The organism is Chryseobacterium sp., from assembly GCF_041914225.1.
In the GTDB taxonomy this organism is placed as follows: Bacteria; Bacteroidota; Bacteroidia; order Flavobacteriales; family Weeksellaceae; genus Chryseobacterium.
The window spans coordinates 1-53,025 of record NZ_JAYSDT010000029.1 but is presented as its reverse complement, the minus strand read 5'-3'; the positions used below and the strand labels follow the sequence as shown (position 1 = coordinate 53,025).

Here is a 53,025-nt window from a genome sequence, read left to right as displayed (position 1 = left end):
AGGTCTATAAATCGGAAGCTTTCCCCCTGAGAATCTGTTTTGGTGAAAATTTTTGATGGGGTCATATCCAACAGGTCACTCACACGCTGTCCTGTATAGCAGCCAATCAAAAGCCAGTCACGGGCATGAAGCAGGTCTTCCCCTATTATATTTGCGTTTTTGATTTTTGAAAGTTCCTCAAAGTTTAAAAACACTTTTATAGAGGTCACACTCTCAATGGTAAACTTATCAACCTGAGGGTGAAGCAGCTTCCCATTTGCTCTGGCATCAAGCAATACTGTTTTTAGGTTTTTTAAGGTTCTGTTAGCCGTTGATTCCATTAGCTTGTCTTTTACCATAAGCCAGTTCTTAAATTCAAGTATTACCCGTTTGTCAACCTCAGCAAATACATAGTTCTTTTTCTGGACATCCTGAAATCGTGAAAATTTATCCTCAAGCATAAGGTACTGATGATCGGTCGTCTTTTTTGTTTTCGCTAATGCCCGAAGCTCGTTAAAGCTTTTCATGTAGTTGACCACAATATCGTCACTGGTCTTTACATCTATTCTATCAAAAAAAAGACTGATCTTATTTTTAAGCCAATGAGAATCAAATAAAACACCTCCGGTTAGATCATCATTATACGATTTTAATATAAACTTTTCTAAATCGTTTAAATCAGAAGTCAGATTTTTATTATGAGGGTTGTTTTGCTTGGGAAGAGAAGTCTTATCACTCCAGTCAGAATAATCAATCTGCAAGCCTGTAGAGTTTCGCATTTTAAGATCTTTCGATATTGATAGCTGAATTTGGATTGTACTGCCTTTTGTTTTGCTACGCAGATAGTATTTTACTGTTGCCATATTGAATATTTAAAAACAAAGATATTCAAACTAAATAGTGTGTCAAAATTTGTGTCAATATTTTCGACTATTTATGAAATGATATAAAATCTATTGCAATAAAGATTATTTACAAAAGTGCCATGAATAGATTGTATACAAATATTTTATTGCATTTTTAGAGAGAATAAAGAAAATAGTACATTGCATACTTGTAGTACCTACGGAATGACAATGGCTCTGTATAAATTGTACTGCTATGTTTAATAAAAAAAGCTGTTTCATTTCTGAAACAGCTTTTGTATGTTATAAAATCAATAATTAGAATTTAATTACAGATTTCATTTTTTCGTTTTCTTCCATTACCAACTCGTCATCAACAAGGATTTTCCCGGAGTGCTCATCAATGATGATTTTCTTTCTCTGAGCAATTTCCATCTGCTTTTGAGGAGGAATCGTGAAGAAAGATCCTTTTGGAGCTCCTCTTTCCAATCCTACTACAGCAAGACCGTTGATAGAGTTTGTTCTGATTCTGTTGTAAGAAGCCAGTAATCTCTCATCGATTTTAGCTGCGAATTCTTTAGACTGCTCTAAAAGATATTCTTCTTCTTTCTGTGTTTCAGAGATCAGACCATCCAATTCTTCTTTCTTGAATTTCAAGTGGCTTTTCAAATCGTCGATCTTAGCATTCAGTTCGCTTAAAGTTTCGTTTTTGTGAGCAATTTTAGCTCCGAATTCTTTAATTCTTTTTTCAGCAAGCTGAATTTCCAGATCCTGGAATTCTATTTCCTTCCCTAATGCTTCAAACTCTTTATTGTTTCTTACATTATCCTGCTGAGATTTGTATTTCTCAATTAAAGTTTTAGCATGGTTTATCACTTCATGCTTTGTTTTGATCTGATCTTCCTGATCTTTGATATCTGCATGAAATTTTTCAGCTCTTTTTTCAAGACCTTCAATCTCGATTTCAAGATCTTCAACTTCAATTGGCAATTCTCCTCTAGTATTTCGGATTTCATCCAATCTTGAATCAATGATCTGTAAATCGTATAAAGCTCTTAATTTTTCTTCAACTGAAATATCGTTGGTTTTTGCCATATTTAAATGAAATAATTTACTGGGTTTGTTTTTTCAATAGATTTTGAAATTGCAAATGTACTAAATTTTTGTGATAAAATTTCAAATAATTGTTGAGTAACAAATTGTTCAGATTCATAATGTCCTATATCACAGATCAGCATTTTAGACTCTGCCAGAAAATAGTCATGGTATTTAAGATCTCCGGTAAGGTAAGCATCACATTTTTTAGCGGCTGCAGATCGTATTCCACTGGCCCCTGAGCCCCCCAGAACCCCTACTCTTTTGATTTTTTTATTATTGAAAGCAGAATGTTTTATGACTTCAAGGCCAAACTTTTCTTTCACAAACCCAAGGAAATCTTTTTCATCCATTTCTTCTTCCAGGTCTCCGTACATTCCCAGCCCGGCATGATGATTTTTATTGTCCAGGCTGTATATCTGGTGGGCCACTTCCTCGTAAGGGTGTGCCGCTTTCATCGCTCCTACAATCTGGCCTTGTTTAAAGCTTTCAAAAATTACGGAGATCATGTCTTCATCCGCATTTTCACGAACTCCCTGCTGTCCGGAAAACGGATTGGATCCTTCCACCGGTCTGAATGTCCCGTTTCCGTTCACAGTAAAACTGCATTCGTCATAAAACCCGATATTGCCTGCACCAGCCGAAAACATAGCTTCTTTTACTTTCCCTGAATATTCTTTGGGTACAAAGACCGTTAATTGTTTTAGATTATTTTCTTTTGGCTGAAGGATTTTCATATTCTTCAGTCCCAGCTGACTGCAAATTCCATGATTTACTCCGAAGAAATCATTATCAAATGCAGTATGAACGGCATAGATTGCCACTTTATTTTCAATAGCCTTTAAAACAGCTCTTTCCACATAGTTTTTTCCTGTTAAGGATTTTAATCCGGAAAATATAATAGGATGAAAACATACAATCAGATTACAGTTTCTTGCAACAGCCTCCTCTACCACATTCTCCAGCGCATCATGGCATACCAGAATTCCGGATACATCGCGGTCATAAACACCACACAGCAATCCTACATTATCAAAATCTTCTGCCTGTCTGATACTTATTTCCTCTTCTATCTTTGCAATTACAGTTTTTAGTTTCATTAATCTATATTTTACGGTTAAGCGAAGATATTAATTTTAAGCTTGTTTAAACTTTTATATTCACTATTTTAACCACAAAAGGCACAAAAGTTTTAAACACTTAAGTTTTTTCAGGGCCAAAACTTATGCGTAGTAAGCTCACCTAAGTTTTGTGAAAATCTTTGATTTTCATTTTACTGTCAACTTTTCTACGGTGTCATTTTAAACTTACTTAAGTGAACTCAAGCGTTTTAAAATGAAACCTTTTGTGGCTTTTGTGGTTGGGTAAAGTTTAAACAACTTTTTTACTAAAAATCCGGAAAAATTTCTACAGCAATAAAAAACCGGCTTTCATCGGCCGGTTTCATTTTGATATTAAAAGAATAAAAAAGGCTGTTAATCTTTGAAAAGCGATACTCTGATAAAGGATTCTATTACTACACCGCAGTTTATATCAGACTCCATAAAAAGCTGATAGCCTCTGCCCGGATCAAGACTCGCAGGGTCTGCAATGGTATAGAAATAAAAGGTAAGAATGTTACCTGTTCCACTTGAACCGCTTGGAACCAGCTGGATAGAGTTAATTTCAAAACCGGAATCAGGATTTTTAAAAGTAGCTTTTATTGATCCTGATGAATTGGACCCAGGAGTAATTGTAGCAATGGCTCTCCAGATATGTACTTGCCCGTAAATTTCATTTTCCCTCCATTTACCGGTAGCCGAGACATAAATATTACTTGTAACTCCCGGAAACGGAACCGTTGTTTCCGGCCAGCTTGTAGTAGGGCTTGGCGCGAAGACCAGTGGTGTGGCATAAAGTACCTGTTGTCTCGGGCCATAGCCGCTTCCTGCTGCACTTAAACTGAATGAAGGTTTTACATTTGCGTTTCCAGAATTTATTTTAACGACACCGTCGTTACCAGCCTGAGAAGATGTGGGAACAAAAAGCTGTCTCCAGAGGGTACCATCCCAATACTGGAAGTTATTCGTTGTCGTATTAAAAATAAGGGTTCCTGCAGTAAGGTTAGCATTTACAACACCTGCAGGAGGCACTGTGGAAGCATTATTATCAGCCAGGTAAGTATCCCGGTCGGTATCGGTAAGACGAGGAATAAGAATTCCTTTCTGGTTGGAAACTATATCCAGTACTGAAGCACCATTTGGAGCTGTAGTATTAATCCCAACCTGATCATACATAAAACTGCTTATCAAAAACAGCATAAACAAGGTTAAAATTTTTCTCATGATATAAAGCTTTTGTAGAATAAAATTACAAACTTGGCCTATAAAAATGTTAAAAAAAACATTTTTATATGTCATATTTTATTCGTATTTTACTAAATATAACACATTGAAAAACATGCAATTAACTACAAATAATTCACCTTTTAATGATAGAAAATTCATTAACATTTGCAGGATTCTTTTAACAATCATATATTTACCCTATACTTTGCAGAAATTATTAACTTCGCTGTGAAATAACCCTATAGAAATGGAAAGAGAACATAATCTTGTTCCTGAGGACAAACTTTGGAAAAGATACCTTTACAGGATAATTTATCGCTCCGATACAAAGCTTGGAAAACTCTTCGACATCATATTATTATCTTTAATTCTTGTAAGCACTGCCATTATTATGATGGAAAGCGTGCCTAAGCTTGATAAAAGATTCCATTATACCTTCCTGATCCTTGAATGGGTAATCTCGATTTTTTTCACTGTGGAATATTCTATGCGGATTGCTGTAGTAAAAAATAAGCGTAATTATATATTCAGTTTTTTCGGAATCATAGACTTCCTTGCTCTTGTACCTTTTTACCTCAGCTTTTTCTTCCCCGTCACCAAATATTTCCTGATCTTCAGAATGCTGAGAATGCTGAGGATATTCAGAATTTTCAATTTGCTGGATTTTATGAATGACGGTTACTTAATTGTAAGGGCTTTAAAGAACAGTTCAAGAAAAATTTACATATTCCTTCTGTTTCTGATCATTTTCTCTGTTATTGTAGGCTCGCTTATGTTTATGGTGGAAGGCGGAAGAGAAGGCTTTGAAACGATACCGCAATCCATCTACTGGGCAGTGGTTACTGTAACCACCGTAGGATATGGTGATGTGTCTCCTATTACGCCTTTAGGAAAGTTTTTTGCAGTTGTTCTGATGCTTGCCGGTTATTCCATTATCGCAGTTCCTACCGGTATTGTAACAGCGGAAATGAGAAACAAAAGACAGAACCTGGAAATGGTATGTGAACGGTGTGGCAATGATGACATTGATGATGACGCAAGGTACTGCAAGAAATGTGGCAAGAAATTAGCTTAATATTTGATATAAGTAAAATTTATTCACCAAATACCACAAAATCATGGAACCGAAAAAGAAAAACAGACCGAATAGCCTAGTGATTATTCTTTTTGCACTGGTAGTGCTGATGATCATCATTTACTTTATCTTAGTAATGTTCTTCCCTACTGTTTTTGATCTTATGAATAAGGGAGATATACAGCCGGTACCCAACAAATGATAAGTAATGGGTAATAATTCATAAATAAATGATCATCATGATAAAATAAAAAAGATGAGTGAAATATTTCGCTCATTTTTTTGATCAATGAATCTCTAAATAAATCATTCCCTAATAAAAAATGACGGATCACATGACCCGTCATTCTCTTTTTATTTAAATGATTAATTACTTTTTAATCGCTTTAATGGTCTGCTTAGTCCCGTCCTTCATTTCAAGAGTTACCAAATAGACACCTTGCATTAAATCCCTCAAATGGATCGCAGATTCAGGGTTCGTAATGGTTTTTACCAGTCTTCCTGTAGCATCTGTTACCGATATATTTTTTACATTCTTACTGTCAGAGATATTCAAAACATCTGTAAACGGATTAGGATAAACCTGGATCGTATTTTTTGCCACTGCAACTTCAGATGTTGCAAGGTTGGCATTGTTAATACTAATATCATCAATATACAGATAATACTGGTTAGAATCTGAATATGCATTAAATCCAAAGAAATACACGCCTGTTGCAGGAACTGTAAATGTCACAGACTCCGTATGGGCAACTCCATCATTGATTGAAGGATAATCTGCTACAGAACCTGTCATCGCTGCTGCATCCGGTGAAGTTCCGTAGGCTACTTTCAATTTTTCAACATAGGTTGATGAGTTATTACCATATTTATAGCTGATCGTGTACTGTACTCCTGCCGTTAAATTCAGTCCTTGTGTAAAGAACCAGGTATTTGCAGCGTTGGAAGAATTATAATGGTACTTTAATACATTAGTTGTGAATCCCTGGCTGTCAGAAGGCGGATCTGACGTTTCCCAATTATTTCCTGCTCCCGCATTAACACTCATTGTACAGCCTGGAAGAGCAGGAACAGTCACATTTTCAAAATCTACAGTATAAGGAATGCCGGTACTTGAACATAATGTTGTAAATGAAGCAGACTCACTCCATACACTTTTACTTGTAGCACTGCATGCGGATCTTACCCATACATAGTAGGCAGTGGAAGCAGCTAAACCTGGAATATTATAAGTGGTCGCAGTAATTCCTGTGAAATTAGGTGTACTTGTTGATGTAGGTGCTGTATTGGTTGTACTGTAATAAATATCATATCCGTTTGCAGGTACGGGAGTTGCCGCTGTCCAGGAAACCGTAGCTCCTGCCGCGGTAAGATTAGAAATAACCAATGCACTAGGCTCACTGCAGGCCGGTGCTACATCTATATTGATATCATCCACGTATAATTTATTCATATCAGCATCAGAATAGGCCTGGAATCCAAAATAATAAACCCCTGTAGAAGCTGGTGTGAAGTTTACAAAAGCACTTGTTGCCGCACTGGTGACAATATTAGGATAATCTGCCAATGTATTGGTCATTCCTGCACCTGTAGCGGAAGTTCCGTAAGCTACTTTTAACTTTTCAGCATACACAACTCCTTCTGCATTTGCATATTTGTATTTGATTCTGTAGGTAACTCCTGCGGTAAGGTTAATTCCATTCGTGAAGAACCAGGTATCAGCGCTATTGGCATAGTCATAAGAATATTTAAGTACATTTCCTGTAAATCCTTGTGCATCCAGGTCATCTGTTTCCCACATGTTTCCGGAGCCGTCATTAACCACTGAGGTACAGTTCGGCAGATCAGGAGGAGTAATACTTTCGAAATTCAAGGTATATGGTACTCCTACAGCAACGCAGGATGTCATAAATGTAGCCACCTGAGACCACGCACTTCTATCTGTAGTAGTACATACGGAACGTACCCATACATAATAAGTAGTTGCCGGTGCAAGTGAAGGCAGATTGGCAGTAAGTCCGGTGCTTGTTCCGGAAGGTACGGTAGTAGCAGGAGGATAAGTACTGGAAGTTGAATAGTAATATTCATAACCAATGCCTGGAGCAGAAGACGGAGCTGTCCATCCAATCTGGGCTGAATTTGCCGTTACGGCAGAAACAGTTACAGCAGACGGAGCAAAACAGGTTGGAACGGCACCAATTACAACTGTATAGTCATGGGCTTCTCCATATCCATCCATATTACAAGGAATAGGATCACTCGAATAACGGTCTCCTACCCTCATTCTGTAAGTACCGGGAGTAACGGTAGAAGGAATTGCTATAAGTCCCGAAGTAATATTGTTTCCTCCTACAAAAGTACTGCTTGCAGAAGCTACAAGCTCCGGAGCTACATCGTCAAAAGTTCCGTCATTATTAAAATCTATCCAGATGCGTACATTCTGGTCACTGTAATTATGTTTAACGCTAAAATCATAACTCAAACCTGCATTCAGGTTGATTGTCATAGAAGTGTAATCTCCGTATGCATTCGTAGAGCATCCTGTATTCGAATGATCAAATCCGGCACCCGGAATTTTAAAAGAATCTATCATGTCCCCTCCATTACAACCACTGGCAAACTGAGGCGTACAGTAATTCTGTGCGGAGGATAAAAAGCCGGTTATTAAGAAACCAACAAGTAAAAAATTTCTCATATAAAAACAGTATTAGTTAATCAAATCTAGTGAAAATCAGTAATAAAAAAAATAATTTCTTCGTAATATGACAACAAATACAATTTTTCTTTCAATAAAAAACAATCTTCTCCATAAAAAAAGACGGCTCAGATTGAGCAGTCCTTTTTTCATATCATTTAAAAGTCACTTATCTTTTAATTGCTTTAATGGTTTGCTTAGACCCGTCTTTCATATTTAAAACAACCAGATATAATCCTTCTTTCAGATCTCTCAGCTGAAGTTCAGAAGATGGTTTTTCAATTGTCTTAATCAATCTTCCGGAAGAATCTAGAATGGAAACTGATTTTACGTTATGTGGTTTTGCAATATTCAGTACGCTTGTAAATGGATTTGGGTATACTTCTATAGTTTCTTTTTTATCAGAAACTTCAAGAGTACCAAGGCTGGTTACCTTTTCTATAGCAATGGTAAAAACCCCTTCCACTGTATCAGTATAGTAATCCCGATCTCCGATATTTATATAATATTCGTTTCCTGCAATAGTTGGCAAATCCATTATAACCGGACTTGAACCAGTAAAATCTACTCTTTTTACACACGTTAAGTTTCCACAATTTCCTTTATAGGCACCAATACCAAAATTAAATGTGCTATTTAAAGGTCTTGAAACTGTAATCTTATGCAGAAAACCATCACCAACGAAGGTAAACCATGTCCCGTCATTCATTGCAGAATTACAAGAATTTATAAATCCGTTATTATTGGTAGTATGCTCAGCATCAACTTGTGTATAAGTATATGGAAAATTTGAAACCGTCAAAGCACCAGTACAGTCATCATTAACAGGAGGCAGCAATGTTCCTACACATATATTGAATTTAACGGCAATACCAACACCTGTACTGTATGCCCTTATATAATAGGTTTCACCCGCAACCAACCCTGAAACATTATTAATATAACTAGAACGATTAACACTTCCGCCACATTTTACACTTGTTAAAGCACCACAGCTACCTTTGAAAACCTCAAATCGTATATCCTGCTGTGTACCACTTACTCCAACATCTATAATATTTTTAAAACTAATTCTGTGGTTGGCTCCTGTTGCTACAAATTTAAACCACACATCATTCTGAACCCCGATTCCACCACACGAAGCTGCAGGTAACATCGTTGAAACTGTTGCTCCCAAAGTACTTCCTTCAAGCCCCCCAACACAGGTCAAATCCGGATTAATAGTCAAAGAAACAGCATTTGTACATTCATCATTTACAGGAATCGGTGTCAAATCTTTTGTAATACATAAATCAAAATTGAAACCCGATTGGGGTGTTCCTTGTACATCAAATACTCTGAGATAATAAGTTTCTCCCACCGTAAAACCAGTAACAAGTCCAACAGCCCCTCCTATTCCTACACATATAGGATTAGCACAACTGCCACCAAACACATTAAAATTTAATCCTCCCAAAGAGTTTGGTTCTCCCACAGCAACTTTATTAATCAATTTAATGATATGCTTGGTATCGGTTGCTATAAATTTATACCACACATCATATCTGGAGAAATTGTCACAAGATACAGCAGACTTCGTTGATGATAAAGTTGTTCCGGAAGTAACGTTGATACAATCCATCCCAGAATTCACAGGAACACTTATAGCATTGGTACAATTATCATTGGCTGGCGGTGGTGGCATTGTCCCTACACATATTTCAAATTTATGAGATGAATAACCTGAGCCACTGAAGACTTTAATATAATAAGTCTCTCCTACAGTAAGGTTGTTAACTATAGAAAGAGGACATGATGCGCTTGTCATATAACCACAATCAGATCCGGAGCATAATATACTTGTCAAATTACCACAATCACCTTTTAAAACCTGAAAATAAACATTACCACCTCCTAATGGCACGGAGGTTACGTTCTTTAAATTAACTGTATGAGTAACGGAAGTAGCTGTAAACTTATACCATACGTCACCAGTACTGGTACCACATGATAATGCAGGAGATGATACAGTTGACATCACAGTAGTTCCAGAAGTAAAATCAACACAATTCAGATCTGGATTTACAGGCAGAGTTATAGCATTCATACACTCATCATTGGAGGGTATACCTGGCACTGTTGTAAATTTCTGATTAACACAACCGGAAGACTCTCCTGCCGACCCCACTGCTGTTACTTTAAGATAATAAACTGTACTTGCCAAAAGTGGAGATAACGGAGTAAAGTTTGTTGTCGTTACCGATTGCTGATTAACGACATCTGTTCCTCCCGCAGTAGTTCCGACAGAAACTTTATAACTTGTAGCACCCTGTACAGCAGCCCATGTAAAATTAGGCAGAACCGGTACATTCGAAGCATTGTTTGCTGGATAACTGATTATTGGACAATCCGGTAACAGATTGGGCACTAACCCCATAAGGCTGACCACTGGTTTATAAGGTAGAAAATGGCCAACTGGAGGATTTGCAGGGTCCGGATTAACAGTATTACTTTCAGTATAAAGAGCCTGCTCCATAGTATTATATACAAAAAACGGATTATTTGAATTAGAATTAAATCCATTTTCATCTACTGCAACAACTAAGTTTCTTACATTATCATATGGAAAAGGAGTAGCAAATGTCATCTCTGCAACGCCGTTTACATTAGTAACCGTACCTGAATAAACCTGAGTCATTTCCCCAACAGGAATCCACCCAATTTGATAATCTAAAGAGTTTTTTGTAGTGTGCCCTAAATAAACCACCAATTTGATAAATAAGAGGGATTTGCAGAAGGTGTTAAGTAAAATTTAAGCCCTGTAATATTACCTGCTGCATCAGCATTGATTTCTTGTTTTGTATAAATCTGCTGGGAATAAGAGAAGGCAAAACCACTGTTGACCGGAGCATTACCCGTGTCTGTACTTCCTGCTCCTAATTTGATTTGAGCACTTAGTACAATACTTAACATCAGTAAGCATAAAAATAAGGTTTTCTTCATGTATAAGTTTTTGGTTATTAATACATCTACGAATTTACAATAAATTTAAAAACACCTTTTAAAAAATTTAAAAATAAAAAAACGACAGCTGTTTAGCTGTCGTTTCATGTTATATAATTAATACATTTTATCTTTTAATTGCTTTAATGGTTTGCTTAGACCCGTCTTTCATATTCAGTACCACTAAGTACATTCCCTGTTTCAGATCAGCTAAATGAAGTTCAGAAGAAGGATTGTCAATAGTTTTCACTACCCTTCCAGCTGCATCAACCACAGAAGCAGATTTTACCTTAGAAGCATCTGAAATATTCAGAACATCTACAAATGGATTAGGGTAAGCTTTGATTTCATTATTTTTCTTTTCAACCTCAGCTGTTGCCAACCCTGAGCATCCTTGTGTAACAGAAATACTGTAGTTACCGATTCTGGATGCTGCATATCCTGTAAGTAATACATAATAAGTAGTACCTGCAACTCCGGTAAATGTTAATGTAGGAGCATTATAAAGAGTTACTGTACAGCCAGTATCAGCATATCCTACCCCTGAGCTGTTACTGAAACATGTAAGTGATCCGCAGGTACCGGTATACACCCTCAGATAAGCATCATATTGTGTACCGCAAGCATCAACAGTAATAGGACCGTTTTCAGTAGCTGTAACTGTATACCAAACACCTTTATAAGAAGCAGTACTTCCACACGTTGAAGCAGGAAGCGTTTCATCGCCAGCCAAAGCATTAACTCCCTGAACAGTTCCGTTACAAGCTATTGCAACAGCTGTATCACAAGTATCATTTACCACAGCTGAAGGAGTAGTTACAGCAATCTGAAAATTAGATGTTGTAGTAGCTGTACTTGAAGTTGAGAATACTCTTACATAGTAAGTCTGTCCTACAGTAAGATTTTGTAGCAGCACATTGGAATTTCCATAGTCACCGGCAAAACAAGTAATAGCGGTTAAAGAACCACAAGTTCCGGAATAAACCTGTGTAGTTGTTGCATTATCAGAATACAGCACATGTACTAGATGCGTTGCTGCAGTTGCTGTAAAAGAATACCAAACATCATCATTAATACCTGATGTGCTGCATGTAGGAGCAGTTACACCAGAACTTGAAGTAGCACTTACAGTAGAACCGTTCAATGCGTTTACAAAAGCATTTGTACTGCTCACTGTAAGAGATGTTGCATTGGCACAATCATCATTTACAGGTGGAGGTGGAGGCGTTCCGATACAGATATTAAAACTATTGGCATACAAAGTAGAACCATTCGTATTGGAATTGTATATTCTTACATAATAAGTCTGTCCTGGAGTAAGACCGGAAAGCGGTGTATTTACTGCTGTTCCGCATTTAATGCTTGTCAGCGCACCACAAGCCCCACTGAACACCTGAGTATACACACTGGTAGATGTAGATGTTCCAACAGCGGTAACATTTGAAAGCATTACCATATGGTCAGTACCTGTAGCTGTAAATGAGTACCACACATCATCATCCGCTGTTCCTGTACATGGGCTTACCGCCAATCCTGAATTAGTTGCACTCAGAGTTGTTCCGGATACCGGTGAAGCGCACGTTAGTGTTGGGCTAACGGATAGTGCAACAGCACCTGAACATTCATCATTAGCAGGAGCTGCAGGAAGTGTTCCCATACATATATTAAAGGAGCTTGCATAGAAACTTGCGCCTGAATTAGCATCATAAGTATATACTCTCACATAATAAGTCTGACCTGGAGTAAGGCCAGTTAAGTTTGTAAAGTTTGTATTTGAACTGATACATGCAGTACTTACCAGAGCTCCGCAGACACCACTAAATACCTGAGCATACAATGATGTTGTAGAAACATTCCCTACAGAAACTATATTTTTCAGCTGGAAAGTATGACCTGTTGACATTGCAGTAAATTTATACCAAACATCATCGTCAGCTGTTCCCGAACAAGTACCCAGAGAAACTCCTGAACTTGTTCCTCCCAATGTAGTCCCCGCTGTTACACTACCACAACCCATATCAGGATTAATTGTGATCGCAACTGCATTGGCACAATCATCATTAGCCGGCGGTGGCGGTGGTGTACTTACACAGATATTGAAACTTGCGTTAGCTGTTACTGTAGATGAGTAAGTATATACTCTGATATAGTAAGTCTGACCTGGAGTAAGGCCGGTAACAATATTTGTATCAGGATCCGAACACAGTATACTTGTCAGAGTACCGCAGCTTCCTGACAATACCTGGAAATACATATCTGAAACACCTGTTGTACCTCCGGTAGAAGCTACATTAGACAATGCTATCACATGGCTTGTCGCAGTTGCTGTGAATTTAAACCAAACATCATCATTTGGTGAACCGGAACAGGTACCAGCAGCCATAGATTCTGTGGCCCCCAAAGTATTACCTGGAGTTGTTATTGAACAAGTCAAAGAAGGATTCACTGTTAAATTTACAGCTCCGGAACAGTCATCATTTGCAGGAGCTGAAACAGTAGTAGTAAACGTTCTTTCAGTACAACCTGCGGACGCAACGCCACCATTATAAGCTGTAACAGTATAATAATATTGGGTTGTCGGGCTCAGCTGCTGTGCAGCAGTAAGCGTATATGCAGTCACATTTCCTACATCAAAATTATTTAAAATATTGGATGATCCCGCAGAAGTTCCGATACTTAGCTTATATCCTAAAGCACCGCTCACAGCAGACCATGAAAACGGAGTTCGTAAAGGCAGACCGGTTTGAGCCGTAGTGGGTGCATTTACAGAAGGACATTCTAATGTTGACGTTGTAGTAAAAGACCTCTCAGTACATGCAGCAGAAATTCCTGTAGAATTAGAAGCATATACTGTATAATAGTATTGAGTGTTAAAACTCAAAGAATTCGTTAAAGTATATGAGGTAACATTTCCTACATCCTGCATGTTCATCACATTGGTTGCTCCAGGTGTTGTTCCGATACTGATCTTATAAGATGAAGCAGAACTTGCAGAAGCCCACGTGATGGTTGGCAATACAGAAACATTTGTTGCCGCAGCTGCAGGAGCAGAAACAACCGGACAAGCAGGAGCACCGGGAGAAAGCCCCAGCAGATTTGTCACAGATTTTGTTGTTGTTCTTGTTCCGCTAGGAGGTGAAGAAGGATCCGGGTTTGTTGAATCACTTCTGTAATACAGAGTAGAATTGGAAGCCCCTGAGAAAGTATAGAATCTATTGGCAGATGCAGTATAGTCCGGTGTATTCTCATCAACAGCAATCAATAAATTATCTGTATTATTATAAGCAAAAGGAGTTGTAAAATTTACCGTCACCTCACCTGCGGAAGCACTTACTGTTCCGGAAAAAACCTGAGTCAAACCAGAAACAGGAACCCAGTCTGTAGTTCCTGAAAAAGAGGTTTTAGTAGTATGACCAATATATACAACCCAATCTACAGATTTGGAAATATCCGCATTATTGGGAAGATAAAATTTCAACCCGGTAATATTACCGGCTGCATTGGCATTGATTTCACTTTTAGTAAAAATCTGCTGTGTATAGCTGTAACCGTAGTTGACATCAATTGGCGCAACTCCGCTCTGACTGGTTCCACTACCCAGCATTATCTGGGCATTTGTAATGGAAGCTATTAAAAATAAACTTAATAGTAGTAATTTCTTCATAAATATAGTAATAATAAAAGTTAGGGCGGTAAATGTATAAATATTAATTTAAATTTTAAAAGAAATAATAAAAAATATCATAAAATTTTAAATAAAAACAAATAAAAAGAACATAAAAATACAATAAAATCAAACGTTTATTTAATTTTAATATTTATTTCGCAATATGTTGAAAAATATCAAATATTTGATAATCAATATTTTAATTACCATACAATCAAAATAGACTTCAGAAAATTTTTCTAACTATCATAAAAACACATTAAAAATTTTTCATAAATACTCTCAATATGCAAACAAAAAAAGAATGACCTAAGCCACTCTTTATATTCATATTTTATTATATTCTAATTCAAATAAAACTCATATTTATTCAATAACTGAATTTCTTTGATCAGGTCTCCGTTCAGATCAACGGAATGCTTCATAGACTGCACTTCGATATGGGAATCATCTTCAAGGTTTTTAATAAAGAACTTCAGCTTTTGATTTCCTTTATTCCGATCCAGGACTGTTCTGAAAAAGTCAAGGTCTTCAGGTCTTACATCCATTACATCCATCACAAGCGATATACTTTTTGCAAATCTTTCGAATGCTTCCTGAAGTTCTATAACATCTACTACATTAACAAAGACTCTTCCGTCTTTCACCTGGGCAAATTTTATTTTAAAAATAACAAATCTCTGAACTTCCAGCTTTTCCTTCAGTTTCATATAATCCCTGTCTCCCAATCTGAATGAATATGACCCGGAATAGTCTTCCAGCGTCACAAAAGCAACCTTCTCACCACTTCTGAAACCATCCTGAACCCTGTATTCCGTAATAAGACCGGCTACAGTATACTCTTTTCCTCCACCGCCGTTTTCCCTTTCTTTCTGAAGGGTTTTCCAGTCTTTCTCTTTCTCTTCAAACAATTCCTCCTGCTTGTTGGCAAAAGCCTGCTCTTTGTAAGCATCCACCTCATCGAGATTCAGGAACAGGAAATTTCCTTTGGGTTCTGCTTTTTTGGTCACTTCTTCTATAACTTCTTCTTCTCCCACTGACAAATCATCAGAAACAATCTCGCTTAAATCAACAGCATCATCCTGGGAATCCGGCTCAAGAACAGGAGCTTCATCGGTAACGATCTTCTCCTCCACACCTTTTTCCAGAACAGCTTTCTTGGAAAGCTGCCCCTGCATAAACTGAAACTGATATTTAAATTCATCCAGCGGATGCGCAGAAAGGTAGAAACCAATAATCTCTTTTTCTTTATTGAGCTTATGCATATTTGGCCATTCGGGACATGGTGCAAGTTTAGGCTGTTCAATCTGAACTTCTTCCGCAAAATCTGCAAATAACGAGTGTTCCATCTCATTTTTACTTTCCTGGAAGATTTGTCCGTACCTGATCAGTCTTTCCAGATTTGTTTTTCCAGCCATATCAATATCAAAATACTGACCTCTGTGGAATGAATCCAGCTCGTCAAATGCACCGGCAAGCACCAAACTTTCCGCTACCCTTTTGTTCATCTGGGAAGGTAAAATTCTTTCAAAGAAATCGTAAATATTTTTGAATCTTCCGTTTTCCCTTTCTCTGGTGATCGCCTCACTCGGTCCTTCACCAATCCCCTTAATCGCTCCCAACCCAAAACGGATCTGCCCTTTTTCGTTTACTGAGAATTTATATTGAGATTCATTAACATCGGGACCTAATACATCTACTCCCATACTTTTACAATCTTCCATGAACATGGTAATTGAATCCGTATTGTTAATGTTATTACTCATCACACTCGCCATATATTCTGCCGGGTAATTGGCTTTTAAATAAGCGGTCTGATAAGCAATAAATGCATAACATGTTGAGTGAGACTTATTGAAGGCATATTCTGCAAAGGCTTTCCAGTCATTCCAGATTTTCTCCAGCCTCTCTTCATTCAGGTTGTTTTTACGGCCACCTTCAATGAATTTCGGATACATCTTATTCAGAACGTCAATCTGCTTTTTACCCATTGCTTTTCTTAGCGTATCGGCCTCACCTTTGGTAAAATTGGCCAGTTTCTGGGATAAAAGCATTACCTGCTCCTGATAAACGGTAATCCCGTATGTTTCTTTTAAATATTCTTCCGTTTCAGGTAAATCATAGACAATTTCTTCAATTCCATGCTTTCTGTTGATAAAGTTTGGAATATATTTAATCGGACCTGGACGATACAAAGCGTTCATGGCAATAAGGTCAGCAAAAACCGTTGGTTTAAGCTCCCTCATGTATTTTTGCATCCCGGGACTTTCATACTGGAAAATCCCCACTGTTCTTCCTTCTTTAAATAACTGATAGGTTTTAGCATCATCAAGCGGAATAAGATCCGGATCAATATCTACTCCATGTCTTGCCTTCACCAGTTTTAAAGCATCTTTAATGATCGTCAGTGTTCTGAGTCCCAAAAAGTCCATTTTCAGAAGACCTGCACTTTCCGCCACCGAGTTGTCAAACTGAGAAACCAAAATATCAGCATCTTTTGCAGCAATCGTCACAGGAACCAGATTACTCACATCTTCCGGTGTGATAATAACCCCACAGGCGTGGATTCCGGTATTTCTGATACAGCCTTCCATCTTTTTAGCACTGGCTAAAACTCCGTGCCGCGAATCATCCGGACTCTCCAGAACATATCTCATTTCATCAACGAGCATCTGCTCTTCCGGCTTTAATTTATCATATTTCGCCAAAGCTTTGGCAATGTTCATTCCGGGTGTGGAAGGAATCAGCTTGGCAATATTATTCGTATCAGGAATCGGAACATCCAATACTCTTCCTGCATCTTTAATCGCAGACTTCCCTCCAAGTACAGAATAAGTGATAATCTGCGCTACCTGGCTCTGTCCGTATTTTTCAATTACCCATTTGATAACCCTGTCTCTTCCTTCGTCATCAAAGTCAATATCAATATCGGGCATGGATACCCTTTCCGGGTTCAGGAATCTCTCAAAAAGGAGGTCGTATTTAATAGGGTCTACATTGGTAATTCCGATACAGTAAGCTACTGCAGATCCTGCAGCGGAACCCCTTCCCGGGCCAACCCAAACTCCCATTTTACGGGCTTCATTACAGAAATCCTGTACAATAAGGAAGTATCCCGGATAACCGGTATTGGCAATTACTTCAAGCTCAAAGTCAAGACGCTCTTTAATTTCATCGGTAATTCCTGTATCTTTATATCTAACCTTTGCTCCTTCATAAGTAAGATAGGTAAGATAAGCCATCTCCCCTCTTTTTCCTCCGTCTACCTCATCTTCTGCATGGATAAATTCCTCTGGAATATCAAACTTAGGAAGCAGTACGTCTCTTTTTAAAGTATAGGGTTTAAATTTCGCCGTAAATTCTTCATAAGCATCAAACGCATCCGGATAAGCTAAAAAGGCCTCTTTTATCTCATCTGCACTCTTGATGTAATATTCACCTGTCGCCAGTCCCCTTCTTTTACCAAACCCTTTTCCTATAGGTGTTGTAAGTTTTTCACCATCTTTGATACAGCTTACAATATCCTGGATGTTGGCATCATCTTTATTGGTGTAAAAAGTCTCGTTCTGAGCTAAGATTTTGACATTATATTTATCAGCCAGATATAACAGCACTTCATTCAAATGCTCTTCTTCAGGTAGTTTATGATTCTGAATCTGTACATAGAAATCATCTTCAAAAGTATCTTTCCACCATTTGAAAAGCTCTTCCCCTTTCTGTTCACCGGTATTCAAGATTGCATCAGGAATATCCCCCATAATCCCGGAAGTTAAAGCTATAACTCCCTCTTTATATTGGGCAATCAGTTCACGGCTTACCCTTGGAACTCCAAAATAGAATCCTTTAAGGAAACCGATACTGGAAAGCTTTGCCAGATTTTTATAACCGTTAAAATCTTTTGCCAGAAGCACCACCTGCGTTCTCCTGTCAGGATCATCCTTGGTAAACTGCTTTTGCTCGTAACGGTCTGAAATATAAAATTCACACCCCACAACAGGAATAAGCGGTTCTGAAACAGGTTCTTCTTCATTAAATTCTGTTCCGTTTTCTTCTGCTTCCTGTTTTTTGGCAAGATATTCTTTATGTTTTTTCGCTCTGTCTGCATTAGCCCCTTCCACCGCTGAAACGAACTTAAAGGCTCCCATCATATTTCCGAGATCCACCATTCCGACAGCCGGAAAATTTTCATCAGAAGCTTTTTTAATCAGATCATTGATACTTGAAGTAGCTGTAAGGGTAGAGAAAACACTATGGTTATCAAAATTGAAATATTTACCTAAATCAATTTCATCAATGCTTCCAAAATCCTGCTGCTTTTTCTTATTATGAAAATCAGCAACCTGTCTTCTGATAACAATATTGAAAGGCTTAATCGGATCCGGGTAAAGACTCTTGAAATAAGCCAGCTGGTCTTCCGAAATCTTTAATGTTTCTGCAGGAACTACTCCAATTCTTACCATTTCGAAGAAAGCTCTGGCCGTTGCATTAACATCGGCTGCGGCATTATGGGCTTCATCAAACTTACTTCCGTAAAGCTTTTCGTAAAGCTCTTCAAGTTTCGGAGGTTTAAATCTTCCTCCACGGCCTCCACCAAGCTGACAGAAGTCGGTACCCAAAATCATGGTATCCGCTTTGGGCTTTTCCTGGAGATTGTCTTTAAGATTCTTCCTGTAAAATTCTGCTCCTACAATATTATAGTCGAACTCTACATTATGCCCGGAAACCACTCTTACCTTTTCCAAAACTTTGGAAAATTCTTCCAAAATCTCCTGAAGATCTCGTCCTTCCTCATTGGCAATTTTCGTGGTAATCCCGTGAATTCTAGCTGCGTTGAAGGAAATATCATACCCTTCAGGTTTTATTATATAATCCTGGTTTTCAATCAAGTTCCCGTCATCATCGTGCAGCTGCCAGGCAATCTGTACCATTCTCGGCCAGTTATCCGAATCTGAAAGCGGAGCGTTGAAATTTTTTGGTAAACCGGTTGTTTCTGTGTCAAAAATTAAATACATATAATGCTCTAACTTTTTTATAAAAGAGAATGTAAAGTTACTTCATTTTTTCGAATTACCTTCTGTAATATTACAAGATAAACAATCAACATTTTTGAAACTCAATATCGAAATTATCAATAAAATACCTTAATTGGGCATAGAATATCAATAGCTTCTTAAAAAACTTTACTTATTATAATTGTTCAAAAATTTCATTTTCATTTTACATTTAAACTAACAAAACAGAAGTCTAAAAAAGACTATTTCAAAAAAATAATTATAGAATATTCAGTAAATCAATGAATTTGTTACAAAATACTAACAGTTGTTAGTATTTTGTTTTTTTATGTATATTTGCTTCCTATGGAAAATGCACTTCACGAAAAAGTTTCTCAGGATATATTACTCAAAGCGTATAATCATATGATGCTCTCCAAGGCAATGGCTGATATTTACGAAGAAAACAGAAACGTATGCAAATACGTTCACAGTACTTCCAGAGGTCACGAAGCCATCCAGCTTGCAACAGCTTATCAGTTAAAAAAAGAAGACTGGGTTTCTCCTTATTACAGAGATGAAAGTATTCTTTTAGGCATTGGTTTTGAGCCTTACCAATTAATGCTCCAATTACTGGCTAAAGCTGACGACCCTTTTTCGGGAGGAAGATCTTACTATTCGCATCCTTCCAGCAGAGATGAGAATAAGCCAAAGATCATTCACCAGAGTTCTGCAACCGGAATGCAGACTATACCTACGACAGGAGTAGCACAGGGAATCAAATATATTCAGGACTTTAACCTTCAGAATTTTGAAAACAACCCGGTTGTTGTCTGCAGTCTTGGAGACAATTCAGTTACAGAAGGTGAAGTAAGTGAGGCATTACAGTTTGCTGCCTTGCACCAGCTTCCTATCATCTTTCTTGTTCAGGATAATGAATGGGGAATTTCTGTAACAAAAGAAGAAGCAAGAACTTGTGATGCCTACGATTTTGTAGCAGGATTCACAGGATTAAGCAGAATGAGAGTAGACGGAACTGATTTTGTGGAAAGTTTCGAAGCCATGAAAAAAGCTGTAGACTTCGTAAGAACAGAAAGAAAACCTTTGGTTGTTTGTGCAAAAACAGTACTGATCGGGCATCACACTTCCGGAGTAAGAAGAGAATTCTATAGAGATGAAGAAGATTTAACTAAACATAGAGCCAAAGATCCGGGAGAAATCCTTAGAAAATATTTACTGGAAGCAGGTGTTGATGAAGATCTTCTAAAGCAAATCACTAAAAAGGCACGTCTTGAGGCAGAAGAAGCTTTCGAAAAAGCTAAAAATGCAGAAGATCCGAAGCCCGAAACCGTAATGCAGCATGTCTTTGCTCCTACTCCTATCACAGAAGAAACAGGGACACGTGAACCTGCTAACGGTGAAAAAATTGTAATGGTAGACGCCGCAATCCACGCCATTCAGGAATTAATGTGGAAACATCCTGAAGCTCTTCTTTACGGACAGGATGTAGGAGAAAGGATAGGTGGGGTTTTCCGGGAAACGGTTACGCTAGGAAAAAAATTCGGAAGCAAAAGAGTGTTTAACACAGCCATTCAGGAAGCTTATATTATCGGGTCTACAGCTGGTATGAGTGCTGTTGGATTAAAACCAATCGTTGAAGTTCAGTTTGCAGACTATATCTACCCGGGTATTAACCAGTTAATTACAGAAATTTCAAAATCAAGTTATTTAAGCGGCGGGAAATTTCCGGTAAGCAATATTATCCGTGTTCCTATCGGAGCATATGGCGGTGGCGGACCTTACCACAGTGGAAGTGTTGAAAGTATTCTTGCCAATATCAAAGGAATCAAAATAGCATACCCAAGTAATGCTGCAGACTTTAAAGGATTATTAAAAGCAGCCTATTACGACCCGAATCCTGTAGTGATGCTTGAGCACAAAGGACTATACTGGAGTAAAGTTCCGGGAACTGAAGATGCAAAAACTATAGAACCGGCCGAAGACTATGTACTTCCGTTTGGGAAAGGTAAAGTAATCATCGAGGCTGATAAAACTGAAACTGAAAAAGGCAGAACTTTATTGGTCGTTACTTATGGTATGGGTGTTTACTGGGCTAAAGAAGCCGCTAAGAATTTCAACGGAAGAGTTGAAGTGATTGATTTAAGAACTTTAATTCCTCTTGATGAAGAACTTGTTTTCGAAAGAGTGAAAGCACATGGAAAATGTATTGTTCTCACTGAAGAGCAACTTAACAACTCATTTGCAGAAGCATTTGCTCACCGTATTTCTAAAAACTGCTTCAGGTATCTTGATGCTCCTGTAGAAACAATGGGATCGCTGGATGTACCTGCTGTACCTATCAATCTTGTACTGGAAAAAGAAATGCTTCCGAATGCAGAGAAGCTTTCTAATAAGATCGAAGAAATGCTGAAATATTAAATATATGAAACCTCTGATTTTTCAGAGGTTTTTTTATTAATTTTAATAAATAGAACGGATACCTCATTTTGGTATCTATTTTGTTTATATGCACACCTAATTTCATACGTTTTTATGATCACAACCAAATACGTCAATTATAAGCAGGTTCTCAATTTATCAGGTTTTCATCTCATCCTGATTTCAATCTGGTGTACCCTGATCGCTGTGCTGTTCTATTTCTTTAACTGGCAATGGATGACAATTCCATGGGTTCCTGTTGCGCTGATTGGTACTGCAGAAGCATTCCTTGTAGGTTTCAAAAACAACCAGGCTTACGACAGACTTTGGGAAGCCAGAAAAATCTGGGGCGGAATTGTGAATTCAAGCCGCTCATTTGCTTCTATGGTATACGCTTTTGATACTAAAAATGAAGAAATCGGCGTATTTGATCTTGAAGACCGTAAAAGAAAAATTGTTTACCGTCATATTGCATGGCTGTATACTTTCCGTGAGCAGCTTCTGGTTCCAACAGAATGGGAGCATATCAGCACAGAAAATAAATTCGGGAATATCAACCTGAGAAGAAACAGACTGATCAAAGCAGGATTTCCTGATTACGGAAGAGCTCCTATTTTCTTACATAAATACCTTTCAGAAGAGGAATATGATCTTAAAAATGATTATAAAAACTTCGCTACTTACCTGATTGCCCAGCAGGCAAAAGACATCAATGAACTGAAAAACATGAATGCTATCACAGATTTCAATCAGACCCAGCTGCAGAACAGTCTGAATGAATTCTATAATTTCCAGGGGCAGGCAGAAAGAATCAAGAAGTTTCCTTCACCAAGACAATTTGCCAGTACAGCCTTTGTTTTTAATATCCTGTTTATCATGCTTCTTCCGCTGGGATTGGTAAACGAGTTCGCAAAACTTGGCGACTGGGGAATCTGGACCTCAATTCCTTTCTGTATCATCATAGGATGGATCTACATCATTATGGAACTGGTGGGAGATTATTCCGAGAACCCTTTTGCGGGGCTGATGTTTGACGTTCCTATGCTTTCTATATGCAGAACCATTGAAATTGATCTTCTTCAGCTAGGCGGAGAAACGGAACTTCCTGATCCTATCTCTTCCAAAAACGGAGTTCTGGTATAATTTCTTTTTCCCAAAATCATTGTAAAAAACTTCAAAATATATTTCAAATTTCATTGTTATTTCATAACTTAGAGAGTTGAAAACATCAGCTGAAATCTGTCCAAAATTGAGCTACTGTTCTATTTCGGACAGATTTTAACTTATAATTTTCTCCACGAATAATTTATCCTTCTTTTTTAACAATGAGATCCAAGCAAGTACTGCAGGTTATGACAATGCTGTGTCTTTTCCTATCTTGTCCTGAAGTAAAATCACAGACTGCTTTCAACAAAGAATTACCCAAAGAATTCACAGGCAGATTCACCAAAGAAATCAACGACAGTATTCCTTCTCTGGGATCTTTCATTGTTTCTCAGAATTACAGGATAATTTATGAGCAATATTCTCACGGAGCCAGCAAAGAGACTGTTTTCAGTATAAAATCTGTCACCAAAAGTATTGTTTCTGTTCTTGCAGGAATTGCTAAGGATAAAAACTTACTTCCTAATCTCAACACTCCGGTTTTAAAAATCCTTCCGGAATACAATGTTTCAAGGAGCAGCTTCAAAAATATTTCCAATATCGAAGGGAAAGTGCTTCACGATTCAATAAGAAATACATTAACGTTAAAAAATCTGCTGACCATGCAGGGAGGTTTTGACTGGGTTGAAAATTCAAAAATCTCAACAGCAATGTCATTTTCCGGTGATCCTGTAAAGTTTGTACTGGATCTTCCTTTTGAGGAATATCCGGGAACTGTATTCAATTACAACAGCGGCGAATCTCACCTTTTTGGCGCTGCACTGGCAAAAATTGTAAAAAACAACCTCAAGCAGTTCGCAACAGAAAATCTTTTGAGGCCATTAAAAATGAATACTCCCCGATGGGATACAGATTCCATGAACAGAAATCTTGCAGGCTCTGAACTTTTTATGAAGTCTGAAGATATGTTGAAATTTGGTTTAATGGTCCTGAATAACGGAAAATTAGGAGGCAGACAGATTGTATCCCAGAAGTGGATCCAGGAATCTACAGCTGAACAGGTAAAACTGGATTTCTGGGACGTAATGCCGGATGCCAACGGATATGGCTATTACTGGTGGCGCAGAAAAACCAACGGACACCAGGCTTTTGTAGCAACCGGCTATGGAGGACAGCTCATCTGTGTCATCCCGGATTTAAAAACGGTTGTCGTGACGACCTGTTTTTTGAATGATAAAAACAGAGGCAGAACCGAGATTAAAAGACTTCATTATTTTATTGATAAAGTCACCAAGGAGATTGATAAGGATTAATCTCCCGTTCAATCTAAGCCAAAAGTTTCGGCTATCTATAATACGATTGCTGTTGTATTTTTTACTTCGGAAATCATAAATGAACTGTGTGTGCTTGCAATGTGCTGAAGCGTTGTAAGTTTCGTCAGCATAAAGCTGCGGTAGTCTTCAATATCCTTCACTCCTATTTTAAGGATATAATCATAATCTCCGCTTACATGAAAACATTCTGTAACTTCCTCCAGATCCATCACTTCCTTTTCAAACTGAAGTACAAATTCTTTTTTGTGCTGGCTTAATTTTACATGGCAAAGCACAATAAAATTTTTCTTAACTTTACTTTTGTCCAGCAAGGCTACATATTTTGAAATAACGCCCGCATTTTCAAGCTTTTTGACACGCTCATAAATTGCTGTAACAGACAAACCAAGCTTACCGGACAATTCTTTGGTGGTTTGTTTGCAGTCTTCCTGTAAAAAATACAGGAGTTTCCTGTCAGTTTCGTCAAGTTCCATAGATATTTTTTTGGTGAAAATTTAACAATCCCGAAGATACTAAATAATTTTTCTAAATAAACGATATTTTACAGTTTTATTTTCTATAAATTCAAATTTATGTTGTAATAATTAACAAATTAATGCAAATTGAGACCATAAAATAAAAACGATATTTATGGAAAACTTTAACGCAGCCAATGAGATCCAGGATCTTCAGTATTTTGGTGAATTCGGAGGAGTGAATCCTTCTATCTCTGACAGCTCTACTTATACATTCCTTTCTGCAAAGACGATGTTTGATACTTTTGAAGGGAATGCTGAAGGATGCTATCTGTATTCCAGACATTCATCCCCGATGAACCTTTACCTGGCTCAGGCTCTTGCCAAGATGGAAAACACAGAATCGGCCAACGTTACAGCATCCGGAATGGGAGCCATCACTTCTGTTTTGATGCAGCTTTGCAAAAGCGGAGACCATATTATTTCAAGCAGAACCATCTACGGAGGAACCTATGCTTTTCTTAAAAACTTCTTTCCCCAGTTTAATGTAGCGACTACTTTTGTTGATATCAACAATTTTGAATCTATAGAAAATGCCATCACACCCAATACTAAAGTTATTTATTGCGAAAGTGTGAGCAATCCGCTTCTTGAGGTGGCAGACCTTCGAAAACTTTCTGAAATCTGCAAAAAACATAACCTGAAACTGGTTGTAGACAATACCTTCTCCCCTCTTTCGATCTCTCCTACATTATTCGGGGCAGATGTTGTGATTCACAGCCTGACAAAATTCATCAACGGAAGCAGCGATACGGTAGGAGGTGTATATTGTGCAACACAGGCTTTCATTGACGATACTAAAAATGTGAATTCAGGAGCATGTATGCTTCTTGGGCCTACGATGGACAGCCTGAGATCTTCAAGCATTCTGAAAAACCTGAGAACATTACATATCCGAATCAAACAACATAGTCACAATGCCATGTATCTTGCAGAAAGATTCGAAAAAGACGGATTAAAAGTATCTTATCCGGGATTGCCATCACACAAAAACCATGAATTGATGAAAAGCATGATTCATGAAGAATACGGATACGGAGGATTGCTGACGCTGGATGCCGGAACGACAGAAAAAGCAAACGAACTGATGGAACTGATGCAGACAGAAAACCTGGGGTATCTCGCAGTAAGCTTAGGTTTCTACAAGACCTTATTCTCATGCTCAGGGAAATCTACCTCCTCTGAAATCCCTGAAGAAGAAAGGGCTTCCATAGGTATTTCTGACGGGCTGATCAGATTCTCCATCGGTCTTGACCACGATATCAAAAGAACTTACCAGAAAATGAAGGAATGTATGCTGAAAGTAGGAGTTCTTAACCACCATGAAAACATTTCCATATCCTAAATTTATTGTAAAAGGCTGCTTCGTTTTTGAAACAGCCTTTTTTATTTTGGTTTAAATCACAACATATAATTTTAGATTCCTACGGAATGACAACTTTGTGTATAATAATTCCTGCTAAAGAAAATCAATAGGAATGGGCTTTAGCCCAAACTTAAAAATTACATCTTACTATTTCTTATAATAATGATGCGGAAAGGCATCTTCAGGTTTCATTCTGAAAACATTCAGCAAAATCCAGGATTTTAAGAAACCGTATCCGTAGGAAAACATCTGAATATAAGTGGAAATAACCGCCATTCCGGCAATACTGATATTTTTGGTCAGCAATAAGGCGTGAAACAACACCAGGAAAGTATACAACCCATAAAAAGCAAGGGTGATTCCTCTATGTATGATGAAATACTCCAGGAAGCCCATTACATACCCTAACATAAATAAGGTAGGAAATGCGAAAGAGATTTTCACATAATTCGGGTGTCTCTGGTTAAGAATCGGTCTTGCACAACCAAACTGATAGACCTGTTTGGAGAATTTTCCAAAATCAACTCTGCGTTTATGATAAACGGCAATATCATCAAAAAAAGCAGTGGTAAATCCATTTTCCCAAAGCGTCATAGAAAGATCCGGATCCTCACCGATTCTCATTTCAGAAAACCCGCCCACTTTCTTAAAGACTTCTTTTTTCACGCCCATATTAAAACTTCGGGGCTGAAATTTGGAAACCGCTTTCTTACTTCCCCTGATTCCTCCCGTTGTAAACACTGAGGTCATAGAATAGGAAATAGCCTTCTGCATCAGGTTAAATCCTTTATGCGCTTTATCTGCTCCTCCAAAAGCATCACAGGGAATGGTCAGGATATCTTTTTTAATATGCTCTATATAATCTTTTTCAACGATGACATCGCTGTCTACAAATACCAGCCATTCATTTGCGGCTCTTGCTGCCCCGTAGTTTCTTGTCAGTCCCGGTCCTGAATTATCTTTTCTGAAATATTTAATATCCAGAATTCCATCAAAATTTTTAATGGTAGGCTTCAGGTCGATGATAGAACCATCATCTACAATAATGATCTCGAACTCCTTATCCGTCTGCTGGGTAAGGGAAGTCAGCAACTCAAAAAGCTCGTCTTTTCGGTTATAAATAGCAACGACAATGGAAATAGTGGGCTTCAAATTGAAAATTTTTCAAAATTACTTATTCGCGGAACAACCTACAAACAGTTTAACAGCTTATTGAGAGAAATTAACGATGTTGAGTTTTATTCACCTTAGTAAATAGGGATTACGCATGAAATTCTGAACCAAGTTATTTGGCATTTTAAACAAAATAAACCCTGCGAATCCATTCTAACTTTGCTATAGAAATTTAAACCAATAAAAAATGGAACCAATTATCAGCTCATTACAGCAACCTATCCTATCAGGTTTTAATGCTTTTTCAACCGCTCAGGAAGTTATTCAGGGAATTGATCTGACCGGAAAAACAGTGATCATTACCGGCGGTTATGCAGGAATCGGCCTCGAAACCACAAAAGCACTTACCTCAGTCGGAGCCCATGTCATTATTCCTGCAAGGGACATTGAAAAGGCAGGAAAAAATCTCACAGGAATTGAAAATATTGAACTTGAAAAAATGGATCTGATGGATCCCTCATCCATTGATGCTTTTGCAGAACGATTTACAGCATCAGGTCGAAGTCTGGATATTCTTATTAATAATGCAGGAATTATGTGGGTGCCTCTCCGCAGGGACAGCCGAGGCATCGAGTCTCAACTGGCAACCAATTATCTGGGACAGTTCCATCTTACCGCAAAACTATGGCCGGCACTGAAAAAATCAAATAGCGCACGGGTTATCAGTGTTTCTTCTTATGGACATCAGATGGCACCGTTTGATTTTGAAGATCCCAATTTTGAGAAAAGAGAGTATGACCGGATACGGACAATCCAAAACAGCCTGTAATTTATTTGCTGTAGCATTGGATGAAAGAGGTAAAGAACACCACATCAGAGCCTATTCTCTTCATCCGGGTTCTGTGTATGGTACTGATCTGGGAAGAGAAGAACCCATCGAACTTTTTAAACAGCTTGGAACACATGATGAAAACGGAAATATCAAACCTGAAGTGCAAGCCCGGCTAAAAACAATTCCACAAGGAGCCGCCACTACAGTCTGGTGTGCTGTAAGTCCGTTGCTTCAAGAAATCGGAGGTGTTTACTGTGAAAACTGTGATATTGCTGAAATAGACAGAGGACAAATTGAGCACAGGTTTGATGAACCGGCAACCATCCGTGGAGTACAGCCCTATTCTATTGATAAGGAAAATGCTGAGCAATTATGGAAACTGAGTGAAGAGATGTTAGGATTTAACTTTGATTCCAAGTAACTATTTTTAGGCAATTATATACAATCCTACATTAATTCTTCTATCTTTTTATGACGCTGTCATTCTGAATGTAACGCAGTGAAATGAAGAATCTAAGCTTTACATGAAATTCTTCCTTCGTCAGAAATCGAAGATTCGACGTAGTCAATGACAATAGTGTAAAATTCTATATAGTCGCCATTTTTAAATACATTTGTAATGAAAAACTTTTGACAATGGATTTCCAGATACAATATCTCACACCGGATATCAAGCTTTCCAGTTATGACGATAAACTGTTCAAAACGGAAACGGTTTTTGAATACCATATGTTGGTCTGGTTCATATCAGGAGAAACAAAAATTATCCAGGCAGATAAAACCTATTTATTTAAGGCAGGAGATATTTTTCTGATTCCAAGAAATCATCTTGCTACCATTATCAATTATCCGAAAGACGGGCTGCCACATAAGGCTGTAGTGATGCATCTTACGACAGAGCGCCTCAGAGATTTTTACAGTTCTGTTGATCATCAAAAGAAAAACAGCCAGCGGGACTCCAGTATCCACAGTTTCAGCAGCCATCCGCTTCTGAAGAGCTGTCTTAGCTCACTCATTCCTTATTTTGAAATTGAAGGGCCATTTCCTGAAAATATTGCTCATTTAAAGATCACTGAAGCCATCAGTATTTTAAGGGAAATTGATCCGGATATTGATGCTGTACTTGCTGATTTTGATGAGCCGGGAAAAGTGGACCTGATTAATTTTATGGAAAAGAATTATATGTTCAATATGCCTCTGGAACGATTTGGATATCTCACAGGAAGAAACTTATCTACGTTCAACCGGGATTTCAGAAGAATTTTTCAGACCACTCCACAACGGTGGCTTACCCAAAAGCGCCTGGAACTGGCCTATTATCATTTGTCAGAAAAGAATAAAAAACCTTCCGATGTTTTTCTGGAAGTGGGTTTTGAAGATCTGTCACATTTTTCGCATGCTTTTAAAAAACAGTATGGGTTTGCACCTTCACTGGCAAGATAAAAAAAGGTTGTACTGATGGGTACAACCTTTTTATTTATAGTGAAAATAATTTCCTAGATAAACAACCCTGACTTAAAATAAATACACATAACCACAGAAATGAAAAACGCAATAATTGAACAGCTGAAAAGAAGCATCTTCAACAGTGTTTTAAAATAATAAACCTTCATCACATACAGAACAAAAAATACCAAAAACGAAATTCCGGTTCCTATTAAAGACATTACAAATAAAGTTTGTATATAATTTTGCGCCGGTAAAGGATCTTTAAAAACAATAAAAAACAAAAATACTGCGAATGTTAGCGCCACCGCACTTACCTTCTCTGTGAAATATCTGGATTTTTTTGATTCTTTCTTTTGAGGTTTTTCATCATAATTTAAACTTTTCCTGTAAGAAGAAGTTGAACCTGACGGATCAGAGGAGCTAAACAACCTCAGAGCATCCACAATGATATCAAATACTTCTAGAAAATTCCACGACATTAATCTCAGAGATTATTAATTATTACCTTCCAGCTTATGTACTTTCTTTGTGCCTTCATACATTTCGTACTGTAAAAATCTTGTTTCCAGTTTTCCGTTGAAAAGTTTGATTTTTCTGGAAGGACGCAATCCTATTTTCTTCACAGCTTCCAGGTCAGAAGAGATCAGCCATGCCAGTGTATTCGGATAATTTGTTTTAAAGGTATCTCCGATCTTTTTGTAGAAGTCATCATCATTAATGGAGATTCTCTCATCGTATGGTGGGTTGAATACCATTAATAACGGGAAAAGCTCTTTTTTGGAATCAAAGAAGTTTTGTTTTTTAATCTCAATAACATCTTCCATTTCCGCTGCCTCCACATTCATCCTTGCAGCATTCAGCATTCTTGCATCAATATCGTATCCTACAATTTTCCCGTCAAACTGTTTGATTCTGTTTACTCTGAATTCTTTGATCTTTGCAAACAGATCGGCATCGTAGTTATTCCAGTTCTGGAACCCGAATCTCTTTCTGAAAATCTGTGCCGGAAGATCCATCGCGATCATCGCAGCTTCAATCAGCAATGTTCCCGAGCCACACATCGGATCAAGAAAATTTCCCTTTCCGTCCCAGCCTGCCAGCTGAAGCATTCCGCTTGCCAGAACTTCATTGATAGGTGCTTCCCCCTGCTCTCTTCTGTAGCCTCTTTTAAATAAAGGGTCTCCGGAAGAATCCATGGAAATCATCACCAGCTCCCGGTCAATATGAAGATGGAATTTAATATCCGGATTTCTCGTTTCCACATTCGGACGTCTTTTGAATTTTTCCTGGAAATAATCTACGATAGCATCCTTCATTTTCAGAGTCACAAACTGAGAATGTTTGAATGTTTCAGAGTTTACCGTTGCATCAATGGAGAAAGACTGGTCCACATCCATAAAATTATCCCATTCAAATTTGAATAACCTGTCATAGAACTGATGCTGATTAAAAGCCTTGAACTCATGAATGGGCACCAGTATTTTCAATGCCGTTCTTGCAGAATAATTGATTTTATAAAGAAAACCAAGATCTCCTTCACAATTTACCGCCCTGTTCTTGATTTCAACATTTCTTCCCCCTAATTTCTTGATTTCTTCTGCCAGAATCTGTTCCAATCCGAAGAATGTTTTTATCTGTATTTTTATATTTTCTGTATCCATACGTATAAATTAAAAGATTTAAAGCTTTAAAAATTAAAAGATTAGCTATCCAATTTCTAGCCTAATTGAATTTTTCAATCTCTTAATGTTGTAAAATACTTTGCTTTTAACCGCACAAATTTAACTATTTTTGCGTTATGGAATGGTTTGAATCTTGGTTTGATACCCCTTATTATCATTTGCTTTACAGCAACAGAGACTATACTGAAGCTGAAAACTTCATTACAAAGCTCACTGCGGATCTCCAGCTTCCGCCTCAGTCGAAAATCATAGATCTTGCCTGCGGTAAGGGAAGACACTCGGTTTTCCTCAACAAATTAGGGTATGATGTTTTGGGACTGGACCTTTCAAGACAAAGTATTGAATCTGACAAACAGTATGAAAATCAAACCCTGCTTTTTGAAGTTCATGATATGAGAAACCCGATTGATGCAGATCCTATGGATGCGGTATTCAATTTATTTACGAGTTTTGGGTATTTTGACAATGAAAACGATGACAAAAAGGTATTTCAGTCGGTTTACAACGTTTTAAAACCGGGAGGATATTTTGTACTGGACTATCTGAATGAGGAATTTGTAAGAAATACTTTGGTTCCCGAAACCACGATTACCCGCGGGGATATTGAATTCAGAATCCTTAAGAAGATCGAAGGCAGGCATATCATCAAAGATATCCGTTTTGAAGCGGACGGTAAACCTTTTCATTTCTTTGAAAAAGTAAAGCTTCACACCTTGGAAGCCATTCACAGTTATGCTTCTGAATGTGGGTTTGAAAGAATAAAAATCTGGGGAGATTATCAGCTGAATGAATTTAAAAAAGAAAATTCCCCGCGATGCATCAATTTATTTAAAAAAAATAATGACAACAGTATTTTTACTGATTTTAAGTGTCGTAACAGGAGTATTTCTGGGAAAATACTTTGGTAAGAAAGAGAAACTGGCCAAAAACCTTCTGATATTAAGTGCCGGGTTTCTGATTACGATCTGTCTCAATGAAGTTTTTCCTCAGGTTTATACCTCATCGGGAAGCAGCAATCTTGGGATATTCGTCATCGCAGGAGTACTTCTTCAGATGATTCTGGAGGCTCTTACCAAAGGTTTTGAGCACGGACACTTCCATCATCATAATGAACATAACATTCTTCCCGTTGCTTTAATGGTGGGATTATTCATCCATGCTTTTATTGAAGGAATTCCTTTGGCTAATGAACAGCACGAGATGTCGCCTTACCTTTGGGGAATTGTATTTCACAATCTTCCCATATCATTCATTCTGGGAGCCTTTTTATTTAACAGAAAAGGAGAATCAAAAGCTTCCTCATCTTATCCCTCTATTCTCATTGTAGCCTTATTTGCACTGGCTTCTCCAATGGGAATGTTATTGGGGAATTATTTCAATCCCGATCTACAGCCTTATTTTCTAGCTGTTGTAGGCGGAATTTTCCTGCATATTTCATCCGTTATCATTTTTGAAAGCAATAAAAATCACAATATAGACTGGGTAAAAATCGGGCTGGTTGTTTTAGGTGTTTCACTTGCATTGATGATGCATCTTTTTCATCAGCATCCCACTGCTCATTCTCATTAAAAAAATAAAAAGCTCCGGAATCCGGAGCTTTTATTATATAGCTTATGTAAAGCTTAGAATTTCCATCCTAATGTAAGGAAGAAATTATTTCTGTTGTTTTTTACATTACTTACAGCATAATCCGGACTTTCTAAGATCTTACTTGAAGAATAATAAGATGAGTCAAAGTTATCTCCCATATATCCTCTCATAAAAGGGTTTACATATTTGGAAGAAATGTTCTGATAAGATGCATCAATGTAGAATGATTTGAAATCATATCCGATACCGAATGAAAGTGTATTTCTGTCACTTAGCATCAGATTGCTGTAAGATTCGTCACCTACAGTACCGGCATCATTAAACCTGCTGATTGTAAGGGCATCAAACGGACTTGACTGGTAAGAATAACCACCTCTCAGCCTGAACTGCTGTACTCTGTACTCAGCTCCTACTCTTACTTCCGAAAGGTTCTTGTAATTATCTTTAAAGAAGTCATTCAATTCTCTTTCTGCACTTCCATACACTTTGTAATCAGGTTTTGTAAGGCCAAGGGTATAATCTACGTTTAATGAGAAATTTTTACTTGCTACAAAAGCTGCACTCACAGTTGCTTTAAGCGGTGAAGTAAACTTTCTGTTTTCAGCACCCATATCATCTCCGTAAACAGGATCGTTGTAGAAATAATAATTTCTGTCTATTGTCCAGAATGTAGGCGTCTCAAGGGATGCTCCCACTCTGAAATTAGGGCTTAGCTTTCCAATCACCCCTAAGGAAGCTGAAAAACCTGAAGATCTTTCTGAATAAGGGGTATCCTGCTTACTGAATCCTTCCGTAGAATTATTTGTCAGGTTTCGGTAAAATAAGCTGTCATACTGATCCAGTGAGGCATTAAAGAAATTAAAACCTGCTCCTAAATATAAATTATGATTATAATTGGCCCCAACCCCAAAGCTCATCTTTGACAAATTACCATATCTTTCATAAATATGGCCTGCCAGCGCAGCATCTTTGGTGATATCATCCTTATCAAAAGCATACACGATATTATTATTTCCCGGAGACTGAATTACATTGTCCAGCGTCTGATTAGAAAAATTAATACCGATATTGATAAACTTCCATCCTGTTTCTGTCATCAAAGGAAAAGCAATGATTCCTCCGGCATTTCCAAGATCACCTTTCGTTTTGCTATAATCTATGGTAGCTCCCGCTAAAGAACTGCTGTTTTTATTTCCTAAAATAGATAAAGTTCCTGAAACCTCTCCTGAAATAGCTACTCCTAAACCTGCAGGGTTCGTAAGCAAAGAATTTGCATCACCACCCAGCGCACCATTAGCTCCAGCCATTGCATTAAACTTAGCTGACCCCACCATAGGAGTACTTGAGTAAACTTCTACAGTATTTCTTATCACAGAAACATCCTGAGCCTGCGCATAAAATGCAGCAGAAATACTCATTAATACTAAAGATTTTTTTAACATTATTTTTTTATAGTTTATTAGTTTGAACAATTATCTGAAGCCTCCTCTGCCTCCTCCGCCGGATCTCATTCCACCGCCGCCTGAAGAACCACCTCTGAAGCCTCCGCCTCCGCCATTGAAACCTCCGCTGGATCTGAAACCTCCGGAATCATTAGATCTGAAGCCTCCGTTATTATATCTTGGCTGTGGCTGCTGATAATTATAATTAGGTCTTGTTTGTGGTGCAGAATTACGGAATCCGCCGTTGGACTGAGTATTTCTGAAACCTCCTGAACTTCCGTTTCTGAAGCCTCCGGAGTTGCCTCTGAAGCCACCATTTGAGTTAGAGTCTCTGAATCCGCCGTTATTGGTGTTTCTGAATCCACCGTTTCCATTACTATTTCGGAATCCTGAGTTAGCTGTATTCGTTCTGTAAACTGCGTTGGCTACCCCTGTATTCTGGAATCCTCCTCCACTGATACCGCTTCTTCTGTAAACAGGCCTGTTGTAATAGCCGCCACCCCAGTAGCCTCCTCCGTATCCCCAATATGGGTTTCCGTAGTATCCCCCCCAGAATGGATCATAATATCCCCCCCAATAAGGAGAATAGCCCCAGTATGGACTTCCCCATCCGAAAGAGCCTCCCCAGCCCCATCCGAATGATCCGCCCCATCCCCAGGAAAGGCTTGCACCCCAGCCCCAGCCGCGGTTCCAGCCCCATCCCCAATATGGGCTATATCCACCATACCATCCCCACGGAGATCCCCACCCCCATGAGTTGTCATAGTAGTTCGTCTGAGAACCCGCATAAAGTCCCCAGTCGGAATCTGTAGCAGTGGTATTCCAATTTGGGTTGGTACCGCTCCAGTCATTATATCTGTTCTCCTGCTCACGGCTATTCGCCTGGGCATTCTGAATTACATTGGAATCCTGATAGTAGTCATAATATTCTCCTACTCTGTTTCCGCTATCATTGATGATAACTCCTTCAGGTAGCGTATCCTTATTGGGGTCGTAATACACCCCGTCTGTCTCGCTATACCCTCCCATCTGAGCACCACAAGACACAAGTAATAATCCGCCTGATATGGCTAAAATCCCTTTGGATCTTAGCAGACCAAGCAAATTTTTATGTATATTTCTTTTCATGATAACGTAAAAATTTTTAATTTAAATTATATTTGCAATCTGTACCAAAAATGTACCAAAATACCGGTAAAAAAATCTATCAAAAATAGATTTTTATTTTTAGATAACAATAATGTACAAAAGTTAAAAAAATTAAAAAAAATAATGGCAAAATTAACCTCAAGAAGCGAAGATTACAGCAAATGGTATAATGAGCTGGTTGTAAAAGCTGATTTAGCTGAAAACTCAGGCGTGCGTGGATGTATGGTGATCAAACCGTATGGCTATGCGATCTGGGAAAAAATGCGTGATGAAATGGATAAGAAGTTCAAGGAAACAGGTCACGTTAACGCATACTTCCCGCTTTTTGTGCCCAAGAGCTTATTTGAGGCAGAGGAAAAGAATGCAGAAGGTTTTGCAAAAGAATGCGCTGTTGTTACCCACTACAGATTAAAGACGGATCCGGATAACCCATCCAAGCTGATTGTGGACCCGGATGCAAAACTGGAAGAAGAGCTTATCGTTCGTCCTACTTCAGAAGCTATTATCTGGAACACATACAAAAACTGGATTCAGTCTTACAGAGACCTACCGATATTGATCAACCAATGGGCTAATGTTGTCCGTTGGGAAATGAGAACACGTCTTTTCCTAAGAACGGCTGAATTCTTATGGCAGGAAGGACACACTGCTCATGCTACAAAGGAGGAAGCCGTTGAAGAAGCAGAAAAGATGAATAAGGTATATGCAGATTTTGCAGAAAACTTCATGGCTATTCCTGTTATTCAGGGGTTAAAAACACCTTCTGAAAGATTTGCAGGAGCTGATGAAACGTATTGTATTGAAGCATTAATGCAGGATGGAAAAGCTTTACAAGCCGGAACTTCACACTTTCTGGGTCAGAATTTCGCGAAAGCATTTGATGTAAAATTCACCAACAAAGAAGGAAAAATTGAACATGCATGGGCAACATCATGGGGAACTTCAACCCGTCTGATGGGAGCATTGATTATGACACACTCTGATGATTTCGGATTGGTACTGCCTCCTACTCTTGCACCAATTCAGGTAGTAATAGTACCTATTTTCAAAGGGGAAGAGCAATTGGAACAAATCAGTGAGGTGGCTTTGGATATTCAGGCTAAACTGAGAGCAAAGGGAATTTCTGTGAAATTTGACAATGATACTCAGAACAAACCAGGATGGAAATTCGCAGAATACGAACTGAAAGGAGTTCCTGTAAGAATTGCTATGGGACCAAGAGACCTGGAGAACAGATCTGTGGAAATCGCAAGAAGAGATAACCTGACAAAAGAAGTTCGTTCTATTGAAGGACTTGATTCTTATATCGAAGATCTATTGAAAACTATTCAGCAGGATATTTACAACAAAGCATTTGAATTCAGAAAAAATAATATCACCAAGGTGGATACTTATGAAGAATTCAAGAAAGTCCTGGAAGAGAAAGGCGGATTTATCTATGCTCACTGGGATGGTACTGCTGAAGAAGAGGAACAGATCAAGGAAGAAACAAAGGCAACCATCAGATGTATTCCTTTGGATGATGATATAGAAGAAGGTACTTCACTGATTTCAGGAAAACCGTCTAAAAGACGTGTATTATTCGCAAAAGCTTATTAATAATTTTAATGATTTTAAAAATATTCATTAATTTTTAAAGAAATATTCAAAAAAAGGTGACATTTGGACGGATTTTTGTTTAAATTTATCTCAACATTAATCCAAAAAAATTTATTATTATGTCTTTAAATGTCATTGATTTAATTAAAGGACAATTAGGTCCCGCTTTGGTTTCACAGGCTGCATCGCAGTTTGGAGAAAGTGAATCCGGTATTTCTAAAGCAATTGGCGGATTATTACCTGCTGTAGTAGGAGGATTAGCCAATAATGCAGATAAGCCTGGCGTTGTGGATGCTATCACACAAGCCTCTTCAAGTGGAATTTTGGGAAATTTATTAGGCGGAGCGTCTAATAACCCTATTATTTCGAACTTGCTATCTTCAATATTTGGAGATAAAATAAGTGGACTGGTAAATTCCATTGCCAGTTTTTCAGGAGTGAGTAACACCACTGCAGGTTCTTTATTAAACCTGGTGACTGGAGCTACAGTAGGCACTGTTGGAAAATACGCAGCCGACAATAATCTGGGGGCTTCGGGTATTTCCAGCTTACTGAATGATCAGAAAGGCATTGTTTCTTCTTTGCTGCCTGCAGGTCTTTCTTTGGCATCCTTCGGATTAGGAGCTGAAAATTGGTTTGGACAGGCAAAAGAAACCGTTTCTTCAGTAACATCTACAGCTAAAGATAACATCGCTGAAAGTGTTGCTACAGCAAGAGAAAATGTTTCAGAAGGGGCAAGAGAAGTAAGAGAAAGATTTGAAAATAATAACAATAATAATCAAGGCGGAGGTTCAATCTGGAAATGGTTGCTTCCGCTTTTATTATTGATAGCTGCTGCTTATTTCTTATGGAAACAGTGTGAGAAAAAGCAGACAACAACAACCACTACCACTACGTCTGATTCAGCGGCAACCAGTTCAACTACTGATACAGCTGCAACTACAGGGACAGGAACTGCAACACCTGCACCGGCAACCGCTAAAACTGATGAAAACATTGACCTTAACGGTGTAATGTTAAAAGGTTACAAAGGCGGAATGGAAGACCAGATGATTTCATTCCTGAAATCCGGAGGTTACAAAAATGCGGCTGATGATGCAGCGTTGAAAGATAAGTGGTACGACTTCGATCACGTTAATTTCAAAATGGGAAGTTCTACCGAGCTTGAAGCAGGTTCACAAGGACAACTTGATAACCTTGTAGCTATCCTTAAAGCTTTCCCTGATGCAAAAATCAAAGTTGGAGGTTATACTGACAAAACAGGAAACGAAGCTTCTAACGTTAAATTATCTCAGGCAAGAGCTGATTATATCAAATCTGCCTTAGCTAAAGCAGGTGTTGGAGGTCAGGTACTTGGTGCTGAAGGCTACGGAAGTAAATTTGCCAAAGTTGATGCAAAAGCTTCTGACGCTGAAAGAGCTGCTGACAGAAAAATGTCTGTAAGATTTGCGAAATAATCTTTAGACTCAATAAAAATTAGATCCCGGAAAATAGTTTCCGGGATTTTTTTATCTCATGATTTTTCTGTTTACATTTATTTAATTAAATTTGTTAGCCATTTCTAACATTTATGAATTTCAATATAAAAAGCGCCTGGCGAAAAGATAAAACAAATCATTCCCTATCAGAGGTTTATTCATCCATCAAAGTACCCAAAAACGCAACTTTCTGGAGGAAATATCTTGCCTTTGCAGGACCAGGATTAATGATTGCTGTAGGCTATATGGATCCGGGAAACTGGGCAACGGATATTGCAGGAGGAGCTCAGTTTGGATATACACTTCTTTCAGTGATTCTTATCTCCAATATTTTTGCAATGGTTTTGCAGCACTTATCTGTGAAACTCGGAGTTGTTGCCGAAAGAGACCTTGCACAGGCGTGCAGGGACCACTTCAGCCCAACCACCAATTTTATTCTCTGGGTATTCTGTGAAATAGCGATTGCAGCCTGCGATCTCGCCGAAGTCATCGGGTCAGCGATTGCCTTAAACCTGTTATTCCATATTCCCCTGACCTGGGGTATTGTTATCACAACCGTAGATGTGTTAATTATCCTTTTGCTTCAGGCGAAAGGCTTCCGATGGATTGAGAGTATTGTAGGTGGACTTATATTCATTATTCTGGCTTGTTTCATGTATGAAATTGTTATTTCCAAGCCTGCGTTTAATGAAATTCTGGGAGGGCTGGTGCCACAAAAGGAAATTATTCAGAATCCTGCTATGCTTTATATTGCGATCGGGATTTTAGGAGCTACGGTAATGCCCCACAACCTGTATCTGCACAGCAGTATTGTACAGACCAGAGATTATGCCCGTGATACAGAAGGAAAAAAAGAAGCCATAAAGTTTGCCACTATAGACAGTACAGTTTCACTGATGCTGGCTTTCTTCATCAATGCAGCCATTCTTATTCTTGCAGCCGCTACATTTCATACAACCGGAAATGAACATGTTGCAGATATTCATGATGCCTACAAAATGCTGACTCCCATTTTAGGAGCTTCAATGGCAAGTATTGCCTTTGCTATTGCTTTGCTGGCATCCGGGCAAAACTCTACGCTGACAGGAACCCTTGCCGGTCAGATCGTGATGGAAGGATTTCTGAATATCAGATTAAAACCATGGCTTCGAAGACTGATCACAAGGCTTATTGCTGTAATTCCTGCACTTATTGTTGCTATACTTTACGGCGAGCAGGGAACAACAGAGTTATTGGTTTTAAGTCAGGTAATTCTATCTATGCAGTTAAGTTTTGCAGTGGTTCCATTGGTGATGTTCACCAACGATAAAGCCAAAATGGGCGAATTTGTCAATAAACCCTTTCTTAAAATCTGTGTATGGATTATTTCCATCATTATTATTGTTTTAAATTTGTATCTGCTCTACCAGACATTTACAGGGAAATAAAAAATACAGCTATAATTTTTAAATTGGCTATTGGACATTGTTAGGTCAATGGTCAATGATCAATTTTTGCTCCGCAAAGTCAATTTTTAATGCTGGACAATTACCAATTCACAAGCGAAGTGAATTGACTTCTTCAACATCGGCAAGTGAATCGTCAATGGTCAATTTTTGCTTTGCAAAGTAAATCTTTATCCAACGCTTATATAAATTCACAAGCGAAGCGAATTGACTTATCCACCATTCATCGCTGTTCATTTTTCTGCCTTAATGTCCAGCTTTCAGATTTGGCAGGTTCTTTGTCAAACAATCTGTAAATAAATATTGAATTATGGAAAACCAGGATATTAACGAAGAAAGCATCAATAATCAGGAAGAAAACAATGTTCAGAATGACGCAACATCTCAGGACAATGTGACAGCTACTCCTTCTGCAGAGGAACTTTTGGCAGAAGAAAAAGACCGTTACATCAGATTGTATGCTGAATTCGAGAATTATAAAAAAAGAACAAGCAAAGAGAAGATGGAATTCTTCCAGTATGCCAACCAGGAGATGATGGTTTCAATGTTAGGGGTTTTGGATGATTTTGAAAGAGCATTAAAAGAAATCGCTAAAAACGGAAATCCGTCTGATCTGCAGGGTGTAGAACTGATCTATCAGAAATTCAAGAATAAACTTACTGAAAAAGGCTTAAAAACAATGGAAGTAAAGGCTGGTGACAGCTTTGATGTTGATTTCCATGAAGCGATTACCCAAATCCCTGCTCCATCAGAAGATTTGAAAGGAAAGATCGTAGACGTTATTGAAACAGGATACACTTTAAATGATAAAGTAATCCGTTTTGCAAAAGTGGTAACAGGAAATTAAAATTCATAAATGATAAATGGTGAGTGATAATTGATGAATGTTTCACTTATTAGCTTTACAATATCTTTTATCATTTATCAACAATCAATTATAAAATTGTCATGTCAAAAAGAGATTATTACGAGGTTCTTGAGATCAGCAAATCTGCATCAGGCGACGAAATAAAAAAAGCATACCGTAAAATGGCTATTAAATATCACCCGGATAAAAACCCGGGAGATAAAGAAGCCGAAGAAAAATTTAAAGAAGCTGCTGAGGCTTACGAAGTTCTGAGCGACGATCAGAAACGTGCCAGATACGACCAGTTCGGACATGCCGGGATGGGTGGAAATGGTGGTTTCGGAGGCGGAGGCTTCGGAGGCGGAATGAACATGGAAGATATTTTCAGTCAGTTTGGAGATATTTTCGGTGGCGGTTTCGGAGGATTTGGTGGCGGCGGTGGCCGTCAGCAGGTGAAAGGTTCTAATTTAAGAATCAGGATCAAGCTGAACCTTGAGGAAATGGTAAACGGAACTCAAAAAACCATTAAAGTAAAAAAGATGAAGATGGCGGAAGGTGCCACTTCAAAAACGTGTCCTACCTGTAACGGTTCCGGTGTTCAGATAAAAGTAATGAATACTATGTTTGGCCAGATGCAGACACAGACTACCTGTGGTACATGTCAGGGAATCGGAAAAGTTGCCGATAAAATTCCTGCCGGTGCCAATGCGCAGGGTCTTGTTAAGGATGAAGAGGAAATTACAATCAATATTCCTGCAGGAGCAAGAGACGGTATCCAGCTGAATGTAAGAGGAAAAGGAAATGATGCGCCGTTCGGAGGAACTCCGGGGGATTTATTGGTAATCATAGAAGAGGAAGTAGACCAAACCATCAAGAGAGAAGGAGACAATCTTCACCAGGAGCTTTACGTTTCATTTGCTGAAGCCGCTTTGGGAACCAAAAAGGAGATCCCTACAGTAGGCGGAAAAGTAAAAATCACCGTTGATCCGGGAACACAGTCCGGAAAGATCTTAAGATTGGCAGGAAAAGGACTTCCAAGTATTGACAGCTATGGTAAAGGAGACATGTTCATCCACATCAATGTATGGACACCGCAGAAGCTTACCAAAGAGCAGAAAGATTTCTTTGAAAAGCAGATGTCCAGTGGAGAAATGGTTGCAGAGCCATCCGGAAAGGAAAAAACTTTTTTTGATAAAGTAAAAGATTTATTCAATTAATATAGAAAAAGAGACTTTTTACAAGTCTCTTTTTTTTCAAAGTTTTAACATCGAAAGGTTTTAAATTATATTTCAGCCACATCATAAAAAATCCTGCACCCTTTCCGGTACAGGATTTTTTGGTTATTTAATTCTAATTCTGTTTATTTTTTTGTCGCCAGAGAATAAATTGATTTTCCTAAAGTAAACACTGCTACTGCAGCAATCCCTCCTACAAGACCAAATGTAAACTCTTTCAGCATAGCCGGCCATGTTGGAAGCAATTCATGCAGGTAATGAATATTGTGGGCAAAAATACCGCCTGAAACCAGGATCAGAGCAACAGTTCCCACAATTCCCAGAAGTTTAATGATAACGGGCAATGCTTTTACCAATAAATGTCCGATCTTGGAAAAGAATCCTTTATCATGACTTTTTCTGATCAGGCTGAAACCGGCATCATCCATTCTCACGATCAATGCTACAATTCCGTATACCCCAACCGTTGCCAAAAATGATACAAATGTTACTGTTATGATCTGTGTAAGAAGCGGGTGCTCCTGCTGAATAACAGTTCCCAATGCAATAATTACAATCTCAATGGAAAGGATAAAATCCGTTCTGATGGCTGAGTTTATTTTCGCTTTTTCAGAGGCTTCGGAATTTTCTTCTTCATCACTTTCTTTGATAACTTCATGCCCTTTTTTGGAACGATGAAACAGGAATTCTATAATCTTTTCCACTCCTTCAAAGGCAAGATAGATTCCTCCTAAAATAAGAACCATTTCAATAGCCGGCTTATAGAGCCAGTTGAGCAGAAAAGCGATGGGAAGAATAATCAGTTTGTTGATAAATGATCCTTTGGTAATAGCCCACAGCACAGGAAGTTCTCTTGAAGAAAGAAAGCCTGTAGCTTTTTCTGCATTTACGGCCAGGTCATCTCCTAAAATTCCCGCTGTCTTTTGCGTAGCAATCTTACTGGTAACCGCTACATCATCCATCAATGCTGCAATATCATCTAAAATCGCAAAAAAGCCTGATGCCATATTTTAATAATTTTTTAATCTTTGTTAAGTTCAGCAAAAATAAATATTTAATTCCGTTTTTGAATTCATAATCTGACAATAATTTTGAAAATTATAAGATTGATTAAACAATGCATAGCCTTCAATATTTTATATCTTTGTTTAAAATCTATCCGATGGATGAAAACTGGGAAACCCAATTACAAAGTATATGGCTAAAACTTGGAACGATAAGCAACGAAGAGTTTATTCAGCAAATTGAAAATCATGTAGAATTGCTTACCATTACCGATTATCAGGCTATTGCCGATTTTGAAAGAGCCTGCGCTTTTGACTCCACCGGACACGAAAAGGAAGCAGAACCTTTGTACAGATCAGCATTGGATAAGGGATTAACCGGCTTACGAAGAAGGAGAGCAAGAATCCAGCTGGCAAGTACCTTAAGAAATAACGGAAAAACAGAGGAAAGCATCCGTATTTTAAGAGAAGAAAAAGCCAATTATTCTGATGAGCTGAATGATGCGGTAGATTCTTTTTTAGCACTGTCCCTTTCTTCAGCGGGAGCACATAAAGAAGCACTAGCCATAGCCCTGAAAGCAATTTCAAAACATTTGCCCAGATACAATAATTCTCTATCCCGATACGCTGAAAATCTATAACTTTCTTTACTGCTTAATTTTAACCGTTTTTAAAATCTGATACCATGCAACGTCAATTTCATATTTTAACTTTAGGAGGTTTGTTCTGCCTGTTCAGTACATTCTGTTCCGCTTTAAAAGCTCAGACACAGTCTGCTCTCAGCAATATCAGTCAGGAAAAGAAAAGAGAAGAAATAGACAGCATTATAAAAGCATATGCTACAATTAATAAATTTAATGGAACTGCTTTCATCCATTATCAGCACCAAAATATTTTTGAAAAGTCATACGGCTGGCAAGATGCAGAAAAAAAGATCCCCAACCAGAACAAAAGTGTGTATCAGATTGCTTCTTTAACCAAATCTTTCACAGCTCTGATGATCGTAAAACTTAATGAAGATGGAAAACTGTCTTTTAAGGATCCGATCTCAAAATTTATTGCCGATTATCCAAGAGGAAATGAAATTACTATTGAACATCTCCTTACCCATACCTCCGGAATTTATGAAGTATTACGCAATAAAGAATATTTCAGTCTTCTTCATACCGGAAAGACTATTGATAAAGATAAAGAGCTTTCTTTTTTTAAGAATGAGCCTCTGGATTTTGAACCCGGCACTCAGTTTTCGTATACCAATTCAGGATATATTTTATTGGGGCTTATCATTGAAAAATTAATGGGAACTTCCTATGAAAATGCAGTAAAAAAAATCATCTTAGATCCTCTGAAGATGACACATACCGGCTTTAATTATATGGCTTTGAAAAGTCCATATAAAACAGTTCCTTACTCTTATATTTCAAAAACAAAACAGGAAAAAACAGAAGTATGGAATTCTACATTAACCGGTCCTGCAGGACAGATTTACAGTACTGCTGAAGACCTTTACAATTATTATAAAGGACTCAGAGATTATAAAATTGTTTCCAAAGAATCATTTAAAAAAGCTACAACACCTTTTTTGAGCGGTTACGGCTATGGTTGGTTCATTGATGATCTTTACGGGAAAAAACTGATCAACCATGGTGGAAATATAGAAGGTTCCACAAGCTATTTTGCCATGCTTCCTGATGATGACCTGTGTATTATCCTTCTTAACAATATTACGAGTAAAAAACTGGAAAAAGCAGGCAATACAATTTTAGCCGCTATTTTAGGACAGCCTTACATACTTCCGCAACCTAAGAAAGAAGTAATATTGAGTCCTGACTTGTTGCAAAAATATGCAGGTAACTACGGACTTCCTGATAATAATGTTATTCATATTCTGTACAACAACGGCCAGCTTTTTATTCAGAACAATAATGGCCCTAAAGTAAGAATGCTCCCTGAAAAGGAGGATGCATTTTTCCTGGAGGATGATGACAGTGAGATTTCTTTTATTATAAAAAAGGAAGAAAAGGACATTATTACAATCAAAAAGGGACTTTCTTCAAAAACAGCAGAAAAGCTTAACTAAGCGTCCATGGCTTCTTAATCAATAGAATTTTTCGTAAATTTAATCAATGAAAAAACTCATTCTCAGGTATCATTTTTTCGTAATGGGATGCATTGGCTTCGTGCTGCAATCCTGCAATACGAAATTCAGAGTCTGGGTAGGCCCTGGAAGCCAGCAGAAAATCTATAATCTCAAATATGGTGAGCATAAAAGGCAGAAAATGGATGTCTTTCTTCCCAAAAATTATGCTGAAGATACTCCTGTCGTTCTTATCGTTCATGGTGGAGCCTGGACTTTAGGAAAAAAAGAGCATATGATCCAGATTCAGAAAATGCTTTTTGAAAACAGAATTCCAAGCATCAACATGAATTATAGATTGGTTTCTGCAAAGAAAAAAATCACTTATAAGCAACAGCTTGAGGATATTGGCCGGGTGATTGAAAAATTTAATTCACTCGCGGATAAAGCTCAGCTTCAACCCAATAATTATATTCTTTTGGGTGAGAGTGCCGGCGGGCATTTGGCTCTTCTTTACGGATACCAGCATCCCGAACAGATCAAAAAAATCATTTCACTAAGTGGACCAACAGATTTTTTCAGTTCGCAATATCTTAAATCATTTTATTCAAAATATACCTCTCCTACTATCCAGAAAGTGGTAGGTACCAAATTTGACCGCAGCAATGTTTCTAAAGCCTTTAAGGCAGCCAGCCCTATTGCGAATATTACCAATGTCCCTACACTGTTATTTCAGGGAAACAATGATGTGCTGGTCAATCAGCATCAGGGAATTGCCATGGACTCGGCGCTTACCCAAATGAATATTCCGCACAAATTTGTCTTTATGAAAGGAGCAGGGCATGCACCCAGATTCTTCAGTAAAAAGAAAAGAGACAGCATTATTTATCCTAATATCCTGGAGTGGATTAAAAAATAGTTATCTATTTAATCCAATAAATAAACTACTTCTTAAACAATTCGTTCATAAGAATCTTTTACATATCTGGCATAAAAAATTTTATCTGGTAGATATATCTAAAAAAACGCTATGTCCGCAAAGCAATTTTAAAGCTTATATTCTATCGATCGCAAAGACACTTCGTTTAGCAAGGTACATTACTTAGCTAAGTGAAGCGCCTCTGCGAACGAAAAGTAACGGATAACGATAATAACCTTGCAAGCTTTACGTGATAAAAAAAATTATATACACAAAAAAAGCCATCTCATGATTAAGACGGCTCTATATTTTTGATTGAATTATTTATTATTCAAAGTCCTGATCTTCGTATTTGGATAAATCTTCCTTTTTTCCGAAAACAAACTTGATGATTACCGGAAGTGTTGTTACCAATACGATAACGATGATGATATATTCCAGTTTCTCTTTTAAGTTGATTCCAAACTGTTCCATAAAGAGCTTATCCAGATAATGTCCTGCAAAGATCAGAATGAACGACCATAATACGGCACCGATAATATTATCTCTTAAAAATTCTTTTTTGTCCATCTTCACGATACCGGCTACAATTGGTGTAAATGTTCTTACAACTGGTAAAAACCTTGCCATAATCACTGCCAGTGCTCCGTGTTTTTCAAAGAAATCATGTGCCTGATAAAGATATTTCTTTTTGAAAAGCATTGAATCCGGTCTTTTATACAAAGCTGGTCCAGCCTTTCTTCCGAAATAATATCCCACTTCATTTCCAATAATGGCTGCAAGGGATACTCCTGAAGCCAGAAGTGTAGTATCAAGGAAATCGCTCCCTGTAGAGCCAAAAGTCTCTTTGATGATTTCAACGGCATAAATTCCTGAAACGAATAAAAGTGAATCTCCCGGCAGGAAAAATCCTACAAAAAGCCCTGTTTCAGCAAATACGATAAACAAAATAAGCCAAAACCCTCCCATTTTAATATAAAACTCAGGGTTTAATAAATCCTTCCAGCTATTGAAATCTTCCATAAATATCGATGAACAACAAAAATAGGTCTAAAATGTCTGAAACAAAAATTAATTATAAGATTTTAACTAAAATTCAAACATGATTTTTATAAGTCGAGGTCATCGTCGGAAACTGCCGTCCCATCGGCCATTAAGAATGCTTTCAGGAAAGGAGTGATATTACCGTTCATAACAGCATCCACATCTGACGTTTCATAGCCTGAGCGTACATCTTTTACCAGTTTGTAAGGGTGCATGACGTAATTTCTGATCTGGCTTCCCCACTCGATCTTCATTTTGTTGGCTTCTATCTCGTTTCTGGCTTTCATACGCTCTTCCAGTTCCATTTCGTAAAGTCTTGAACGAAGGAGCTGCATGGCTTTTTCTTTATTCTGAAGCTGGGAACGGGATTCGGAGTTTTCTATGATAATACCGGTTGGAGCGTGACGAAGACGTACTGCTGTTTCCACCTTGTTTACGTTCTGCCCTCCGGCTCCGGAAGCTCTCATGGTTTCAAAACTGATATCGGCAGGGTTGATATTGATCTCAATGGTATCATCCACCAAAGGATAAACATACACGGACACAAAGCTTGTATGACGCTTTGCATTACTGTCAAAAGGTGAAATTCTTACCAGTCTGTGCACACCGTTTTCTCCTTTCAGATATCCGAAAGCATATTCCCCTTCAATTTCAAGGGTTACGGTTTTCACTCCTGCCACATCACCTTCCTGGAAATTCAGTTCACGGATTTTATACCCCTGCTTTTCTGCCCACATCGTATACATTCTCATCAGCATAGATGCCCAGTCACAACTTTCTGTTCCTCCCGCTCCTGCTGTAATCTGAAGAACGGCAGAAAGCTCATCCCCTTCATTGGAAAGCATATTCTTGAATTCGAGGTCTTCAATTTTTTCCACCAATTGCGGAAATGTTTCATCCAGTTCTTTTTCAGAATCCGGATCTTCTTTGGCAAAGTCAGCCAACACCTGCAGATCTTCAAACTGTGTCTGAATCTCATCATAGCTTTCTACCCATTTTTTCTTGGAACGAAGCTGTTTTAAAAATGCTTCTGCCGTTTTTGGATTGTCCCAAAATTCAGGTGCTGCAGTTTTTTCATCATCATTGGCAATTTCAATCTTCTTTTTCTCAATCTGAAGATATCTGTGTAAATCTTCAATTCTGGATTGAACTTCTTTTATCTGGTCGTTGTTAATCACGAATGTTTCTTTTTTGCAAAAATAAGGAATTCTTTTAGAGTGGAGAGAGGCGGGGTTAAAGTTCCGGGTTTAAAGTTTTGGGTTCGAGGTTCGGGTTCCGGGGGCGGGACTCAGGTCTGAATTTAAAATTTATTTTTCTCTTATATTTATACTTTAAAACAGGTTAAATGGATATCAATGATTGGATTAATGAGCGTAAAGGAAATTTTGCTCAGTTAAAAAAGCTTATTATTTCAATGAATTTAATGCCCGGTCTTTCTAAAAACAGTTTTGACCACTTAACAGAAAAACTTCTTCAACAACTGGAAAAAGGATCTGATCAGGAAAAGCTGGAAAATATTATAGAAACTGAGTTGGGAGTCACTTATGGTCTTTACAGGTCTGAGTTTATTGCTGAAGACATTGCAAGAAATATTTTAAAGTGGTGGGAAAACAGCTAAATTACTCATTGATAATTTCAGCTTCAAAGCTTCTTCTAAGGTATTCTTTTGCTTGTTTACTTTCCGATTTGAACCCTGCCATAGTTAAAGCGTAGACAAACAGGAGCATACCCAGAGGAAGAAAAAGTTCTACCGATATTTCTTTTTCTCTTATAGCTCTTAGAGAAACACCCATGAAGAAAATCAGGGCAAATGAGCACCAGACTATTAAAAAAAAGAAGACAAATGCATGTAGTGACATGGTCACCTGTATCTGGGTTCCGTTATTTTCATTTTGAATTCTACCGTTTATCTGGGGAAGAAAAGAATTTCTATACTGTATCACTCTGCTTATTTCAAAGCTATTATTATTCACAGATCCTTCATAATCTTTTATATAATTCCTTCCCAAACCAAATTTTTTAGGTTCTACAAAACCGGAAAGTCTTGTTAAAACTTCCTGTTCAGATAAATTTGTTTTGTAGGTAATACGTTCAAATGGTAAGTATTTCATGAGTATCAACGTAGTATTTATATCATTTCTGCTATCATCTCACCAATTTTGGGGGCTAAAGCTACTCCCATTCCTGAAAGCCTTACGGCACAAAACTGTCTATCAGAAACCTGTTTTACAACAGGTGTTTTTTCCGGACCCATTGCCATTATTCCCGACCAGCGGAGCGCAATTTTAAAGTCTTTATAAGGAAGGATGACCTCTTTTAAAAAGTTTTCCAGGTGATTCTGTAGAAATTCTGTTGTTTCAAAAGCAGCGGTTTCTTCGGTTTTAAAGTCCTGATTTCTTCCACCGCCCAGCAATATCCTGTTTCCCAGATTTCTGAAATAATAATACCCTTCGTCATAATGAAAAGTTCCTTTAAGTTTTAATCCGTCTATCGGTTCTGTCAAAAGGACCTGTCCACGGGCTGGAACGATATTTTCTTTTTCCAAAAACTTTGAAGTGAAAGCATTGGTACAATAAATCACTTTCCTAGCTTTTACGGAAATATCGCCGGAAAGATGAACCTCAACATCTTCTGCTCTTTCTTCAATCTTCATGACTTCTGTTCCGAATAAAAACTCAACCTTCAGTTCATGACATTTTTCCAGCAGCTTTTGTAGCAGTTTTCCCGAATGAAGGCTTCCTTCACAGGGATTTTCAATCAGGAATTCAGATTTTCCAAGTCCGAATTCCTGTATTTTATCCTGTTTGAGACTGTACGTTTTATCCAGTCCGGTTATTGTTTTCAGCTTTTCATTAACAATATCGATATGAGTTAAAGGCTCTTCATTATTTACAATTTCATAGCCTCCTTCAAGTTCAAAATCAATTTCATCATTTTTAAAATAATGCTGAATTTTCTGAAGCCCGTCAAATCTCATTTTAACAAGCTGTAATGTTTTTGTCCAGCCCATTTTCTCGGAATCAGCAATGATTTCGGTAAGGCTTCCAAAACAGGCAAATCCCGCATTTCTTGTTGAAGCACCTAACGGAATAGCGTTTCTTTCAATAACTAAAACAGATTTTTCAGGATATTTCTCTTTGATAGCTATCGCAGTCCAAAGCCCTGAAAATCCGGCACCAATAATGATAATATTTCTTTTTCTGTAGAATGTATCCAGTTCCCAGATGCTGTTCATAAGTAATGAGTAATGAGTAATGAGTAATGAGTAATGGGTAATTTTTTATAAAACTTTAAACCTTAAACTTTAAACATTGAACAATTACCCTTTATCTCCCCCGTCATTATGTTGGAAACCGATGGCTCTTTGTGGTTCTTCCACTACTCTGTAGGTTTCCAGTTCATTTTTCAATGCCTGAATTCTGAACTGAAAATCATCAAAATTATTGATAATCACATCAGCCAGGAATCTTGCTACCTGATCAAGATATTCTTCAGTAAGCTTGGATCCTGCATCTCTTAAAGCACCGTTTAAAAGATTCTGGTCGATCTTCAGTTTTTCGTTTCTGGTTTTCTGGTAAAGATTTTTAATCCTTTTCTTTAGGCTTTGGGTAAAGTCGATCAGCATGGTATTGCTGAATGCCTTCATCTTTGAAGAGATCTCATGCCAGAAAGGAATTTTATCCGCTTTGTTGTTTTTAAGAATTTTATACAATAAAGAATCTTCCTCAAGTCCTCTGGTCATGGCATAAAGAATAATTTCTGAACGCTCAGAAGCATTAGGAGGAAAAACAGGAATCAGCACATCAAATCTTCCGGGTGCCAGAATTTCCTCATCAATTTCTGCCACAGAATTAGCTGAGCCCACCATCAGAACTCCTTCTTTTTCAAATTTGCTGATATAATGAAGAATAAGCTCCTGGGCTTCCAGATTACAGGAAGCAATATCCGTCTCTGCTTTTCGCTGCATCATAATTTCGTCAAAATCATCCATGAAAAGAAGCATTTTATTTTCCTTCATCATGCTCAGTAGAAAATCACTGAAATTAATTTCATTGCCATCAATTAATGAAGTTCCGAGATAATGTTTTTTAACTTCTTTAAACTGATATCCGATGATTTCAGCAATTTTGTTGGCCCAGAATATCTTACCGCTACCTGGAGGTCCGTACAGAATAATTCCTGCTGGTTTGTTGATTCCCCAGTCTTTGATCTGTTGCGGGTTAAGGAACGGTTCCAAAACGCTGGAAGTATAAAAAAACAGGTCCCTGTATCCTATGAAATCTCTTTGCTGCAGACTGGTTTTATGCCCGAAATAATCATACACAAACTGATAGTTTCCTCCCAGCTTATTATCAATTCCATAACTTGATACAGAAGATTTGAAAAAACCGTTGTCGAAAATATTGAGGTTATTATCTTTGATGACCTTTTCAACCTTGTCCTTTGGCTGCTTGATCACTTCTGCAATCTGTTCCAGGGTCTTATTTTTATCAAGATCTTTTTCGTATAACCTTAGAAAATCTACATTTTCACGGGCAAATTTTTCAAAATCTTTTTTTACCTCAAAGTTGGTACTGATACAGTCTACCAGTTCAAGATCAAAATCCTGAATAAACTGTTTGATGGCTTCTGCAGATACATTTAATTCTTCTGCCAGTTCAATTAGCTTCATAACTGTTGATTAATTCTATCAAATTTAATGTATTTACCCTTAAATTAATATTGATTTTTGTTAATTCTGTAACATTCTCTAATTTATATAGACTACTACTATGTAAAACAAATTACATGGAAAAGATTTTATCAGTAAAAAATTTGACGAAGAAATTCAAAAGAGTTGTAGTCAACAATATTTCTTTTGACGTCGAAAAAGGCAATGTTTATGGGCTTCTGGGGCCTAATGGAAGTGGAAAATCCACAACTTTCGGAATGCTGCTTTCAACCATCAACCCTACCAGCGGCGACTGGTTCTGGTTTGGAAAAAAAGGGACTGATCCGGACACTTTAAAAAAGATCGGGGCTATTATTGAACAGCCTAACTTTTATCCTTACTTAAGTGCGGAAACCAACCTTAAGATTGTTGCAGAAATTAAAAACACTCCTTATTCAAGGATTGATGAAATTCTGAAAACCGTTAATCTGTACGAAAGAAGAAAAGATGCTTTCAAAACTTTTTCATTGGGAATGAAACAGCGCCTGGCCATTGCTTCTGCCATGCTGAACAATCCGGAAGTATTGATTTTAGATGAACCTACCAACGGGCTGGACCCCGAAGGGATCATACAGATCAGAGAAATCATCAGCGATATTGCCAAACAAGGCATCACCATCATTATTGCAAGCCATCTTCTGGATGAAATTGAAAAAATCTGCAGCCATGTAATTGTATTAAAAGAAGGAAATTCCATTTACTGCGGAAGAGTGGATGAAATGACCTCCAACAACGGGTATTTCGAATTAAAAGCTGACAACAACACTTTGCTTTTAAATGCTTTGAATGAACTTCAATGGTTCTCTTCCATCAATCAGGAGGGTGATCTTATCAAAGCTCAGATCCGTGATGATGCTTCTATTTCAGCTTCGGCAATGAATCAGAAGCTGGCAGAGAAAGGAATTTATCTTTCCCATCTGACGAAGAAAAAGCTGTCCCTTGAATCTCAATTCCTTGAACTTGTAAAAAACACGAATTAATCATGATAAAATTAT

39 protein-coding genes and 1 pseudogene are annotated in these 53,025 nt (G+C 37.9%); 20 read left to right on the top strand and 20 right to left on the bottom strand.

The genetic code is table 11. The features are described 5' to 3' along the window. From ACE3RB_RS13500 to ACE3RB_RS13485, 4 genes are all read right to left on the bottom strand, one after another. Positions 1-842 (bottom strand): phage integrase SAM-like domain-containing protein (locus tag ACE3RB_RS13500; protein ID WP_374464682.1); only part of this gene is annotated, 842 nt, incomplete at its 3' end. A 300-nt stretch (positions 843-1,142) separates the two neighbouring features. Further along, on the bottom strand, positions 1,143-1,919 hold the full coding sequence (locus ACE3RB_RS13495; protein WP_374464681.1) for a zinc ribbon domain-containing protein: 777 nt from the start codon (positions 1,917-1,919) through the stop codon (positions 1,143-1,145). A gap of 2 nt (positions 1,920-1,921) precedes the next feature. Next, a complete protein-coding gene (locus ACE3RB_RS13490) occupies positions 1,922-3,019 on the bottom strand; it encodes a Nif3-like dinuclear metal center hexameric protein (protein ID WP_374464680.1) in 1,098 nt (365 codons plus the stop codon). Between the two features lie 375 nt (positions 3,020-3,394). Beyond that, positions 3,395-4,243: a hypothetical protein gene (locus ACE3RB_RS13485; RefSeq protein WP_374464679.1), complete on the bottom strand. Its 849-nt coding sequence runs from the start codon at positions 4,241-4,243 to the stop codon at positions 3,395-3,397. A 250-nt stretch (positions 4,244-4,493) separates the two neighbouring features. Between ACE3RB_RS13485 and ACE3RB_RS13480 the strand changes: the two genes are divergently transcribed. Together ACE3RB_RS13480 and ACE3RB_RS13475 are read left to right on the top strand one after the other, a co-directional pair. Then, the gene (locus tag ACE3RB_RS13480) at positions 4,494-5,321 is read left to right on the top strand and encodes an ion transporter (RefSeq protein WP_374464678.1); all 828 of its coding nucleotides are present in this window, start codon (positions 4,494-4,496) and stop codon (positions 5,319-5,321) included. A gap of 43 nt (positions 5,322-5,364) precedes the next feature. Beyond that, positions 5,365-5,523 (top strand): hypothetical protein, encoded by a 159-nt coding sequence (locus tag ACE3RB_RS13475; protein ID WP_374464677.1) that lies wholly within the window; start codon positions 5,365-5,367, stop codon positions 5,521-5,523. Positions 5,524-5,691: 168 nt separating this feature from the next. Here the strand turns inward: ACE3RB_RS13475 and ACE3RB_RS13470 are convergent, their stop codons facing one another. From ACE3RB_RS13470 to dnaE, 5 genes are all read right to left on the bottom strand, one after another. Then, positions 5,692-8,016, bottom strand: a complete 2,325-nt coding sequence (locus ACE3RB_RS13470; protein WP_374464676.1) for a GEVED domain-containing protein — start codon at positions 8,014-8,016, stop codon at positions 5,692-5,694. 169 nt (positions 8,017-8,185) lie between these two features. Continuing rightward, entirely contained in the window at positions 8,186-10,762 is a 2,577-nt protein-coding gene (locus ACE3RB_RS13465; protein ID WP_374464675.1) for a T9SS type A sorting domain-containing protein, read from the bottom strand. Continuing rightward, positions 10,750-10,998 carry a hypothetical protein gene (locus ACE3RB_RS13460; RefSeq protein ID WP_374464674.1) on the bottom strand — a complete coding sequence of 83 codons (249 nt, stop codon included), beginning with the start codon at positions 10,996-10,998 and terminating at the stop codon, positions 10,750-10,752. Before ACE3RB_RS13460 ends, ACE3RB_RS13465 begins: the two co-directional genes overlap by 13 nt. Before the next feature lie 127 nt (positions 10,999-11,125). Then, on the bottom strand, positions 11,126-14,662 hold the full coding sequence (locus ACE3RB_RS13455) for a T9SS type A sorting domain-containing protein (RefSeq protein ID WP_374464673.1): 3,537 nt from the start codon (positions 14,660-14,662) through the stop codon (positions 11,126-11,128). 347 nt (positions 14,663-15,009) lie between these two features. Then, positions 15,010-19,677 carry a DNA polymerase III subunit alpha gene (dnaE, locus tag ACE3RB_RS13450; RefSeq protein WP_374464672.1) on the bottom strand — a complete coding sequence of 1,556 codons (4,668 nt, stop codon included), beginning with the start codon at positions 19,675-19,677 and terminating at the stop codon, positions 15,010-15,012. A 345-nt stretch (positions 19,678-20,022) separates the two neighbouring features. On the opposite strand from dnaE, the gene ACE3RB_RS13445 reads away from it, so the two are divergent. The 3 genes from ACE3RB_RS13445 (at position 20,023) to ACE3RB_RS13435 (ending at position 24,512) form a co-directional block, all read left to right on the top strand. Continuing rightward, on the top strand, positions 20,023-22,095 hold the full coding sequence (locus tag ACE3RB_RS13445; RefSeq protein ID WP_374464671.1) for a thiamine pyrophosphate-dependent enzyme: 2,073 nt from the start codon (positions 20,023-20,025) through the stop codon (positions 22,093-22,095). A 114-nt stretch (positions 22,096-22,209) separates the two neighbouring features. After that, positions 22,210-23,238 carry a bestrophin family protein gene (locus ACE3RB_RS13440; protein ID WP_131438487.1) on the top strand — a complete coding sequence of 343 codons (1,029 nt, stop codon included), beginning with the start codon at positions 22,210-22,212 and terminating at the stop codon, positions 23,236-23,238. Positions 23,239-23,420: 182 nt separating this feature from the next. Then, positions 23,421-24,512 (top strand): serine hydrolase domain-containing protein, encoded by a 1,092-nt coding sequence (locus ACE3RB_RS13435; RefSeq protein ID WP_374464670.1) that lies wholly within the window; start codon positions 23,421-23,423, stop codon positions 24,510-24,512. Between the two features lie 35 nt (positions 24,513-24,547). Here ACE3RB_RS13435 and ACE3RB_RS13430 read toward each other — a convergent pair whose 3' ends face one another. After that, positions 24,548-25,006, bottom strand: a complete 459-nt coding sequence (locus ACE3RB_RS13430; RefSeq protein ID WP_332389122.1) for an Lrp/AsnC family transcriptional regulator — start codon at positions 25,004-25,006, stop codon at positions 24,548-24,550. Positions 25,007-25,163: 157 nt separating this feature from the next. On the opposite strand from ACE3RB_RS13430, the gene ACE3RB_RS13425 reads away from it, so the two are divergent. Continuing rightward, positions 25,164-26,393 carry an aminotransferase class I/II-fold pyridoxal phosphate-dependent enzyme gene (locus ACE3RB_RS13425; RefSeq protein ID WP_374464669.1) on the top strand — a complete coding sequence of 410 codons (1,230 nt, stop codon included), beginning with the start codon at positions 25,164-25,166 and terminating at the stop codon, positions 26,391-26,393. Positions 26,394-26,561: 168 nt separating this feature from the next. On the opposite strand, the gene ACE3RB_RS13420 is transcribed toward ACE3RB_RS13425, so the two are convergent. Continuing rightward, positions 26,562-27,566, bottom strand: coding sequence for a glycosyltransferase family 2 protein (locus tag ACE3RB_RS13420; RefSeq protein ID WP_374464668.1), 1,005 nt, complete (start codon positions 27,564-27,566; stop codon positions 26,562-26,564). Between the two features lie 208 nt (positions 27,567-27,774). Here ACE3RB_RS13420 and ACE3RB_RS13415 point away from each other — a divergent pair. After that, positions 27,775-28,780: pseudogene (locus ACE3RB_RS13415) on the top strand (SDR family NAD(P)-dependent oxidoreductase). Between the two features lie 215 nt (positions 28,781-28,995). After that, positions 28,996-29,802, top strand: coding sequence for a helix-turn-helix domain-containing protein (locus tag ACE3RB_RS13410; protein ID WP_374464667.1), 807 nt, complete (start codon positions 28,996-28,998; stop codon positions 29,800-29,802). A gap of 500 nt (positions 29,803-30,302) precedes the next feature. Here the strand turns inward: ACE3RB_RS13410 and ACE3RB_RS13405 are convergent, their stop codons facing one another. Then, the gene (locus tag ACE3RB_RS13405; protein ID WP_374464666.1) at positions 30,303-31,469 is read right to left on the bottom strand and encodes a class I SAM-dependent RNA methyltransferase; all 1,167 of its coding nucleotides are present in this window, start codon (positions 31,467-31,469) and stop codon (positions 30,303-30,305) included. 137 nt (positions 31,470-31,606) lie between these two features. On the opposite strand from ACE3RB_RS13405, the gene ACE3RB_RS13400 reads away from it, so the two are divergent. Both ACE3RB_RS13400 and ACE3RB_RS13395 read left to right on the top strand, forming a co-directional pair. Next, on the top strand, positions 31,607-32,398 hold the full coding sequence (locus ACE3RB_RS13400) for a class I SAM-dependent methyltransferase (RefSeq protein WP_374464665.1): 792 nt from the start codon (positions 31,607-31,609) through the stop codon (positions 32,396-32,398). Further along, complete coding sequence (locus tag ACE3RB_RS13395) at positions 32,331-33,059, top strand: ZIP family metal transporter (RefSeq protein WP_332389116.1); 729 nt, start codon at positions 32,331-32,333, stop codon at positions 33,057-33,059. Before ACE3RB_RS13400 ends, ACE3RB_RS13395 begins: the two co-directional genes overlap by 68 nt. A gap of 53 nt (positions 33,060-33,112) precedes the next feature. Here ACE3RB_RS13395 and ACE3RB_RS13390 read toward each other — a convergent pair whose 3' ends face one another. Further along, positions 33,113-34,498: an OmpP1/FadL family transporter gene (locus ACE3RB_RS13390; protein WP_374464664.1), complete on the bottom strand. Its 1,386-nt coding sequence runs from the start codon at positions 34,496-34,498 to the stop codon at positions 33,113-33,115. 54 nt (positions 34,499-34,552) lie between these two features. Continuing rightward, positions 34,553-35,650, bottom strand: a complete 1,098-nt coding sequence (locus ACE3RB_RS13385) for a prolyl-tRNA synthetase (protein ID WP_374464663.1) — start codon at positions 35,648-35,650, stop codon at positions 34,553-34,555. A gap of 144 nt (positions 35,651-35,794) precedes the next feature. Here ACE3RB_RS13385 and proS point away from each other — a divergent pair, with 144 nt between their 5' ends. The 5 genes from proS to dnaJ all read left to right on the top strand — a co-directional run bounded on the left by proS (position 35,795) and on the right by dnaJ (position 42,257). Further along, on the top strand, positions 35,795-37,270 hold the full coding sequence (proS, locus tag ACE3RB_RS13380; protein WP_374464662.1) for a proline--tRNA ligase: 1,476 nt from the start codon (positions 35,795-35,797) through the stop codon (positions 37,268-37,270). A 119-nt stretch (positions 37,271-37,389) separates the two neighbouring features. Continuing rightward, the gene (locus ACE3RB_RS13375) at positions 37,390-38,727 is read left to right on the top strand and encodes a DUF937 domain-containing protein (protein ID WP_374464661.1); all 1,338 of its coding nucleotides are present in this window, start codon (positions 37,390-37,392) and stop codon (positions 38,725-38,727) included. A 113-nt stretch (positions 38,728-38,840) separates the two neighbouring features. Beyond that, the gene (locus tag ACE3RB_RS13370; RefSeq protein ID WP_374464660.1) at positions 38,841-40,175 is read left to right on the top strand and encodes an Nramp family divalent metal transporter; all 1,335 of its coding nucleotides are present in this window, start codon (positions 38,841-38,843) and stop codon (positions 40,173-40,175) included. Between the two features lie 325 nt (positions 40,176-40,500). Then, on the top strand, positions 40,501-41,040 hold the full coding sequence (locus ACE3RB_RS13365; protein WP_374464683.1) for a nucleotide exchange factor GrpE: 540 nt from the start codon (positions 40,501-40,503) through the stop codon (positions 41,038-41,040). A 101-nt stretch (positions 41,041-41,141) separates the two neighbouring features. After that, positions 41,142-42,257, top strand: a complete 1,116-nt coding sequence (dnaJ, locus tag ACE3RB_RS13360; RefSeq protein WP_002980784.1) for a molecular chaperone DnaJ — start codon at positions 41,142-41,144, stop codon at positions 42,255-42,257. 143 nt (positions 42,258-42,400) lie between these two features. On the opposite strand, the gene ACE3RB_RS13355 is transcribed toward dnaJ, so the two are convergent. Beyond that, complete coding sequence (locus ACE3RB_RS13355) at positions 42,401-43,282, bottom strand: DUF808 domain-containing protein (RefSeq protein WP_374464659.1); 882 nt, start codon at positions 43,280-43,282, stop codon at positions 42,401-42,403. 155 nt (positions 43,283-43,437) lie between these two features. On the opposite strand from ACE3RB_RS13355, the gene ACE3RB_RS13350 reads away from it, so the two are divergent. The 3 genes from ACE3RB_RS13350 to ACE3RB_RS13340 are packed head-to-tail and all read left to right on the top strand — an operon-like array spanning position 43,438 to position 46,275. After that, positions 43,438-43,920, top strand: a complete 483-nt coding sequence (locus ACE3RB_RS13350) for a tetratricopeptide repeat protein (RefSeq protein ID WP_374464658.1) — start codon at positions 43,438-43,440, stop codon at positions 43,918-43,920. Positions 43,921-43,964: 44 nt separating this feature from the next. After that, a complete protein-coding gene (locus tag ACE3RB_RS13345) occupies positions 43,965-45,359 on the top strand; it encodes a serine hydrolase (protein WP_374464657.1) in 1,395 nt (464 codons plus the stop codon). A 46-nt stretch (positions 45,360-45,405) separates the two neighbouring features. Continuing rightward, positions 45,406-46,275, top strand: a complete 870-nt coding sequence (locus tag ACE3RB_RS13340) for an alpha/beta hydrolase (protein ID WP_374464656.1) — start codon at positions 45,406-45,408, stop codon at positions 46,273-46,275. Positions 46,276-46,602: 327 nt separating this feature from the next. Here ACE3RB_RS13340 and ACE3RB_RS13335 read toward each other — a convergent pair whose 3' ends face one another. After that, positions 46,603-47,298, bottom strand: a complete 696-nt coding sequence (locus tag ACE3RB_RS13335; protein WP_002980792.1) for a DedA family protein — start codon at positions 47,296-47,298, stop codon at positions 46,603-46,605. Between the two features lie 86 nt (positions 47,299-47,384). Beyond that, positions 47,385-48,497 (bottom strand): peptide chain release factor 2, encoded by a 1,113-nt coding sequence (gene prfB, locus ACE3RB_RS13330; protein ID WP_374464655.1) that lies wholly within the window; start codon positions 48,495-48,497, stop codon positions 47,385-47,387. A gap of 167 nt (positions 48,498-48,664) precedes the next feature. On the opposite strand from prfB, the gene ACE3RB_RS13325 reads away from it, so the two are divergent. Then, complete coding sequence (locus tag ACE3RB_RS13325) at positions 48,665-48,937, top strand: hypothetical protein (RefSeq protein ID WP_374464654.1); 273 nt, start codon at positions 48,665-48,667, stop codon at positions 48,935-48,937. Between the two features lies 1 nt (position 48,938). Here the strand turns inward: ACE3RB_RS13325 and ACE3RB_RS13320 are convergent, their stop codons facing one another. From ACE3RB_RS13320 to ACE3RB_RS13310, 3 genes are all read right to left on the bottom strand, one after another. After that, a complete protein-coding gene (locus ACE3RB_RS13320; protein ID WP_374464653.1) occupies positions 48,939-49,430 on the bottom strand; it encodes a hypothetical protein in 492 nt (163 codons plus the stop codon). Positions 49,431-49,447: 17 nt separating this feature from the next. Further along, a complete protein-coding gene (locus tag ACE3RB_RS13315) occupies positions 49,448-50,554 on the bottom strand; it encodes an NAD(P)/FAD-dependent oxidoreductase (protein WP_374464652.1) in 1,107 nt (368 codons plus the stop codon). A gap of 84 nt (positions 50,555-50,638) precedes the next feature. After that, complete coding sequence (locus ACE3RB_RS13310; RefSeq protein WP_374464651.1) at positions 50,639-51,991, bottom strand: AAA family ATPase; 1,353 nt, start codon at positions 51,989-51,991, stop codon at positions 50,639-50,641. Between the two features lie 116 nt (positions 51,992-52,107). Here ACE3RB_RS13310 and ACE3RB_RS13305 point away from each other — a divergent pair, with 116 nt between their 5' ends. Next, positions 52,108-53,010, top strand: coding sequence for an ABC transporter ATP-binding protein (locus ACE3RB_RS13305; RefSeq protein ID WP_374464650.1), 903 nt, complete (start codon positions 52,108-52,110; stop codon positions 53,008-53,010). Positions 53,011-53,025 lie beyond the last annotated feature (15 nt).

Excerpts from the sequence above, each read along its gene's own strand:
- ACE3RB_RS13495 (WP_374464681.1), bottom strand. The coding sequence starts at position 1,919 with ATGGCAAAAACCAACGATATTTCAGTTGAAGAAAAATTAAGAGCTTTA.
- ACE3RB_RS13490 (WP_374464680.1), bottom strand. The coding sequence starts at position 3,019 with ATGAAACTAAAAACTGTAATTGCAAAGATAGAAGAGGAAATAAGTATC.
- ACE3RB_RS13485 (WP_374464679.1), bottom strand. The coding sequence starts at position 4,243 with ATGAGAAAAATTTTAACCTTGTTTATGCTGTTTTTGATAAGCAGTTTT.
- ACE3RB_RS13480 (WP_374464678.1), top strand. The coding sequence starts at position 4,494 with ATGGAAAGAGAACATAATCTTGTTCCTGAGGACAAACTTTGGAAAAGA.
- ACE3RB_RS13475 (WP_374464677.1), top strand. The coding sequence starts at position 5,365 with ATGGAACCGAAAAAGAAAAACAGACCGAATAGCCTAGTGATTATTCTT.
- ACE3RB_RS13470 (WP_374464676.1), bottom strand. The coding sequence starts at position 8,016 with ATGAGAAATTTTTTACTTGTTGGTTTCTTAATAACCGGCTTTTTATCC.
- ACE3RB_RS13460 (WP_374464674.1), bottom strand. The coding sequence starts at position 10,998 with ATGAAGAAAACCTTATTTTTATGCTTACTGATGTTAAGTATTGTACTA.
- ACE3RB_RS13455 (WP_374464673.1), bottom strand. The coding sequence starts at position 14,662 with ATGAAGAAATTACTACTATTAAGTTTATTTTTAATAGCTTCCATTACA.
- dnaE (WP_374464672.1), bottom strand. The coding sequence starts at position 19,677 with ATGTATTTAATTTTTGACACAGAAACAACCGGTTTACCAAAAAATTTC.
- ACE3RB_RS13445 (WP_374464671.1), top strand. The coding sequence starts at position 20,023 with ATGGAAAATGCACTTCACGAAAAAGTTTCTCAGGATATATTACTCAAA.
- ACE3RB_RS13440 (WP_131438487.1), top strand. The coding sequence starts at position 22,210 with ATGATCACAACCAAATACGTCAATTATAAGCAGGTTCTCAATTTATCA.
- ACE3RB_RS13435 (WP_374464670.1), top strand. The coding sequence starts at position 23,421 with ATGAGATCCAAGCAAGTACTGCAGGTTATGACAATGCTGTGTCTTTTC.
- ACE3RB_RS13430 (WP_332389122.1), bottom strand. The coding sequence starts at position 25,006 with ATGGAACTTGACGAAACTGACAGGAAACTCCTGTATTTTTTACAGGAA.
- ACE3RB_RS13425 (WP_374464669.1), top strand. The coding sequence starts at position 25,164 with ATGGAAAACTTTAACGCAGCCAATGAGATCCAGGATCTTCAGTATTTT.
- ACE3RB_RS13410 (WP_374464667.1), top strand. The coding sequence starts at position 28,996 with ATGGATTTCCAGATACAATATCTCACACCGGATATCAAGCTTTCCAGT.
- ACE3RB_RS13405 (WP_374464666.1), bottom strand. The coding sequence starts at position 31,469 with ATGGATACAGAAAATATAAAAATACAGATAAAAACATTCTTCGGATTG.
- ACE3RB_RS13400 (WP_374464665.1), top strand. The coding sequence starts at position 31,607 with ATGGAATGGTTTGAATCTTGGTTTGATACCCCTTATTATCATTTGCTT.
- ACE3RB_RS13395 (WP_332389116.1), top strand. The coding sequence starts at position 32,331 with ATGACAACAGTATTTTTACTGATTTTAAGTGTCGTAACAGGAGTATTT.
- ACE3RB_RS13390 (WP_374464664.1), bottom strand. The coding sequence starts at position 34,498 with ATGAGTATTTCTGCTGCATTTTATGCGCAGGCTCAGGATGTTTCTGTG.
- ACE3RB_RS13385 (WP_374464663.1), bottom strand. The coding sequence starts at position 35,650 with ATGAAAAGAAATATACATAAAAATTTGCTTGGTCTGCTAAGATCCAAA.
- proS (WP_374464662.1), top strand. The coding sequence starts at position 35,795 with ATGGCAAAATTAACCTCAAGAAGCGAAGATTACAGCAAATGGTATAAT.
- ACE3RB_RS13375 (WP_374464661.1), top strand. The coding sequence starts at position 37,390 with ATGTCTTTAAATGTCATTGATTTAATTAAAGGACAATTAGGTCCCGCT.
- ACE3RB_RS13370 (WP_374464660.1), top strand. The coding sequence starts at position 38,841 with ATGAATTTCAATATAAAAAGCGCCTGGCGAAAAGATAAAACAAATCAT.
- dnaJ (WP_002980784.1), top strand. The coding sequence starts at position 41,142 with ATGTCAAAAAGAGATTATTACGAGGTTCTTGAGATCAGCAAATCTGCA.
- ACE3RB_RS13355 (WP_374464659.1), bottom strand. The coding sequence starts at position 43,282 with ATGGCATCAGGCTTTTTTGCGATTTTAGATGATATTGCAGCATTGATG.
- ACE3RB_RS13350 (WP_374464658.1), top strand. The coding sequence starts at position 43,438 with ATGGATGAAAACTGGGAAACCCAATTACAAAGTATATGGCTAAAACTT.
- ACE3RB_RS13345 (WP_374464657.1), top strand. The coding sequence starts at position 43,965 with ATGCAACGTCAATTTCATATTTTAACTTTAGGAGGTTTGTTCTGCCTG.
- ACE3RB_RS13340 (WP_374464656.1), top strand. The coding sequence starts at position 45,406 with ATGAAAAAACTCATTCTCAGGTATCATTTTTTCGTAATGGGATGCATT.
- ACE3RB_RS13335 (WP_002980792.1), bottom strand. The coding sequence starts at position 47,298 with ATGGAAGATTTCAATAGCTGGAAGGATTTATTAAACCCTGAGTTTTAT.
- ACE3RB_RS13325 (WP_374464654.1), top strand. The coding sequence starts at position 48,665 with ATGGATATCAATGATTGGATTAATGAGCGTAAAGGAAATTTTGCTCAG.
- ACE3RB_RS13320 (WP_374464653.1), bottom strand. The coding sequence starts at position 49,430 with ATGAAATACTTACCATTTGAACGTATTACCTACAAAACAAATTTATCT.
- ACE3RB_RS13315 (WP_374464652.1), bottom strand. The coding sequence starts at position 50,554 with ATGAACAGCATCTGGGAACTGGATACATTCTACAGAAAAAGAAATATT.
- ACE3RB_RS13310 (WP_374464651.1), bottom strand. The coding sequence starts at position 51,991 with ATGAAGCTAATTGAACTGGCAGAAGAATTAAATGTATCTGCAGAAGCC.
- ACE3RB_RS13305 (WP_374464650.1), top strand. The coding sequence starts at position 52,108 with ATGGAAAAGATTTTATCAGTAAAAAATTTGACGAAGAAATTCAAAAGA.